Source organism: Microbacterium sp. 22303, from assembly GCF_052045265.1.
Taxonomy (GTDB): domain Bacteria; phylum Actinomycetota; class Actinomycetes; order Actinomycetales; family Microbacteriaceae; genus Microbacterium.
This window is the reverse complement of the sequence record NZ_JBQEOQ010000006.1, coordinates 1-56,340: the sequence shown is the minus strand read 5'-3', so window position 1 is coordinate 56,340 and position 56,340 is coordinate 1. Positions and strand designations below refer to the sequence as shown.

The 56,340-nt window shown below is 70.5% G+C and carries 57 protein-coding genes and 1 riboswitch (1 of these 58 only partly in view); of the genes, 51 read left to right on the top strand and 6 right to left on the bottom strand.

Features of this window, described 5'->3' with window-relative positions:
* From ACTJI8_RS16355 to ACTJI8_RS16320, 8 genes are all read left to right on the top strand, one after another.
* Positions 1-219 carry the 3' end of a MarR family winged helix-turn-helix transcriptional regulator gene (locus ACTJI8_RS16355; protein WP_440734491.1) on the top strand. Its footprint begins 231 nt before the window's first position, so 219 of the gene's 450 nt are visible here — the last part of the coding sequence; its start codon lies off the left edge, out of view; it ends in the stop codon at positions 217-219.
* 78 nt (positions 220-297) lie between these two features.
* Positions 298-1,473 (top strand): CpaF family protein, encoded by a 1,176-nt coding sequence (locus ACTJI8_RS16350; RefSeq protein WP_440734490.1) that lies wholly within the window; start codon positions 298-300, stop codon positions 1,471-1,473.
* Positions 1,470-2,324 (top strand): type II secretion system F family protein, encoded by an 855-nt coding sequence (locus tag ACTJI8_RS16345; protein WP_440734489.1) that lies wholly within the window; start codon positions 1,470-1,472, stop codon positions 2,322-2,324. The genes ACTJI8_RS16350 and ACTJI8_RS16345 overlap by 4 nt, the downstream gene beginning before the upstream one ends.
* Positions 2,321-3,247, top strand: coding sequence for a type II secretion system F family protein (locus tag ACTJI8_RS16340; RefSeq protein WP_440734488.1), 927 nt, complete (start codon positions 2,321-2,323; stop codon positions 3,245-3,247). Before ACTJI8_RS16345 ends, ACTJI8_RS16340 begins: the two co-directional genes overlap by 4 nt.
* Positions 3,248-3,285: 38 nt before the next feature.
* Positions 3,286-3,483, top strand: a complete 198-nt coding sequence (locus ACTJI8_RS16335) for a hypothetical protein (RefSeq protein ID WP_440734487.1) — start codon at positions 3,286-3,288, stop codon at positions 3,481-3,483.
* A gap of 7 nt (positions 3,484-3,490) precedes the next feature.
* Positions 3,491-3,904: a TadE family protein gene (locus ACTJI8_RS16330; RefSeq protein ID WP_440734486.1), complete on the top strand. Its 414-nt coding sequence runs from the start codon at positions 3,491-3,493 to the stop codon at positions 3,902-3,904.
* 34 nt (positions 3,905-3,938) lie between these two features.
* Positions 3,939-4,373 carry a TadE family protein gene (locus ACTJI8_RS16325; RefSeq protein ID WP_440734485.1) on the top strand — a complete coding sequence of 145 codons (435 nt, stop codon included), beginning with the start codon at positions 3,939-3,941 and terminating at the stop codon, positions 4,371-4,373.
* 89 nt (positions 4,374-4,462) lie between these two features.
* Positions 4,463-4,843 (top strand): hypothetical protein, encoded by a 381-nt coding sequence (locus ACTJI8_RS16320; RefSeq protein ID WP_440734484.1) that lies wholly within the window; start codon positions 4,463-4,465, stop codon positions 4,841-4,843.
* A 6-nt stretch (positions 4,844-4,849) separates the two neighbouring features.
* On the opposite strand, the gene ACTJI8_RS16315 is transcribed toward ACTJI8_RS16320, so the two are convergent.
* Both ACTJI8_RS16315 and ACTJI8_RS16310 read right to left on the bottom strand, forming a co-directional pair.
* Positions 4,850-6,346 (bottom strand): bifunctional phosphatase PAP2/diacylglycerol kinase family protein, encoded by a 1,497-nt coding sequence (locus tag ACTJI8_RS16315; protein ID WP_440734483.1) that lies wholly within the window; start codon positions 6,344-6,346, stop codon positions 4,850-4,852.
* A 120-nt stretch (positions 6,347-6,466) separates the two neighbouring features.
* Positions 6,467-7,729: an MFS transporter gene (locus tag ACTJI8_RS16310; RefSeq protein ID WP_440734734.1), complete on the bottom strand. Its 1,263-nt coding sequence runs from the start codon at positions 7,727-7,729 to the stop codon at positions 6,467-6,469.
* Positions 7,730-7,757: 28 nt separating this feature from the next.
* Here ACTJI8_RS16310 and prfB point away from each other — a divergent pair, with 28 nt between their 5' ends.
* The 5 genes from prfB to smpB all read left to right on the top strand — a co-directional run bounded on the left by prfB (position 7,758) and on the right by smpB (position 12,309).
* The gene (gene prfB / locus ACTJI8_RS16305; protein ID WP_440734482.1) at positions 7,758-8,870 is read left to right on the top strand and encodes a peptide chain release factor 2; all 1,113 of its coding nucleotides are present in this window, start codon (positions 7,758-7,760) and stop codon (positions 8,868-8,870) included.
* Positions 8,871-8,965: 95 nt separating this feature from the next.
* The gene (locus tag ACTJI8_RS16300; RefSeq protein ID WP_440734481.1) at positions 8,966-9,598 is read left to right on the top strand and encodes a C40 family peptidase; all 633 of its coding nucleotides are present in this window, start codon (positions 8,966-8,968) and stop codon (positions 9,596-9,598) included.
* Between the two features lie 276 nt (positions 9,599-9,874).
* Complete coding sequence (gene ftsE, locus ACTJI8_RS16295) at positions 9,875-10,870, top strand: cell division ATP-binding protein FtsE (protein ID WP_440734480.1); 996 nt, start codon at positions 9,875-9,877, stop codon at positions 10,868-10,870.
* A complete protein-coding gene (gene ftsX / locus ACTJI8_RS16290) occupies positions 10,867-11,781 on the top strand; it encodes a permease-like cell division protein FtsX (RefSeq protein ID WP_440734479.1) in 915 nt (304 codons plus the stop codon). Before ftsE ends, ftsX begins: the two co-directional genes overlap by 4 nt.
* 51 nt (positions 11,782-11,832) lie before the next feature.
* Positions 11,833-12,309 carry an SsrA-binding protein SmpB gene (smpB, locus tag ACTJI8_RS16285; RefSeq protein WP_045272294.1) on the top strand — a complete coding sequence of 159 codons (477 nt, stop codon included), beginning with the start codon at positions 11,833-11,835 and terminating at the stop codon, positions 12,307-12,309.
* A 28-nt stretch (positions 12,310-12,337) separates the two neighbouring features.
* Here smpB and ACTJI8_RS16280 read toward each other — a convergent pair whose 3' ends face one another.
* On the bottom strand, positions 12,338-14,239 hold the full coding sequence (locus tag ACTJI8_RS16280) for a prolyl oligopeptidase family serine peptidase (protein ID WP_440734478.1): 1,902 nt from the start codon (positions 14,237-14,239) through the stop codon (positions 12,338-12,340).
* A gap of 103 nt (positions 14,240-14,342) precedes the next feature.
* Between ACTJI8_RS16280 and ACTJI8_RS16275 the strand changes: the two genes are divergently transcribed.
* Positions 14,343-15,353, top strand: a complete 1,011-nt coding sequence (locus tag ACTJI8_RS16275) for a methylenetetrahydrofolate reductase (protein ID WP_440734477.1) — start codon at positions 14,343-14,345, stop codon at positions 15,351-15,353.
* Positions 15,354-15,389: 36 nt separating this feature from the next.
* On the top strand, positions 15,390-17,711 hold the full coding sequence (metE, locus tag ACTJI8_RS16270) for a 5-methyltetrahydropteroyltriglutamate--homocysteine S-methyltransferase (RefSeq protein WP_440734476.1): 2,322 nt from the start codon (positions 15,390-15,392) through the stop codon (positions 17,709-17,711).
* A 120-nt stretch (positions 17,712-17,831) separates the two neighbouring features.
* Here the strand turns inward: metE and lexA are convergent, their stop codons facing one another.
* Both lexA and ACTJI8_RS16260 read right to left on the bottom strand, forming a co-directional pair.
* Entirely contained in the window at positions 17,832-18,518 is a 687-nt protein-coding gene (gene lexA, locus ACTJI8_RS16265; protein ID WP_440734475.1) for a transcriptional repressor LexA, read from the bottom strand.
* Positions 18,515-18,784: a hypothetical protein gene (locus ACTJI8_RS16260; RefSeq protein ID WP_440734474.1), complete on the bottom strand. Its 270-nt coding sequence runs from the start codon at positions 18,782-18,784 to the stop codon at positions 18,515-18,517. Before ACTJI8_RS16260 ends, lexA begins: the two co-directional genes overlap by 4 nt.
* A gap of 56 nt (positions 18,785-18,840) precedes the next feature.
* Between ACTJI8_RS16260 and ACTJI8_RS16255 the strand changes: the two genes are divergently transcribed.
* From ACTJI8_RS16255 to ACTJI8_RS16230, 6 genes are all read left to right on the top strand, one after another.
* A complete protein-coding gene (locus ACTJI8_RS16255) occupies positions 18,841-19,197 on the top strand; it encodes a LysM peptidoglycan-binding domain-containing protein (RefSeq protein WP_440734473.1) in 357 nt (118 codons plus the stop codon).
* A gap of 100 nt (positions 19,198-19,297) precedes the next feature.
* Positions 19,298-20,383: a histidinol-phosphate transaminase gene (locus ACTJI8_RS16250; RefSeq protein WP_440734472.1), complete on the top strand. Its 1,086-nt coding sequence runs from the start codon at positions 19,298-19,300 to the stop codon at positions 20,381-20,383.
* Entirely contained in the window at positions 20,380-21,000 is a 621-nt protein-coding gene (gene hisB, locus ACTJI8_RS16245; RefSeq protein ID WP_440734471.1) for an imidazoleglycerol-phosphate dehydratase HisB, read from the top strand. Before ACTJI8_RS16250 ends, hisB begins: the two co-directional genes overlap by 4 nt.
* A complete protein-coding gene (hisH, locus tag ACTJI8_RS16240; protein ID WP_440734470.1) occupies positions 20,997-21,647 on the top strand; it encodes an imidazole glycerol phosphate synthase subunit HisH in 651 nt (216 codons plus the stop codon). The genes hisB and hisH overlap by 4 nt, the downstream gene beginning before the upstream one ends.
* Before the next feature lie 110 nt (positions 21,648-21,757).
* A complete protein-coding gene (gene priA / locus ACTJI8_RS16235) occupies positions 21,758-22,504 on the top strand; it encodes a bifunctional 1-(5-phosphoribosyl)-5-((5-phosphoribosylamino)methylideneamino)imidazole-4-carboxamide isomerase/phosphoribosylanthranilate isomerase PriA (protein ID WP_440734733.1) in 747 nt (248 codons plus the stop codon).
* A complete protein-coding gene (locus ACTJI8_RS16230) occupies positions 22,488-23,309 on the top strand; it encodes an SseB family protein (protein WP_440734469.1) in 822 nt (273 codons plus the stop codon). Before priA ends, ACTJI8_RS16230 begins: the two co-directional genes overlap by 17 nt.
* Positions 23,310-23,327: 18 nt before the next feature.
* On the opposite strand, the gene ACTJI8_RS16225 is transcribed toward ACTJI8_RS16230, so the two are convergent.
* Positions 23,328-23,663, bottom strand: a complete 336-nt coding sequence (locus ACTJI8_RS16225) for a DUF1844 domain-containing protein (RefSeq protein ID WP_440734732.1) — start codon at positions 23,661-23,663, stop codon at positions 23,328-23,330.
* A 333-nt stretch (positions 23,664-23,996) separates the two neighbouring features.
* On the opposite strand from ACTJI8_RS16225, the gene infC reads away from it, so the two are divergent.
* The 30 genes from infC (at position 23,997) to argH (ending at position 56,141) form a co-directional block, all read left to right on the top strand.
* A complete protein-coding gene (gene infC / locus ACTJI8_RS16220; RefSeq protein ID WP_440734731.1) occupies positions 23,997-24,644 on the top strand; it encodes a translation initiation factor IF-3 in 648 nt (215 codons plus the stop codon).
* A 91-nt stretch (positions 24,645-24,735) separates the two neighbouring features.
* Entirely contained in the window at positions 24,736-24,930 is a 195-nt protein-coding gene (gene rpmI, locus ACTJI8_RS16215) for a 50S ribosomal protein L35 (RefSeq protein ID WP_440734468.1), read from the top strand.
* Positions 24,931-24,963: 33 nt separating this feature from the next.
* Entirely contained in the window at positions 24,964-25,350 is a 387-nt protein-coding gene (rplT, locus tag ACTJI8_RS16210) for a 50S ribosomal protein L20 (RefSeq protein ID WP_045272308.1), read from the top strand.
* Between the two features lie 87 nt (positions 25,351-25,437).
* Positions 25,438-26,238, top strand: a complete 801-nt coding sequence (locus ACTJI8_RS16205; protein WP_440734467.1) for a TrmH family RNA methyltransferase — start codon at positions 25,438-25,440, stop codon at positions 26,236-26,238.
* A 2-nt stretch (positions 26,239-26,240) separates the two neighbouring features.
* On the top strand, positions 26,241-26,909 hold the full coding sequence (locus ACTJI8_RS16200; RefSeq protein ID WP_440734466.1) for a response regulator transcription factor: 669 nt from the start codon (positions 26,241-26,243) through the stop codon (positions 26,907-26,909).
* Between the two features lie 3 nt (positions 26,910-26,912).
* A complete protein-coding gene (locus ACTJI8_RS16195; protein WP_440734465.1) occupies positions 26,913-28,292 on the top strand; it encodes a sensor histidine kinase in 1,380 nt (459 codons plus the stop codon).
* Positions 28,289-29,317 (top strand): TAXI family TRAP transporter solute-binding subunit, encoded by a 1,029-nt coding sequence (locus ACTJI8_RS16190; RefSeq protein WP_440734464.1) that lies wholly within the window; start codon positions 28,289-28,291, stop codon positions 29,315-29,317. Before ACTJI8_RS16195 ends, ACTJI8_RS16190 begins: the two co-directional genes overlap by 4 nt.
* Positions 29,318-29,491: 174 nt before the next feature.
* Positions 29,492-30,256, top strand: coding sequence for an amino acid ABC transporter ATP-binding protein (locus ACTJI8_RS16185; RefSeq protein WP_440734463.1), 765 nt, complete (start codon positions 29,492-29,494; stop codon positions 30,254-30,256).
* Between the two features lie 43 nt (positions 30,257-30,299).
* Entirely contained in the window at positions 30,300-31,208 is a 909-nt protein-coding gene (locus ACTJI8_RS16180; protein WP_440734462.1) for a glutamate ABC transporter substrate-binding protein, read from the top strand.
* A gap of 90 nt (positions 31,209-31,298) precedes the next feature.
* Positions 31,299-31,955, top strand: coding sequence for an amino acid ABC transporter permease (locus ACTJI8_RS16175; protein WP_440734461.1), 657 nt, complete (start codon positions 31,299-31,301; stop codon positions 31,953-31,955).
* Positions 31,952-32,878: an amino acid ABC transporter permease gene (locus tag ACTJI8_RS16170; protein ID WP_440734460.1), complete on the top strand. Its 927-nt coding sequence runs from the start codon at positions 31,952-31,954 to the stop codon at positions 32,876-32,878. The genes ACTJI8_RS16175 and ACTJI8_RS16170 overlap by 4 nt, the downstream gene beginning before the upstream one ends.
* A gap of 78 nt (positions 32,879-32,956) precedes the next feature.
* Positions 32,957-33,595, top strand: a complete 639-nt coding sequence (locus ACTJI8_RS16165; RefSeq protein WP_440734459.1) for a hypothetical protein — start codon at positions 32,957-32,959, stop codon at positions 33,593-33,595.
* Between the two features lie 52 nt (positions 33,596-33,647).
* Entirely contained in the window at positions 33,648-34,718 is a 1,071-nt protein-coding gene (gene pheS / locus ACTJI8_RS16160; RefSeq protein ID WP_440734458.1) for a phenylalanine--tRNA ligase subunit alpha, read from the top strand.
* Complete coding sequence (gene pheT, locus ACTJI8_RS16155; protein WP_440734457.1) at positions 34,718-37,240, top strand: phenylalanine--tRNA ligase subunit beta; 2,523 nt, start codon at positions 34,718-34,720, stop codon at positions 37,238-37,240. The genes pheS and pheT overlap by 1 nt, the downstream gene beginning before the upstream one ends.
* A gap of 84 nt (positions 37,241-37,324) precedes the next feature.
* Positions 37,325-39,130, top strand: coding sequence for a substrate-binding and vWA domain-containing protein (locus tag ACTJI8_RS16150; protein WP_440734456.1), 1,806 nt, complete (start codon positions 37,325-37,327; stop codon positions 39,128-39,130).
* Positions 39,131-39,141: 11 nt separating this feature from the next.
* On the top strand, positions 39,142-40,206 hold the full coding sequence (locus tag ACTJI8_RS16145; protein WP_440734455.1) for a hypothetical protein: 1,065 nt from the start codon (positions 39,142-39,144) through the stop codon (positions 40,204-40,206).
* 126 nt (positions 40,207-40,332) lie between these two features.
* Entirely contained in the window at positions 40,333-41,019 is a 687-nt protein-coding gene (locus tag ACTJI8_RS16140) for an urease subunit gamma (RefSeq protein WP_440734454.1), read from the top strand.
* Entirely contained in the window at positions 41,019-42,719 is a 1,701-nt protein-coding gene (locus tag ACTJI8_RS16135; RefSeq protein WP_440734453.1) for an urease subunit alpha, read from the top strand. Before ACTJI8_RS16140 ends, ACTJI8_RS16135 begins: the two co-directional genes overlap by 1 nt.
* A gap of 2 nt (positions 42,720-42,721) precedes the next feature.
* Positions 42,722-43,423 carry an urease accessory protein UreF gene (locus ACTJI8_RS16130; RefSeq protein ID WP_440734452.1) on the top strand — a complete coding sequence of 234 codons (702 nt, stop codon included), beginning with the start codon at positions 42,722-42,724 and terminating at the stop codon, positions 43,421-43,423.
* Entirely contained in the window at positions 43,416-44,171 is a 756-nt protein-coding gene (gene ureG, locus ACTJI8_RS16125) for an urease accessory protein UreG (RefSeq protein WP_440734451.1), read from the top strand. Before ACTJI8_RS16130 ends, ureG begins: the two co-directional genes overlap by 8 nt.
* Positions 44,168-44,911, top strand: a complete 744-nt coding sequence (locus ACTJI8_RS16120) for an urease accessory protein UreD (protein ID WP_440734450.1) — start codon at positions 44,168-44,170, stop codon at positions 44,909-44,911. The genes ureG and ACTJI8_RS16120 overlap by 4 nt, the downstream gene beginning before the upstream one ends.
* Entirely contained in the window at positions 44,901-45,872 is a 972-nt protein-coding gene (locus tag ACTJI8_RS16115; protein ID WP_440734449.1) for a HoxN/HupN/NixA family nickel/cobalt transporter, read from the top strand. The genes ACTJI8_RS16120 and ACTJI8_RS16115 overlap by 11 nt, the downstream gene beginning before the upstream one ends.
* 56 nt (positions 45,873-45,928) lie before the next feature.
* Positions 45,929-46,022: riboswitch (TPP riboswitch) on the top strand.
* On the top strand, positions 46,013-46,879 hold the full coding sequence (thiM, locus tag ACTJI8_RS16110; protein ID WP_440734448.1) for a hydroxyethylthiazole kinase: 867 nt from the start codon (positions 46,013-46,015) through the stop codon (positions 46,877-46,879). It overlaps the preceding riboswitch by 10 nt.
* Positions 46,876-49,083: a bifunctional hydroxymethylpyrimidine kinase/phosphomethylpyrimidine kinase gene (locus ACTJI8_RS16105; RefSeq protein ID WP_440734447.1), complete on the top strand. Its 2,208-nt coding sequence runs from the start codon at positions 46,876-46,878 to the stop codon at positions 49,081-49,083. The genes thiM and ACTJI8_RS16105 overlap by 4 nt, the downstream gene beginning before the upstream one ends.
* Before the next feature lie 328 nt (positions 49,084-49,411).
* Positions 49,412-50,464, top strand: a complete 1,053-nt coding sequence (gene argC, locus ACTJI8_RS16100) for an N-acetyl-gamma-glutamyl-phosphate reductase (RefSeq protein ID WP_440734446.1) — start codon at positions 49,412-49,414, stop codon at positions 50,462-50,464.
* Positions 50,461-51,618: a bifunctional glutamate N-acetyltransferase/amino-acid acetyltransferase ArgJ gene (gene argJ, locus ACTJI8_RS16095; protein ID WP_440734445.1), complete on the top strand. Its 1,158-nt coding sequence runs from the start codon at positions 50,461-50,463 to the stop codon at positions 51,616-51,618. The genes argC and argJ overlap by 4 nt, the downstream gene beginning before the upstream one ends.
* Positions 51,615-52,514: an acetylglutamate kinase gene (argB, locus tag ACTJI8_RS16090; protein ID WP_440734444.1), complete on the top strand. Its 900-nt coding sequence runs from the start codon at positions 51,615-51,617 to the stop codon at positions 52,512-52,514. Before argJ ends, argB begins: the two co-directional genes overlap by 4 nt.
* Positions 52,511-53,758, top strand: a complete 1,248-nt coding sequence (locus ACTJI8_RS16085; protein ID WP_440734443.1) for an acetylornithine transaminase — start codon at positions 52,511-52,513, stop codon at positions 53,756-53,758. Before argB ends, ACTJI8_RS16085 begins: the two co-directional genes overlap by 4 nt.
* Entirely contained in the window at positions 53,755-54,705 is a 951-nt protein-coding gene (gene argF, locus ACTJI8_RS16080; protein ID WP_440734442.1) for an ornithine carbamoyltransferase, read from the top strand. The genes ACTJI8_RS16085 and argF overlap by 4 nt, the downstream gene beginning before the upstream one ends.
* The gene (argH, locus tag ACTJI8_RS16075) at positions 54,702-56,141 is read left to right on the top strand and encodes an argininosuccinate lyase (RefSeq protein WP_440734441.1); all 1,440 of its coding nucleotides are present in this window, start codon (positions 54,702-54,704) and stop codon (positions 56,139-56,141) included. Before argF ends, argH begins: the two co-directional genes overlap by 4 nt.
* Positions 56,142-56,340 lie beyond the last annotated feature (199 nt).

Here is a 56,340-nt window from a genome sequence, read left to right as displayed (position 1 = left end):
GTGAACCGGCTCGAGGACCGGGGGCTGCTCATCCGGATTCTCTGCGCCGACGACCGTCGCGGGATCTACACCGAGCTCACCCCGAGCGGGCAGAAGCTGTACGAGCGCGCACGTCCGGTGCATGACGAGACGCTGGAGCGGGTGCTCGCCGATGCGGCCGAGCAGCCGGAGCTGCTGCCGATGGTGGAAGCTCTGCACGACGTCGCGCGCGTCGGCTGACATACCTCCCGCGCCGTGCAGGGGCGGGTCTGTGGATAACTTCCGAGGCCGGCCCTCGGTTCCTGCGACGATGCGGGGGTGAGCCTGTCGACCGCTGCCGTCACCGAGAGGGTGCGCGCCCGGCTGCGTGCCGAGCGGACGGATCCTTCGGTCCATCCGGATGAGGCGCGGCGGATCGCCCAGTTCGAGGTGCGCCGTCACAACGATCAGGCGCTGGCTCGCGGCACGGCCACGATCGACGACGAGGCGGCGTGCGTGAGGGACATCCTCGCGGGGGTTGCCGGATACGGTCCGCTGCAGCCGCTGCTCGAGGATGACACGATCGAGGAGATCTGGCTGAACGGCCCCTCCCGCGTTTTCATCGCCCGAGAGGGGCGCAGTGAGCGTGTGCCGGTCACGCTGACCGAGGCGCAGCTGCGCGATGTCGTGGAGCGCATGCTGCACTCCACGGGCCGGCGTGTGGACATCGGGCAGCCGTTCGTGGATGCGTCCCTTCCGGATGGCTCCCGTCTGCACGTCGCGATCGCGGATGTGGTGCGGGGCTCGTGGGCGGTGAACATCAGGAAGTTCGTGCCGCGGTATCGGAGTCTGGAGTCGCTGGTCGCGCAGGGGATGGTGCCCACTCCGGTCGCGGCGATGCTCTCCGACGCCATGCGCGCAGGGCGCAGCGTCGTCGTATCGGGGCCGACGCATGCGGGTAAGACCACGCTGTTGGCGGCCCTGGTCGCCGAATGCGCCGAGCAGCGCGTGATCACGGTGGAGGAGACCTTCGAGCTGGGCGTGCAGGCACCGGATCTCGTGGCACTGCAGGGGCGTCAGGCGAGCCTCGAGGGAACGGGTGAGATCACGCTGCGCCGTCTCGTCAAAGAGGCGCTGCGCATGCGGCCGGATCGGCTCGTGGTCGGCGAGGTGCGCGATGCCGAAGCGCTCGACCTCGTGCTCGCGTTGAACACCGGCATCCCCGGTGCGGCGACGGTGCACGCGAACTCGGCGGCGGAGGCGTTGGACAAGCTGACCATGCTGCCGCTGCTCGCCGGCCGCAACATCGATCGCGCGTTCATCGCGCCGGCGCTCGCCGCATCGGTCGATCTCGTCGTGCACTGCCGTCGGGAGTCCGATGGAAGCCGGCTCGTCGCCGAGGTGATCGAGCCGCTCGGCGTCGATGTGGACGGGCGCATCACCCACCGGGTGCTGCATGCGGAGTCGGCCCGGTATTCCGGTTCGCGCATGGTCGCCGAGGGGGACGTCGCATGACGGTGCTGATGGGAGCGCTGCTCGCCGCGGGCATGGTTCTGGCGGCGTCACCGTGGCTGTGGCCCGCCGGGAGACGCGTGGTGCGCACTCCTCGCACCGGAGCGGCGACCCGGCTGCTGCGCGAGGCCGGTTTCCGCGCGGATGCGCGTGTGCTCGGGGTGAGCATGGTCGCGGGTGGTCTCGTCGCGGGTTCGGTGGCGTGGCTGACGACGGCGACCGCGGCGTTCGCGCTCGTGATCGCGGTGGCGGGGGCCGTGATACCGCTGGTGTTCCTGCGGTCGCGGCGACAGCGGCTGCTGCGGCTGCGGCGCGGACTGTGGCCCGATGTGTGCGATCTGCTGATCGCGTCGATCAGGGTCGGCATGCCGTTGCCCGACGCGGTCGCCGGCTTGGAGGAGGCTGCGCCTGCTCCGCTCCGCCCGGCGTTCGCCGCGTTCGCGCGCGATCTGCATGCGACGGGGCGGTTCGACGCGGCGGCGGTGAAGCTCAAGGAGGCGCTCGCGGATCCGGTCGGGGATCGGATCGTGGAGACGCTGCGCATGGCACGGGAGGTCGGCGGCACCGAGCTCAGCAGCGTGCTGCGGGCGCTCTCGAGCTCCGTGCGGGCGGAGGCCGCGCTGCGTGCCGAGGTGGAGGCGCGGCAGTCCTGGATTCGTGGCGCGGCCGTGCTCGGCGCGATCGCGCCGTGGGTGATCCTGGCCCTGCTCCTGCTGCGTCCCGAGGGAGTCGAGGCGTACTCCAGTCCCGAGGGCGTGGCGCTCATCCTGGGCGGCGCCGCAGTGTCGTTCGTCGCCTTCCGGGTCATGCTGCGCATCGGCCGGCTGCCGGAGCCGCGGAGATGGTTCCGATGAGCGCGCTGTCGGATGCCGCCGTCGCCGTGCTGCTCGGCGGGCTGCTGGCCGCGGGTCTGCTGCTCGTCCTGGCCGCCTTCCCGCGCTGGCGCTGGGCGAACCTCAGCACCCGCATCGCCCCGCACGTCCGCGATGTCACCGATCTCACGGATCCGGCCGAGCGCCTGCCGTGGCGGATGCCGGCCGGCGGATCCTGGGCCGCGCGTGTCAAGGGCGCGTTCGGATTGTTCGGCGGCGGCGACGCCGGGGTCGCTTTGCGGATGACGCAGGCGGGCTTGCCGGGCGGACCCGGCGCCTTCCGCAGTCGCCAGCTGGTCTGGGTTCTCGTCGGACTGGGCGTCGGTGCTGCGGCCACAGTCGCGCTCGTGATCGCCGGACGCATGTCCGCGCCGGTCGCGCTGCTGCCCGTACTCGCCGCGATCACGGCGGGCGTCGCCTGCGATGTACTGCTCGGCGCCCGGGCGAAGGCGCGCGTCGGGCGGCTCACCGAGGAGCTGCCGACGGTGCTGGAGTTCCTCGCCCTGTGTCTGTCCGCAGGGGAGGGCTTGCCGGATGCGCTGCGCCGGGTCGGGCAGGCCGGATCCGGCGAGCTCAGCGGGGAGCTGCGCGGCGTGATTCTCGCGGTGAACACCGGATCGTCTCTCGCCGATGCGCTCGGCGACTGCGCGCAGCGGCTGCAGATCCCCCCGCTGACACGCGCCGTGGATCAGATCATCGCCGCACTCGAGCGGGGAGCCCCGCTGGCGGCGGTGCTGCAGGCGCAGGCGTCGGACGCCCGCGAGGAGACCAAGCGCGGCCTGATCGAACAGGCCGGACGCAAGGAGATCCTCATGCTGCTCCCGCTGGTGTTCCTGATCCTGCCGCTCTCCGTCCTGTTCGCCGTGTTTCCCGGCGTGTTCATCCTGCGGCTCGGCATCGGCTGACCGCGCTTCCTGCTTCGGCCTCCACGAAAGGAACCCACATGTTCAGCGATCGCACCTCCGCTTGGCTCGAGCCGCCCCTCTTCGATGACCTCGACGATCCGGAACGTGGTGACGTCCCCGGATGGGTGCTGATCACGCTCATGACGGCCGGCTTGGTGGTGTTGATCTGGGCCGTCGCCGGACCCGCCCTCACCAACCTGTTCGAGCAGGCGATCGCGCGCGTGAGCGGACTCTGACCCGACCATGGGCGGCGTGCGGCGGCTGAGCGACGTGCTCGAAGACGACCGAGGGTCCAGCCCGGTCGAGTTCGTGCTCGTCGGTGCGCTGCTGACGGCGCTCACGCTCGGCGTGCTGCAGTTCGCATTGGCGGTCTACGTGCGCAACGTCGTGCACGACGCGGCTGTCGAGGGCGCGCACGTCGCGGCTCTCGCCGACACCGAGCCCGGCGAGGGCGTGCAGCGCACTGTGCTCGTGATCGGGCGTGCCGTCGGTGCCGACTACGCGAAGGACGTGACCGTGCACGAGACGGCCGCACTGGGCGTGCCGACCATGGAGATCACCGTGCGGACGACGCTGCCGCTCATCGGCCTGCTCGGGGTGCCGTCGGGGTTGGAGGTGACCGGCCGTGCTCCCGTGGAGTCGTTCACCGAGCGCTGATGTCCTCAGCGATCGGCCCGCCCCCGGCGGCGGGATGTCGGACGAGACCGGATCCGCAGCGCTCGAGTTCATCGGTCTCGGGGTGATCCTGCTGGTGCCGCTGGTCTATCTCGTGCTCGCGCTCGGCGCGATCCAGTCTCAGATGCTCGGCGTCGAGTCGGCGGCGCGGCACACGGCCCGCACGATGAGCGCGGTGATGGATGGTGCCGATGCGAGCGCCCGTGCCGACGCCGCGCTGCAGTCCGCGATCGAGGAGTACGGGATGGATCCGGCCACCGTCGACGTCGACATCCAGTGCGCGCCGCTCGGCGCGGAGTGTCCGTCGGCCGGTGCGACCGTCGTGGTCACGGTCACCGCGAAGGTCGCGCTTCCGTTCGTGCCGCCCGTGTTCGGACTCGATCGCGTCGGCAGCGTGCCGGTGCAGGCGTCTTCGGCGTACAAGGTCTCGCGCACCTGGACCGGCGGATGAGCGCGGCACAGAGCAGGTTCCGAGCCGCTCGATGCCGCGACTTCGGCGAACCACACACACCGCTGCTCGACGACGAGCGAGGAAGCACGATGCCGCTCATCCTCGGCTACCTCGTCCTCGCGATCGCGCTGATCTACGTGTGCGTGTGCGCGACGGATCTCTACATCGCGCAGAAGCGCCTGGACTCCGTGGCCGACGCCGCGGCGCTCGCCGGAGCCGACGGCTTCCGGGTGCAGATCGACGGCGAAGCGATCCGCGCCGAGCTCGACGACATGGAGATCGCCGACCAGGCGCGCGCCGTGATCGGGATCATCGACGACGGCACTGAGCTCGTCTCGGCCGGCAGCCCCGACGGGCTCTCGGCCCGCGTGACGGTGCGTGCGTCCTGGGCCCCTCCGCTGCTCAGCGACTTCGTGCCGAGGATGCTCACGATCCAGTCCACCGGCACCAGCCGCACCGCGCTCGAGTAGCGACCCTCAGCCGTCGGTCCGCACGCGATAGACCGTCAGCGCCCGCCGCACAGCCTTCACCCGCAGCACCTCGCTCGCCTCGCCGACCTCGCCGTCGCGGGTGATGCGCTCCGGCCCCTTCGGGAGGGTGATCTCGAGTTCGGGGGCCGCGACCTCGTGATACTGCTTCACCCGTTCCAGCTGACCGGTAAGTGTCGCGAGCAGGACCACGAAGCGCGACCAGCGGTTCGACACGTCGAGGATCCGGACGTCGAGCAGCCCGTCCTGGAGATCTTCGCGCGCACTCGGGGCGAACCCGTGCGGTTCGTACTGACCGTTGCCGATGAACAGCAGACTCGAATCCCGGGTCGTGCCGTCGACAGTGATGGAGACCGTGCGATCCTTCTTCATCGTCCGCCACCCGGCGACGAGCGCCGCCAACGGCTTCCCGATCCGCTTCTCCAGGCCCTCGCGGATGCGCACGAAGTCCGTGTAGGCACCTACGCTCGCCGTGTTGAGGAAGATCCTGTCGTTCAGGTAGGCGACGTCCACCTTGTCGGCGGTGCCCCGCCTGATCGCCTGGACTGTGCGTTTCGCCCGATCAGCGCCGATGGTCCGGGCGAAGTGGTTGAAGGTGCCGGCCGGGAACACCGCCAAGGGCACGCCCCTCTCGACGGCGGCATGCGCGGCCGCCGCCACGGTTCCGTCCCCGCCGGCGACGGCCAGCACGTCAGCCTTGGCCGCCGCTGCGCGCATCACCGCATCGACATCGTCGCTCTCTTTCAGCTCGACGATCCGCATCTCCGGCAGGACCCGACGGAGACTTCTGGAGAGCGTCGCGCCCCGCCCGCTGTGCGACGCAGGATTGACGACCAGGGTCACTCCTCGGCCGCGAGGGCGAGGCGGCAGTTGGTCGAGCTCTCGCGGTTCCGACACGGCAGGCGGCGGCACGGGAGGTACGAGACGACGTCCGATCGCCGCCACCGTGCTGCCCAGGACGAGCCCGGCAGCCACATCGGACGGGTAGTGCGCTCCCGTAGCGACGCGGGAGAAGCCGACGAGCCCGGCGAGCACGTGCAGCGGGACGCTCGCTACAGGGAGTTCGGCGGAGACACCCGCGGCGAAGGCCGCCGCACTCGCGGAATGCCCGCTGGGAAACGATGAGGAGAGCGGAGTCCTGCGGGAGAGCCTGCCGATCGGGACGAGCGCGCGGATCGGGCGCTCTCGGTGGTGCAGGCGTTTGGCGAGCTGGTTCGCGATGAGGCTCGTCGCGCCGAGAGTCACGACGCCGCGCAGCGCTCCGCGGCGGGCACGACTGCGGCCGGTCAGGTACAGCCCGCCGGCGATCAGGAGCCAGAGCGCGGCGTGGTCCGCCGCATTCGTGAGCCTCGGCATCCACCGGTCCATGACCGGGCTCGGTGTCGTCGCGACGGCGGAGAAGACGGCAGTGTCCAGGGCATGCACCTGCTCGCGGACCCCCGAGGCCGCGGCGCGGATCCCGCTCCTGTGCATTCTGCGTGCCATCGGGCACCTCCCTCGCTCTCCACGTTAGTGATGCGACGCGGAAGCGGAGGGCGGGCTGCGTCAGGGCGGAGGACGTGATAGGGGATCGGCCGTGCCGAGCGATGATCGTCTGCGGTGGGTCTACGGCGTTGTGCGCCGCGGCACGAACCGGGGGATCCAACGCAGGAACCCGACCGCGCCCAGCACGCCGATCGCGCCCATGGCTGCGGCGCCGATCGCGAGGGAGCTGATCGCCGCGATGCCCGAGAACAGTAGGGGAGCGATCGCCCCGCCGGCGTCGGTGAGCGTGCGCCAGGAGCCGAGGAACGCCGCCGGCTCCGACTGTGGAGCGACATCGGCCCCGAGGGTCAGCAGGATGCCGCTGGACAATCCGTTCCCCACGCCCAGCACGGCCGCGATCATGCCGAACCAGAGCACGTTCGTCGTCGTATCGTGCGTGAGCGAGAGCACGAGGAAGCCCGCGCCCATCAGCACCATCGCGGGCAGCGCCGCCCAGAGCCGGCCGAACCGGTCCATGACCTGACCGCTCGCGTAGAACAGGGCGAAGTCGATCGCGCCGGACACGCCGACCACCAGCGCGATCGAGGAGGCGTCCAGCCCGATCGAGACGCCCCACAGCGGCAGCACCACCTGGCGGGCGGAGCGCACGGCCGACAGACTCGCCGCGGCGAGTCCCAGGCGCCCCAGCACGCCGCGGTTGCGCCACATCGTGCGGAACACCCCCGCGCGCTCGATGGTGGGGATCGACCCGCTGACGGCTTCGCCGGTGTCCTCGACGGGGCTCCCGTGCTCCGCCGCGGACGACTGCGCCTGCGCCTCCGGATCCGGTCCGAACAGCACGAGCAGGATCAGTGCGACCAGCAGGACCGCGAAGAACCACAGCGCAGCGTTCTCGGTGTGGAACAGTGCGAGCAGCGCGGCCGCGAGGAATGGGCCCACGAACATCCCGGCGCGGAAGGATCCGCCGAGCAGCGAAAGCGCGCGGGCGCGGAACTCGACCGGCACCCGTGTGGTCATGAACGCGTGCCGGGCGAGCCCGAAGGCCGCCGCCGACATCCCGACCACGAACACCGCGACGGTGAACACGACAAGGCTCGGCGCCAGTGCCCCTGCGACCACGCCGATGAGGGAGAGGGCACCCGCGACCACCATCGTGACCCGCTCGCCGACCTTCGCGACCAGCCACCCCGCGGGGATGTTGCCGCACAGCTGGCCGACCACGAGCGCCGAGGCGATGAGGCCGGCGGAGGCGAGCGTCGCCCCACGGCTCGCGGCGATCACCGGGATGAGCGGCAGGACCGCGCCCTCGCCGAGCGAGAACAGCAGCGTCGGCAGGTACACCATCGGGCCGAACTTCCACAGCACAGCCGACGCTCGAACCATCACAGCTCCACGGTAGTCTGGTACCGCCATGCTCGAACTTGATCTCTCCGCCGAAATCGCGGCCCTCCGTCAGACCTTCGGCGACATCCGCGAGGTCGCCGACGTCGAGGGACTCCGCGCCGACATCGAACGCCTCAGTGAGGAAGCGGGCGCGCCCGACCTCTGGGACGATCCCGAGAAGGCGCAGAAGGTGACGAGCGCACTCAGCCACCGCCAGTCCGAGCTCAAGCGCGTCACCGAGGTCGAGCAGCGCCTCGACGACCTCGAGGTGCTCGTCGAACTCGCCAACGAGATGGAGGACGAGGACTCCGCCGCCGAGGCGCGCGCCGAACTCGCCTCGCTCACCGAGACCGTGAACCAGCTCGAGGTGCAGACCCTGCTGGACGGCGAGTACGACGAGCGCGCCGCGATCATCACGATCCGCTCCGGCGCCGGCGGCGACGACGCCACCGACTTCGCCGAGATGCTGCTGCGCATGTACCTGCGCTACGCCGAGCGCCACAAGTTCCCCGTCAAGGTCATGGACACGTCCTACGCCGAGGGGGCGGGCATCAAGTCCACGACGTTCGAGGTCGACGCCCCCTACGCGTTCGGCACGCTCTCGGTCGAGGCCGGCACGCACCGCCTCGCCCGGATCAGCCCATTCGGATCCGCCGACAAGCGCCAGACGTCCTTCGCGGCCGTCGAGGTCATCCCGCTCATGGAGGAGGCGACCGAGGTCGACATCCCCGAGGGCGACATCCGCGTCGACGTGTTCCGCTCGTCGGGACCCGGTGGCCAGTCGGTCAACACGACCGACTCCGCCGTGCGCATCACGCACCTCCCGACCGGCATCGTCGTCTCGATGCAGAACGAGAAGTCGCAGATCCAGAACCGCGCTGCCGCCATGCGCGTGCTGCAGACCCGCCTGCTGCTGCTGCAGAAGGAGGAGGAGGCGGCCAAGAAGAAGGAGCTCGCCGGCAACATCACCGCGAGCTGGGGCGACCAGATGCGCTCCTACTTCCTCTACGGCCAGCAGCTCGTGAAGGATCTGCGCACCGGCCACGAGTCCGGCAACCCCGCGACGGTGTTCGACGGCGACCTGGACGGCTTCATCTCCGCGGGGATCCGGTGGCGCAAGCGCAAGGACGACGACGACTGATCGTCCGTCGCCCGACGGCTCAGGGACTTTCCAGGGTGCCGCGGCCGTGATTGTCGTAGGGTGGTGACCCGATGACTGTGACACGGAGAATCCCGATGACTGTGACACGGAAGACGGCAGCCGGCTGCGCGATCGCGGCCCTGATCGTCCCGGTGGCGGCGACGGCGGCGTACGCCTTCTCGCCGGGAGCGCCCGCGCCCGCGGCGCACACGGTGTCGCTCGTCGTGGCCCCGCAGACCTACACGGTCGCCTCCGCAGCGCTGGAGCCCAGCGCGAGCCGAGCCAGCTTCGACGTGCTGTACACGCCGCCGGCACCGGTCGTCGCACCGGATCCGGCGCCCGCCGCCGCATCCGCGACCCCGGCGGCTGCGGCGCCGCAGAACTACTCCGGCGAGGCGATCGTCGCGTACGCCCAGACGTTCGTCGGCGTCGTGCCCTACGGCTGGGGCGCCGACCCGAGCGACTCCTTCGGCTGCGACGGACTCGTGCAGTACGTGTTCGGGCACTTCGGCGTCAGCCTGCCCCGCGGCGCCGACAACCAGGCTGCGCTCGGCACCGTGATCTCGGCCGACGAGGCGCGAGCGGGCGACCTGGTCTGGTGGCCCGGACGGCACATCGGCATCTGGGACGGCGCCGGCGGCATCATCGACTCGCCCGACTGGGGTCGCTACGTCGAGCACCACGCCCCGTGGGCGAGCTCCGGTCCGCCGATCTTCATCCGGCTCTGAACGCGAGCTCCTGGTGGCCGCCCCGCCGACGGCAGTAGAATCGAAGGCTCTCCAGGGCGGCAGAGGAGGTGCGCGGGATGAGCGAGACCAGGGCATGGCGTGCGGTCGGCGTGACGGCAGCGGGGCTGGCGCTGCTCGGTGCGATCGTGACGTTCCTCGCATTCGTCATCGGCAACGAGCCGTCCTGACGATCCCAGCCACCTCATAGCGGGGAACCCGCCGCGGTGGGGTGTCGCTCGCGGACTGGGCGCGCCGCCCGCTTAGGCTCGATTCGCCATGATCCGATTCGAGAACGTCACCAAGCGCTATCGCGGCACCAAGCGTCCCGCGCTCTCCGGGGTCGATTTCGAGGTGCAGCGAGGCGAGTTCGTCTTCCTCGTCGGCGCGTCGGGATCCGGGAAGAGCTCCTGTCTCCAGCTGATCCTCCGCGAGGAGTCGCCCACGTCCGGCCGCGTCGCCGTGCTCGGACGCGACCTGAAGTCCATCGCGAACCGCAAGGTCCCCTATTTCCGGCGCAGCATCGGATCCGTCTTCCAGGACTTCCGCCTGCTGCCCTCCAAGACCGTCTACCAGAACGTCGCATTCACGCTCCAGGTGACCGGCGCCTCCCGCGGCTTCATCCAGCAGGCGGTGCCCGAGGCGCTGGCCCTCGTCGGCCTGAGCGGCAAGGAGAAGCGCCTGCCGCACGAGCTGTCCGGAGGCGAGCAGCAGCGCGTGGCCATCGCCCGCGCCATCGTGAACCGTCCGCAGATCGTGCTCGCCGACGAGCCGACCGGAAACCTCGACCCTGGGACCTCAGTCGACATCATGCAGCTGCTCGCACGGATCAACGCCGGCGGCACCACCGTGGTCATGGCCACGCACGAGGCCGCTTTCGTCGACCAGATGCAGCGCCGCGTGATCGAGCTGCGCGACGGTGAGATGGTGCGCGACGAGGTCGGCGGCGGGTACGGCGACACCTCGAACGTGCCGCGCCTGACGCCCGAGGCGATCCGCGGGGCCGCGGCCACGGCCGCACTGCAGACCGTGCGCGAGGTGCACCGCGAGACCGAGGCCGCGATCGTGGATCCGGTTCCGGCCCCCTCCGCGGCCCGCGACGAGACTCCCGCCTCGGCGTCCGCGCCTCAGCAGCCGACGGTCAAACCGTCGGACGATGCGCGGCCTGCGACGCGCCCCATCACCGTGCCGACCGTCGACCTCGCCGAACTCGGGGTCGCCGACCGGCTCGGACTCGATACCGGCGACGACGAGGAAGTGGGCCCGACGTCATGAGGTTCGGACTCATCCTCGGCGAGGCGCTCACGGGCCTGCGCCGCAACGCCTCCATGGTCATCTCGGTCGTGCTGGTCACCTTCGTCTCGCTCACCTTCGTGGGCGCTGCGATCCTGATGCAGGCGCAGATCGGCACGATGCGCGCGTACTGGCAGGACCGAGCCCAGGTCGCGATCTACATGTGCTCGTCAGTGTCGACGTCGCCGGGCTGCATCGGCGGCACCGCGACCGAGGACCAGATCAAGGCCGTGCAGGCCGAGCTCGACGGTGACACGCTCAAGCCGCTCATCGCCAAGAGCAGCTTCCAGACCGCGGACGAGGCCTACCAGGAGACCCTGAAGCTCGTCGGCAAGGACTACGCCGGTGTGCTCACCGCCGACCAGGTCAACGCGGTGTTCAAGGTGAACCTGAAGGACCAGACTCAGTCCGCCGTCATCGCCGAGGCCTTCAGCGGCATCAAGGGCGTGGACGAGGTGAAGGATCAGCTGGAGTATCTGGATCCGCTCTTCAATGCGCTCACCGTCGCGACGTACATCGCCGTCGGGATCGCCGTGCTGATGCTCATCGCCGCCGTGCTGCTGATCGGCACGACGATCCGGTTGTCGGCGTATGCGAGACGGCGGGAGATCGGGATCATGCGGCTCGTCGGCGCCTCGAACAGGTTCATCCAGACGCCGTTCGTGCTCGAGGGCGTGTTCGCCGCGGTCATCGGATCGGTGCTCGCGAGCGCCGCCGTGCTGCTGGGCGTGCACTTCGGCGTGCAGGAGTACCTCACGAAGCGGGTGGCCTTCATCACGACCTGGGTCGGGTGGCAGGACGCACTGCTCGTGGTTCCGGTGCTCATCGGCATCGGAGTGATCCTCGCCGCGCTCAGCGCCGGGTTCGCGATACGTCGCTGGCTGCGAGCCTGATAGGCTGACAGGCTGCCGTGCGCCCGCACGGCACAGATCCAGGAGACAACCATGCCCAGGGAACGCGGGGAGAAGGTCATCGCGACCAATCGTCGCGCACGTCACGACTACAACCTCGAGAAGTCGTACGAGGCGGGACTCGTGCTCACCGGCACCGAGGTGAAGTCGCTGCGCCAGGGACGTGCGAACCTGACGGACGGCTATGCGTTCATCAAGGGCAACGAGGCGTTCCTCGACGCCGTGCACATCCCGGAGTACTCGCAGGGGCACTGGACGAACCACTCGGCCAAGCGGATCCGCAAGCTCCTGCTGCACAAGGAGGAGATCGCGAAGCTCTCGCACGCCGTCTCCGCGGGCGGTTACACATTGATCCCGCTGCGACTGTACTTCTCCGACGGACGCGCCAAGGTCGAGATCGCCCTCGCCAAGGGCAAGCGCGAGTACGACAAGCGGCAGGCCCTGCGCGAGCGTCAGGACACTCGCGAGGCGGAGCGCGCGATGCGCAGCCGCAACCGCCTGGGGGAATAGCCGGCCGCGCGGCGGGCGACGCCGGTTCCTACGGCACCGGGTCGAACCCGAACACGCCGCCCAGGAACCTCAGCTCCGCCTCGGCGGCGGCGGCGATCGTGTCCGCCTGCCGGAAGCCGTGCCCCTCGCCCTCGAACAGCACGTACTCGTGCGGCACTCCGCGGGCGGCGAGTGCGTCGCGGATCGCCTCGGATTGCGAAGGCGGCACGACCGCGTCTTCCGAGCCCTGCAGGATCAGCACCGGCACGTCGATGCGATCCGCGTGCGTGAGCGGGGAACGGTCGATGTAGGTCTGCTCCGCCTCCGGCAGCGGGCCGACAAGACCGTCGAGGTAGTAGCGCTCGAAGTCGTGCGTCTCCTCGGCCAGAAGCCGCAGATCCACGACGCCGTACCGGTCGAGGCCGGCGGCGAACACCCCTCCGCGCACCAGGGCCGACAGCACCGTCCATCCGCCGGCGGAACCCCCGCGGATCGCGATGCGGGCCGGATCCGCGATGCCCGCGTCGGCGAGGCCCTGCGCGGCAGCCAGCACATCGTCCACGTCGACGACGCCCCACTGGCCGTCGAGCCGCTCTCGGTACGCGCGCCCGTACCCGGTCGAGCCGCCGTAGTTCACCTCGAGCACGCCGATGCCGCGGCTCGTGAAGTACGTGATCCAGCCCGCCTGCGCGCCGGACGTGTGGGCGGTGGGTCCGCCGTGCACGTGCACGACGTAGGGCGGCAGCGCGCGCGGATCCGCGTCGACATCGGGGTTCGCCGGGGCGTGGTCGAACGCGTGCACGGGGCCGTGCGGCCCGTCGAAGGTCACGGGACGCGCCCCGGGGACCCAGGCCGGATCCACGGGGTCTCCGCCGCGGATCGCGTGCACGGTGCCTGCATCGACGTCCAACTCCCACAGGCCGGGTGCGACCTGCGCGCCCTGTCCGGCGACCAGCGCGCGGGAACCGAGGGAGTCCTCCAGGCTCAGGTCGCCGCTGAACGGCACGTCGAGCTCGCGGAGGAGCGTGCCGTCGGCATCGAGCAGCACGAGCGCATCGGATCCGTTCGTGCGGACGGCGAGGATCCTGCCGTCATCGAGCACCCGGAACCAGCGCTGCCCGAGCACCCACAGGCCGCCGCCGGTGTCGGCGTCGACGAAGGGCGAGTCCTCCCTGATGGCGGGAGGCGTCCGGATCGGGGGCGCCGGCTGCACGGGGATCCGCGCGCGGTGAAGATTCCAGCGACCGCTCGCATCGTCGGCGAACAGCACCTCGTCGTCGGAGAGCCACTCGGGCTGCAGCGCGGCGCGCGCGGGAATCGCCGAGCGGGCTCCCGTCGCGAGGTCCACCGCGAAGGCGATCGCGCGCTCCCACGGCATCTCGCGCTCGTCCCAGGCGACGAACGCGAGCCGCGCACCGTCGGGGGAGAGCGCCGGGTGCGCGAAGAAGCCGTTGCCGCTGAGGACCGTGGTGACGGCCGCGTCGTCGTCCGCCGCGGATCCGTCCAGCGGGATCTCCACGATCGCGCGCTGGTGCGGGTCGGGGCGCAGGTCCTCGCGCACCGCGAACAGGCGGCCCTGCTGCACCAGGAGCCCTCCGTAGCGCGGGCCTGCCGCGGTCAGCGGCACAGGCGCCGTCGCGCCGAGATCCAGGCGGTGCACACGCTGGTCCTCGCCGTCGACGAAGAGCAGGGTTCCGTCCTCGGCCACCGTCCACGCGCCGCCGCCGTATTCGTGCACGCGCGAACGGGCGTTCCACGGCGCGCGCAGCACCTCGTGCACGGCGCCAGCGGCGTCCCGGTGCATCACACGCATCCGTCCGCGCTCCTGCGGCACCGACTCGCTCCACCAGATCCCGCCCGCGGCGTACCGGGCGCCGTCGATCTTCGTGCCGGCGACGGCGAGGCCGGCGGCGGACAGCGGAGAGGGCCAGGATCCGTGCGGAGTGCTCATGACCCGAGCCTAGAAGAGCGCGAGCCGACACATGGTGAAACACAGCATGCGTCGCATCGCGGCGCCGCCTAGCGTGGGGTGACCGCCCCGACCCTGGAGAGAGATGTCCTTCGACGCGCCGCCGTTCGCCCCCGCAGGGGTCGCTCAGCCGCGCGTGCCGCTCTCCTTCGAGCTGTATCCGCCGCGCACTACCGCCCCGATCGAGGCGCTGCACGAGACGATCCAGCAGCTGGCCACGGCCGCGCCGAGGTTCATCTCCGTGACCTACGGCGCCGGCGGGTCCGTCGGGGGACGTTCGCTCGACGTGCTGCGCTACATCCGCGAGCACACCTCGGTCGAGCCGCTCGCGCATCTCACCTGCGTCGGCAACACGTATGCCGGAGCCTCGCGGCTGATCCGGGAGTTCCTCGACGCTGGGATCCTCAGTTTCCTCGCCCTGCGCGGCGACCCGCCGCTCGACGAGAGCGAGCCGTTCCTCGGGGATCTGGAGAGCTCGGCGCAGCTCGTGCAGCTCATCGACCGGGCGCAGGCCGAGCGCGCGCCGTACCAGGAGCGACCGATCCCCGGCGTTCCGCGAGCCGTGCAGGTGACGCCGCGACGCAAGGTGAGCATCGCCGTGGCCGCCTACCCCAACGGGCATCCGCGTTCGACCTATCGCAACCAGGACATCGACGCGCTGCTGGCCAAGCAGGCCGCGGGGGCGACCCTCGCGATCACGCAGCTGTTCTTCCACCCCGACGACTACTTCGCGTTCGTGGAGCGCGCACGTCGCGCCGGGGTCACGATCCCGATCCTGCCGGGCATCATGCCGATCACCTCGCCCGCGCGCCTGCGCCGTGTGCTGGAGCTCAGCGGCGAGGAGCTTCCCGCCGAACTGTCCATCGCCCTCGAGGTCGAGCCGACGGCCGAGGGCCGCACCGAGATCGGCGTCGCGCATGCGGTGTCGCTCGTGCGAGAGCTGGTGGACGGCGGCGCGCCGGGCGTGCACCTGTACGCGTTCAACCAGCACCGCACCGTGCTGGATGTGCTCGAGGGGGCCGGCGTGCTGCCCGAGCGCAGCGCCGTCTCTCCGCAGGGCGTCCCGCAGTTCGCAGATTCCCGCGGCGCGCACTAGGCCGCTTCCTTCCCCCTTCCGTCAGAGAGGACCGTCATGACCGCATTCCCCGAGGGCACCATCCTGGGCTACCCGCGCATCGGCCGCCGCCGTGAGCTCAAGAAGGCCGTCGAGGCGTTCTGGGCCGGACGGATCGATGAGGCCGAGCTCGAGCGCACCACCGCTGAGCTGCGCGCGACGACGCGCGAGCGCCTCGCCGAGCAGGGCCTGGGTCGCGCCGACTCGGCGATCCCCGAGTCCTTCTCGTACTACGACCAGGTGCTCGATGCCGCCGTCACCGTGGGCGCGATCCCCGCTCGTTTCGAAGACCTTCGGTCCGCCGACGGCACGATCGGCCTGCCGGCGTACTTCACCATCGCCCGCGGCGAGGGAGAGCGTGCGCCGCTCGAGATGACCAAGTGGTTCGACACGAACTACCACTACCTCGTACCCGAGATCGGACCGGACACCGCCTTCTCGCTCTCCAGCGACCGCATCGTGCGTCAGGTGCAGGAAGCGGCGCAGGCCGGCTTCCGCACCCGCCCCGTGATCGTCGGCCCCGTCACCTTCCTCGCGCTCGCCAAGGCGGCTGACGAGGCCCCGGAGGGCTTCGACCCGCTGTCCCGCCTGGACGACCTGGTCCCGGTCTACGCCGAGCTGCTCGGTGCGCTCAAGGCCGCCGGTGCCGAGTGGGTGCAGCTGGACGAGCCCGCCCTGGTGAGCGAGTCGCTGCCGTCGTCCGTCGCCGAACTCGGCGCCGCCGCCTCGCGCGCCTACGCGGTTCTCGGCGGCCTCGTCGAGCGTCCGGCGATCTTCGTCGCCGCGCCCTACGCCGCGCTCGACGCGAACCTCGCCGTCCTCGCCGCGGCTCCGATCGAGGCCATCGGTCTCGACCTCGTGCGCGGCACCGTGCCCGCCGCTGTTCCGGGACTCGCCGACAAGGTTCTGGTCGGAGGCGTGATCGACGGGCACAACATCTGGCGGGGCGACCTGGCCGCAGCCTTCGACACGCTCGAGGCACTGCGCGACCTCGGTGCGGCTGGTGTGTCCGCGTCGACCTCCACGTCGCTGCAGCACGTGCCGCACGACGTCGAGGACGAGTCGAAGCTCGACGCCCGCCTGGTGAACTGGCTCGCCTTCGCCGACCAGAAGGTCGCGCAGGTCACCACCCTCGCGAAGGGACTCTCCGAGGGTCGCGCCGCGATCGCCGTGGAGCTCGACGCCGCCTCCGCCGCTCTGACCGACCGGCTCGGCGCGCCCGGCGTGCGCGTGGACGCCGTCCGTGCCCGCACCGCCGCACTGACCGCCACGGACTTCGACCGCGGCGACTACGACGCCCGGGTGGCTGCGCAGTCCATCGCGCTCGATCTGCCCGCGCTTCCGCTCACCACGATCGGGTCCTTCCCGCAGACCGGCGAGATCCGCCGCGCCCGCGCGCAGTTCACCAAGGGCGAGATCACGGCGGATGAGTACGACGGCTTCCTCCGCGAGGAGATCGGCCGCGTCGTGACGCTGCAGGAGGAACTGGGCCTGGACGTGCTCGTGCACGGCGAGCCCGAGCGCAACGACATGGTGCAGTACTTCGCCGAGAACCTCGACGGCTTCGACGTCACCGAGAACGGCTGGGTGCAGTCCTACGGATCCCGTGCCACCCGCCCGTCGATCCTCTGGGGCGATGTCTCGCGGCCGGCCCCGATCACGGTCGAGTGGTCGCAGTACGCGCAGTCGCTCACGGCGAAGCCCATGAAGGGGATGCTGACGGGTCCGGTGACGATCCTGGCCTGGTCGTTCGTCCGCGACGACCAGCCGCTCGCCGAGACCGCCAACCAGGTGGCTCTTGCGCTGCGCGACGAGATCGCGGACCTGGAGGCCGCCGGCATCGGCGTCATCCAGGTCGACGAGCCGGCGCTGCGCGAGCTCCTGCCTCTCAAGCAGGCCGACCAGCCCGCGTACCTGGACTGGTCCGTCGCCTCCTTCCGCCTCTCCACCGCGGGCGCCGAGACGGCCACGCAGGTGCACACCCACCTCTGCTACTCGGAGTTCGGCGTCGTCATCGACGCGATCAAGGCGCTGGACGCCGACGTGACCTCGATCGAGGCCGCGCGCAGCCGCATGGAGGTCGTCACCGACATCGCTGCGTCGGGCTTCGACCACGGCATCGGACCGGGCGTCTACGACATCCACTCGCCGCGCATCCCCGACGCGTCCGAGGTGGAGACGCTCCTGCGCCGTGCCGTCGAGGAGATCCCCACGCGGCAGCTCTGGGTCAACCCGGACTGCGGTCTGAAGACCCGCGGCTACGAGGAGACCAACGCCTCGCTGCGCAACATCGTCGAGGCCACCCGCCGCGTCCGCGAGGACGTGTCGGTCGCGGTCTGACCTTCCCGCACCGGGCGTCTTCATCGAGGCCCCCTCGCAGCACCGAGGCCCCCTCCCAGATACGGATCTGAGAGGGGGCCTCGGTACGCAGAGGGGGCTTCGACGTGGAAGGGGCGGGAATCAGACCGCGCGCAGCACCGCCACGACCTTGCCGAGCACCGTCGCATCGTCGCCGAGGATCGGTTCGAATGCGCTGTTGCGGGGGAGCAGCCACACGTGGCCGTCGCGACGGCGGAACGTCTTCACCGTGGCTTCGCCGTCGAGCATCGCGGCGACGATCTCGCCGTTCTCCGCCGTGCCCTGAGAGCGCACGACGACCCAGTCGCCGTCGCAGATGGCCGCGTCGATCATCGACTCGCCAGAGACCTTCAGCATGAACAGATCGCCCTTGCCGACGAGCTGACGGGGGAGCGGGAAGATCTCCTCGACCTGCTGCTCGGCGGTGATCGGCACACCGGCGGCGATCCGGCCCACGAGGGGCACGAGTGCCGCGTCGCCGACGGACGGGGCCGTATCGGCGGGATTCTCGGTGGATGTGCCGGGAAGGTCGATCAGGACCTCCATGGCCCGGGTCTTGCCGGCATCGCGACGCAGATAGCCGCTGAGCTCGAGCTGGCCGAGCTGATGCGTCACGCTGCTGAGGGACTTGAGGCCGACGGCGTCGCCGATCTCGCGCATGCTCGGCGGGTAGCCGTGCCGCGCGATCGAGGTCTGGATGACCTCGAGGATCGCCATCTGCTTCGCACTGAGGCTCTTGCGGCGCCGTGTCCGCGGGGCCTCGGGGCCGGGGGCCGCACCGTCGCTCATGCCATCTCCTTCGTGTGCGTCGTGCCCTCGCGGATCGGTGGGATCGGCATGGATTCGCGGGCGGCGATTCGAATGTCGGTGGTCCGTGATGGGGTCTTCGTATCGAAACCGTATCCGAGATCGGGCCGGAATCGATAGATCTGTTCGAGCGTGTCGGCAAGTCTTCGGAACTGATATTCGAAGAAGGCTTGACAGATGTTCGAACTCGAAAGTAGTTTCGGTACGTAGGTTCGCCTCTCCAGAGGCCCGGATTCGAAGATTCTCATCAGAGGATGCGGATCCGGGGAGAGGCGGACCGACACAGACACTGAGGAGAAGCACCATGAGCAGCATCACCTTCGCCGGTCAGGTACCCGCCACGCGACTGCGGATCACCGCACGCGGCCGGCGCGTGCTCGCGGCGCTGGTCGCGCTCCCGGTGTCCGGAACGATCGCGTTCGCGGCGCTGAGCAGCGGATCCGCGCTCGCCTCCGGGGAGCAGACGACGGGCAACACCTTCGCGACCGTCACGGTGCAGCCCGGCGACACCCTGTGGTCGATCGCGGGCGAGATCGCGCCGAATGCCGACCCGCGCGACGTGGTCGCCGAGATCTCGAAGCTGAACCTCGTCGACGGAGGTGTGATCGAGGTCGGACAACACCTGGCGATCCCGGCACGGTACGGATCGACCGGGCGCTGATCCCGTACTTCGGCGTCGCTCAGCAACCGTACTTCGGCGTCGCTCAGCAACCGCGGTCATCTGTGCCACGCACCACAGCGCGGCCGCCTAGCATGGCAGGGTGACTGTCTCGCTCGACGACTTACCCCTTCGCGACGATCTCCGTGGGCTGCGGCCCTACGGCGCCCCGCAGGCTCCGCTGCCCGTGGCGCTGAACGTGAACGAGAACACGCATCCGGTGCCGGAGCAGGTCGCGAGCGACATCCTCGACGACATCGCCGTGGCGCTGCGTGACGTCAACCGCTATCCGGATCGTGAGTTCACAGAGCTCCGTGAGGCGTTCGCCGGCTACCTCGGCCATGACCTCACCGCCGCGAACATCTGGGCCGGTAACGGCTCGAACGAGGTGCTGCAGCACATCCTGCAGGCGTTCGCCGGTCCCGGTCGCACCGTGTTCGGGTTCGCCCCGACCTATTCCATGTACCCGCTGCTCACTCAGGGCACGGGGGCTTTCTGGATCGCCGGTACCCGCCACCCCGACTACGAGCTCACCGTCGACGAGGCGGTGGCACAGGTCAGGGAGCACGACCCCGACGTCATCCTGCTGTGCGCGCCGAACAACCCCACCGGCACTCCGCTCCGGCTCGACGTGATCGAGGCGGTGTACGAGGCGGCGCGCGGCATCGTGATCGTGGACGAGGCCTACCAGGAGTTCGCCCCGAAGGATTCGCCGTCGGCGCTGACGCTGCTGCAGGGACGTCCGCGGCTCGCCGTCTCCCGCACCATGAGCAAGGCCTTCGCCTTCGCCGGAGCGCGGGTCGGCTACCTCGCGGCGGATCCGGCATTCATCGACGCACTGCGTCTCGTGCGCCTGCCGTACCACCTGAGTGCCCTCACCCAGGCGGCGGCGGTCGCGGCCCTGCGCAATGCGCCGATCATGCTCGCGATGGTCGACGAGATCGTCGCGCAGCGCGATCGGATCTCGGCCACGCTCGAGGCCCTCGGCTACACGCCGCACCCGTCCTGGTCGAACTTCGTGCTGTTCGGCGGCGTCGCGGACCCGGCGGCAACGTGGCGCGCTCTGTATGACAAGGGCGTGCTGATCCGCGATGTCGGCATCCCGAACCACCTGCGCGTCACGGCCGGCACCGAGGCCGAGACCACCGCATTCCTGGACGCCCTCGCCTCGATAGGATCGGCCTCATGACCGCTGAGACCCCTGCTGCGGCCCGGACCGCGCGTCGCACCCGCTCCACGTCCGAGTCGACGATCGAGCTCGAGCTCAACCTCGACGGCACGGGTCAGAGCCACATCGACACCTCGGTCCCGTTCTTCGACCACCTGCTGACGGCGTTCGCCAAGCACTCGCTGACGGATCTGACTGTGCGCGCCTCGGGCGACATCCACATCGATGCGCACCACACGGTGGAGGACGTCGCGATCGTGCTCGGTCAGGCGATCCGCGAGGCGCTGGGCGACAAGAGCGGCATCTCCCGCTATGGTGACGCTCTCGTGCCCCTCGACGAAGCGCTCGTGCAGGCGGTCGTCGACATCTCGGGTCGGCCCTATCTCGTTCACGAGGGCGAGCCGGCGGGCTACGAGCACCACCTGATCGGCGGCCACTTCACGGGATCCCTCGTCCGTCACGTCTTCGAAGCGATCGCGTACAACGCGGCGCTCACCGTGCACGTGCGCGTGATCAGCGGTCGCGACCCGCACCACATCGCCGAAGCCGAGTTCAAGGCGTTCGCGCGCGCGTTCCGTCAGGCCAAGTCGCTGGACCCGCTGGTGCTCGGCGTGCCCTCCACCAAGGGCGCGTTGTGACCGCCCAGGCAGAGGGTCGCCGTCCGACCGTCGCGGTCTTCGACTACGGATCCGGCAATGTGCACTCCGCCGTGAAGGCGCTGATCCGCGCCGGCGCGGACGCGGAGCTCACCGGCGATCGCACCGCGGCGCTCGAGGCCGACGGGCTCGTCGTCCCGGGCGTCGGCGCGTTCGCGGCCGTCCGCGAGGCGCTGGCCGCGCACGGCGGTGACGAGATCATCGAACGGCGCCTGGCCGGCGGTCGTCCTGTTCTGGGCATCTGCGTGGGCATGCAGGTGCTGTTCGCCGGCGGTGTCGAGCGCGGCGCCGAGGTCGACGGCCTCGGGGAGTGGCCCGGCATCGTCACCGAGCTGGACGCGCCGGTGCTGCCGCACATGGGCTGGAACACCGTGGAGCCCGACCCGGACAGCGTCCTGTTCCGGGGGATCGAGCACGAACGCTTCTACTTCGTGCACTCGTTCGCCGCGCAGACGTGGGAGCTCGACGTCATGCCGCCGTTCCCGCAGCCGCGGCTCACCTGGGCCGAGCATGGCTCGCGATTCCTCGCCGCGGTCGAGAACGGACCGCTGTCCGCGACCCAGTTCCACCCGGAGAAGTCCGGCGAGGCCGGCATCCAGCTGCTGCGCAACTGGATCTCCACGCTCTGACCCCCTCCTCGGAGTGTGACGGCGGGGGATTGGTGCCCCGCACGCACCCGGACTACTCTCTTCTCGTGCCGCGCCCGAAGAGCGCAGCGCACCGTGACCCGAAGGACGACATGAACGAGTTCGCGCAGTCCCCCTCCCTGACCCTGCTCCCGGCGGTGGACGTCGCCGGCGGCCAGGCCGTGCGCCTGACGCAGGGCGAGGCCGGAAGCGAGACCAACTACGGCGATCCGCTCGATGCCGCCGCCGAGTGGGTGGACCAGGGCGCCGAGTGGATCCACCTCGTCGACCTCGATGCCGCGTTCGGCCGCGGCAGCAACACGGCGATCCTGCGCCGCGTGATCAAGCAGTTCCGCAGCGTCAACGTGGAGCTCTCCGGCGGGATCCGCGACGACGCGAGCCTCGAGGCGGCGCTGGAGTCGGGCGCGTCACGTATCAATCTCGGCACCGCGGCGCTGGAGAACCCCGAGTGGGCCGCCGACGTCATCGCGCGCTATGGTGATGCCGTGGCAGTGGGCCTGGACGTGCGCGGCACGACACTTGCCGCCCGTGGCTGGACCAAGGAGGGCGGAGACCTCTGGACGGTGCTCGACCGCCTCGAGGACGCCGGCTGCAGCCGCTACGTCGTCACCGACGTCACCAAGGACGGCACGCTCAAGGGGCCGAACCTCGACCTGCTCCGCGAGATCACCGCGCGCACCCCGAAGCCCGTGGTGGCATCCGGCGGTATCGCGAACCTCGATGACATCGCCGCGCTCCGCGAGCTCGTGCCGCTCGGCGTCGAGGGCGCGATCGTCGGCAAGGCGCTGTACGCCGGCGCGTTCACCCTGGCCGAGGCGCTGGATGTCGCCGGATCCTGACGGTGCCGTGTCTGGTGCGGCCGGATGCGATCACGATCACGGCGCGCATCCCAACACGGGCGACTCCGCAGGAGTTCCCTGGGCGGGGCGTTCGTTCGAGGAGAACACCCGCGCGGGCGATGACGGCTCTGCGGACCCGGCTCTCTGGGACGCGCTGACCCGGTTCCGCGCCGGTGCCGGGTCGCAGGCCGAGGTCGTCGACGCGTTCCGCGCCGCGCGCGTGCTCGTGCCGCTCGTCGCGGAGAAGGGCGAGGAGGGCGTGGCACCGTCGGGCCTGACGGTGGACAAGACCCAGGAGCTCTCGCTCGTCACCGTCGCCGCGCCCGACGGACGCACGGTGCAGCCGGCGTTCACGAGCGTCGACACGATGCGCGCGTGGGATCCGATCGCGCGCCCCATCCCCGTCGAGGCCGCCCGCGTGGCGCTGTCCGCCTCTTCGGGGGACGCGGAGCTCATCGTGCTGGACCCCGGATCCGAGACCGAGTTCGTGCTGCGCCGTCCCGCGGTGTGGGCGATCGCGCAGGGGCAGCAGTGGGAGCCGAGCTTCCTCTCGCCCGAGGTCTACGCGGGCCTTCTGGAGAGCGTCGGCAGCGAGCTCGCTGTGATCGATGTCGCCGTCTCCGCAGGCGACCCGGACGCGCGCCTGCGCGGCCCGGAGCTCGTCGTCACGCTCGAGCTCGTCGAGGGACTGGACCGGGAGACGCTCGATGCGGTGCTCGCGCGTCTCGCTCAGCGCTGGGCCGCAGACGACCGCATCGCCGTGCTCGTCGACTCGCTCACGGTGAAGCTGCGCGCCAGCGTCTGAGGGTGCGGGCGAGCCCGGTCAGTTGACCGGGCCGGTCCACTTCTCGCCGGGCCCCTGCCCGATCGGATCCGGGATGACGGACGCCTCTCGGAACGCGAGCTGCACGGAGCGCAGCCCGTCGCGCAGCGAGCGTGCGTGCATGTCGCTGATCTCGGGGGCGGCGGCCGTGATGAGGCCGGCCAGGGCGTTGATGAGCTTGCGGGCCTCGTCCAGATCCTTCTGCGTCTCGGGGTCATCGGCCAGGCCGACCTTGACCGCGGCGGCGCTGAGCAGATGCACGGCAGCGGTGGTGATCACCTCGACGGCGGCGACGTCGGCGATGTCCCGGGCGGCGCCCGTCGCGGTGTCATCCAGCGTGGAGGTGGAGGGGGAGACGTGCTCGTGGCCGTCGGGCGCGGGAGTGCTCACAGTGCCGGCTTTCCGAAGGTCTTGCCTTCTGATAGACTTCTGCGGGCTCCGGGGCTTATGTCCCGGCACGAAAGAGGATTCACTTCCCACCCGCGCTTGCCGCTCAAGGCTACCGGGTCCAGCACTCCGCCGATTCACATCGGTAGCCGCCGTGCAGCGACAGCTGTGCAGCGGGTCAGGGTGTCGCCGGCGTCTGACTGCCGGCGGGTGGGACGATTCTGATTTCGCCCGTGATCCGTCCGGATCACGGTGGCCGAAACCATCGTCTAAGGAGTCCGCATCAGCGATCCCCGCACCAATGAGCGCATCCGCGTCCCCGAGGTCCGCCTCGTCGGCCCCGCGGGTGAGCAGATCGGCGTCGTCCGCATCGAGGCCGCACTGCGTCTTGCGCAGGAAGCCGACCTCGATCTCGTCGAGGTGGCCCCGAACTCGAAGCCTCCCGTGGTCAAGATCATGGACTACGGCAAGTTCAAGTACGAGGCCGCGCAGAAGGCGAAGGAAGCTCGCCGCAACCAGGCGAACACCATCCTGAAGGAGGTGCGCTTCCGTCTGAAGATCGAGGCGCACGACTACACGACCAAGCTCAAGCGTGCCGAGGGCTTCCTGAAGGCCGGCGACAAGGTGAAGGCGATGATCCTGTTCCGCGGTCGGGAGCAGTCCCGTCCCGAGCAGGGCGTGCGGCTCCTCCGCAAGTTCGCCGAGGACGTGGCCGAGTTCGGCACGGTGGAGTCCAACCCCACCATCGACGGACGCAACATGGTCATGGTCGTCGCCCCGCTGAAGAACAAGTCCGAGGCGAAGGCCGAGCAGAACGCGGTGCGCGACGCGCAGCGCGCGGCCAACAAGCAGGCGGCCCGCGACGCCAAGGCGCCTGGCGCGCCGGCAGAGCCCGCAGAATCGGCTGCTCCCGCCTCGACCACGGAGTGATCCGGTCGGAGCGATAAGCCCCACACAGACCTCCCGCAATGCGCGGGCAGAACCCTGTCGCCCAGCTGGGCGCCATACGAAGGAAGAGAAGATGCCGAAGCAGAAGACCCACTCGGGTGCCAAGAAGCGCTTCAAGATCACCGGCAGCGGCAAGCTGAAGAAGCAGCAGGCCGGGATGCGTCACAACCTCGAGCACAAGTCGAGCCGCCGCACCCGCCGCCTCAACCAGGACCAGGTGATGTCGAAGGCTGACACCAAGGTCGCCAAGAAGCTCCTCGGCCGCTGACGCGCCCGATCTCACGAACAGGAACACACGAAAATGGCTAGAGTCAAGCGCGCCGTCAACGCTCACAAGAAGCGTCGCGTCATCCTCGAGCGCGCCTCGGGTTACCGTGGCCAGCGCTCGCGCCTGTACCGCAAGGCGAAGGAGCAGGTCACCCACTCCCTCGTCTACGCGTACCGCGACCGTCGCAAGCGCAAGGGCGACTTCCGTCGTCTGTGGATCCAGCGCATCAACGCGGCTGCCCGCCAGAACGGCATCACGTACAACCGCTTCATCCAGGGCCTCGGTCTCGCCGGCGTCCAGGTCGACCGCCGCATGCTCGCCGAGCTCGCCGTCAACGAGCCGGCGACGTTCGCCGCGCTGGTCGAGACGGCCCGCAAGGCTCTGCCGGCGGACGTCAACGCGCCCAAGTCGGCTGCGTAAGCACGAAGTCGGCTGCGTAAGCATCTGAAACACGAAGGGGCGTCGTCCATGAGGGCGGCGCCCCTTCGGTGTCCCTAGACTGTGATCGTGCTGGAGAACCCCCGATCCCCGCGCGTGCGCGCCGTCGCCAAGCTCACCAAGCGCAGCGCCCGCACCGAGACAGGCCTGTTCCTGCTGGAGGGACCGCAGGCGGTCCGCGAAGCGCTGTCCTATCGGCCCGAGGCCATCGTCGAGCTCTTCGCGACGCCGACCGCATGGGACAAGCACGGCGACCTGCGTCAGGCGGCGGCCGACGCGGACGTGCGCTTCGAGTACGTGACCGAGTTCGTGCTCGCGGCGATGGCCGACACCGTCACGCCGCAGGGCGTGGTCGCGGTGGCCCGGCAGACGCCCACGTCCGTGCGGGACATCTTCGCCGCCGCTCCGCGCCTCGTCGCGATCTGCGAGGAGGTGCGCGACCCCGGCAACCTCGGCACCATCATCCGCGCCGCGGACGCGACGGGCGCCGACGCGGTCGTGCTCACCGGACGCACGGTCGACCTGTACAACCCGAAGGTCGTGCGCTCGACCACCGGATCCCTCTTCCATCTGCCGGTCTCGGTCGGCGGCGATCTCGCCGATGTCATCGAGCGCGCGCACGCTGCCGGCCTGCAGGTCGTCGCCGCGGACGTGAAGGGCGATGACCTGCTCGCGGCCCGTGCCGAAGGCGTGCTCGCCCGGCCCACGGCGTGGTTGTTCGGCAACGAGGCGCACGGGCTGGAGGAGCCGGCGCTGGAGCTGGCCGATCGGGCGCTCCGGCTGCCGATCTTCGGCCGGGCCGAGTCGCTGAACCTCGCCACCGCCGCCAGTGTCTGCCTCTACGAGAGCGCGTTCGCCCAGCGCGCCTGAGTATGAAGATCCTCATCGTCGAAGACGACGAACGCGTGGCCGACGCCCTCGCCGGGTTCCTCGGCCGTGCCGGCTATGCGGTGGAGCGTGCGGGCGACGGACGGGGCGCTCTCGACATGCTCGGCACCGATACGGAGGCCGTGATCCTCGATCTCGGCCTTCCGGACATCGACGGCATCGACCTCTGCCGCCGCATCCGCGCGGTCAGCGGGGTCCCGATCCTCATCGCCACCGCGCGCAGTCAGGTGCACGAGCGCATACGGGGACTGCGCGCCGGGGCCGACGACTTCCTGGTCAAGCCCTATGACGTGCAGGAGCTGCTCGCCCGCATCGAGGCGGTCACCCGCCGCAGCCATGCGATCGCCGGCGAGGTCGGGCCGGTCGGCATCGACATCGACGGTGTGCGGATCGACCTCGTCGCGCGCCGGGTGCTCGTGGACGGCGAGCCGGTGGAGCTGACCCGCAAGGAGTTCGACATCGTCGCGGTGCTGGCCAGGTATCCGGGTGTCGCCGTGCCGCGCGAGCGACTCATCCGCGAGGTGTGGAACACCGATTGGCAGAGCTTCGCCCGCTCGCTCGAGGTGCACGTCGCCTCGATCCGGCGCAAGCTGGGGCGGCCGGCGCTCATCGAGACGGTTCGCGGCGTGGGCTACCGGCTGACGGGACTGTGACCCGTGCGGAAGCGGTTGTTCATCGTGTTCCTGGTGCCGCTCGCGGCGGTGCTGCTGCTGCTCGGCGGCGCATACGGCTGGGCGGCCTCCCGCAGCGTGCAGCAGGGCTTCTACACGCAGCAGGTCGGTGACATCGGCACGTTCGTGACGAGCGCGCGGCAGGCGCTGCTGTCCGGAAGCTCCGAAGTGCTGGACGGCGAACTGCAGCGGTACCACGATCTGTACGGCACGCGCGTGATCGTGGTCGACCGGTCCGGCCGACCCTGGTCACCGCAGCAGGGCGAGTCTCCGGTGCTCGACGACGCCACCGTGAACAAGGTGCAGCTCGCTCTCTCCGGGCGGCGCAGCGACCTGCCGGAGCCCGTCCTGCTGCCGTGGCAGTTCGCCGAGCAGTCTCTGGTCGAGCCGATCTTCGATCAGGGTGACGTCATCGGCGCCGTGGTCATGTCCGCGAGCGTGGAGGCGCCGCGTGCCGAGATCGTGCGGCAGTGGATCCTGCTCGGCGTCGTCAGCGTGGTCGCGATCGGGGTCGGCCTGCTCGTGGTGCTGGGCCTCGCGCGCTGGGTGCTCAAGCCGGTGCACCGCGTGGACGAGGCGATGGAGGCCATCGAGCGCGGTGACATGGAGGCGCGCATCGCCGACGACACCGGACCCCCGGAGCTGCACCGCATGATCCTGCTCTTCAACCGGATGGCGGAGGAGATCGAGCGCGTGGTGTCGCGTCAGCAGGAGTTCGCCCTCAACGCGTCGCACGAACTGCGCAATCCGCTGAGCGCTCTGCTGCTGCGGGTGGAATCGCTCGCGACGGGCCTGGACCGCAGTTGGGACGACGAGGTCGAGGCGACGCGCGAAGAGGGCCGGCGGATGTCGAGGATCCTGGAGACCCTTCTGTCGTTCGCGCGCGGATCCGATCCCGCGCCGCTGCGCGATCCGGTCGATCTCGCCGATCTCGCCGAGCGCCGCGTGGTGGCCTGGCAGGACGCGGCGGCCGCGAAAGGCGTCGCACTGGCTCTGCACGTCCATGCACCGGTGCGCTCCACCACGGATGAGACCATCGCCGAGAGCGCGCTGGACGCCGTGATCGACAACGCCGTGAAGTTCTCGCCGGCGGGCACGGTGGTCGACATCACAGTGGCGCGCGCGGAGACCGCTTGCGAGCTGTCGGTGCGCGATCACGGTCCGGGCCTTGCGGAGGACGAGCTCGCGCATGCGACCGACCGGCACTGGCGCAGTGACCGGACGCGCGCGATCCCCGGCACGGGCCTGGGCCTCGCGATCGCCACGGATCTGCTGGCCACGGTCGATGCAGCCGTGCGTCTGGAGGCGCCGGAGGACGGTGGGCTCCGGGTAGTCCTGGTGCTCCCCGCCGCGGAAGCGCGATGACCGTGCAGAGCAGCCAGGGGCGGCCCCGGCGCACCGCGCCGAGCGGTGGCGCGACGCGGTCGGGGTGGAGGACGGCGCGGATGCTGGTCGCGCTGCTGCTCTGCGTGCTGAGCGTGTCGAGCCTCGCCTCGTGCGCACCGGAGGACCGCAGCTGGGCGGACAAGCCGCAGACGATCGCCGGCGGGGGAGCGACCGGGGTCTACTACGCCTACGGCCAGCAGTACGCCGCGGCTCTCGCCACCCGCCTCGGCGTCCGGTTCACCGCGCAGCAGACCAATGGATCCGTCGACAACCTGGAGCGGATCGGATCCGGCCGGGCGGTGCTCGGCTTCGCGCAGGGCGATGCGGTCGCGGACGCCGTGGCGGGCACGGGCGCGTTCGAAGAGGCGATCCCGATCGTCGCCGTCGCTCGGCTGTACGACGAGTACGTGCACATCGTGGTCAGGGACGGATCCGATGTGCACGACCTGCGCGACCTCGCAGGGCGCAGGGTCTCGCTGGGCGCGCGCGGCTCCGGGGTGGAACTCGTCGCCCGACGCGTGCTCGCGGCCGCCGACGTGGACGCCGCCGCGATCAGCAATCCGGAGCTGGGCCTCGAGGGGTCGATCGCGGCTCTGCGCAAGGGGGAGATCGACGCGTTCTTCTGGGTGGGCGGGTTGCCGACACCGGGCATCGCGACGCTCGCGGCCGGCACTCCGATCCGGTTGCTGTCGATTCCGCCGGCTGTCGTCGAGGCCGTCAACGCGGCGCATGCCGGTGCCTACCGGCAGGCCGACTTCCCGATCGGCGGCTATGGCATCGACAGCTCGACGGTGACGATGACGGTGCCGAACTACCTGATCGCCCGCGCCGATGCGCCGGAGGCGCTCATCCACGACGCGACGGCGGTGCTTTTCGACGAGCGCGCGACGATCGCCCAGGTTGCACCCGCGGCGGCGCTGCTCGATCGCAGGCAGGCGATCTTCACCGACCCGATCCCGTTGCACACCGGTGCCGCACGGTACTACCGGGAGACGCACGACTGAGGGTGCGGCGCGTCCTGTGGAACACCGCTGTCGCGTGCGGGAAACCGCCCGGAAACGGGAGCGACGAAACCCTCAAGGAATCCTCAAGCGCAGTGCTCCGGGAGCGGGCGAACCAATAGCGTCATCGTCACCCCGCGGTTCCATCCGCCTCGCTCGTCCTCACGGAGTTCCGACATGCCCGAATCCCGCCCTGCCTCCGTCGGCGCACCCCTGGTCGTGGTCGACCACGTGCAGAAGCACTATGGCGACTTCCAGGCGCTGACCGACATCGACCTCACCGTGCACAAGGGCGAGGTGGTCGTCATCATCGGACCGTCCGGATCCGGCAAGTCGACCCTCTGCCGCACCATCAACCGTCTGGAGACCATCACCAGCGGCTCGATCACGATCGACGGCAAGGAGCTTCCTGCCGAGGGCAAGGGCCTGGCCCAGCTGCGCGCCGACGTCGGCATGGTGTTCCAGTCGTTCAACCTGTTCGCGCATCTGACGATCCTCGAGAACGTCACGCTGGGGCCGATCAAGGTGCGCGGCCTCAAGAAAGCGGATGCGGAGAAGGAGGCCATGCAGCTGCTCGAGCGCGTGGGCGTGGCCCAGCAGGCCTCCAAGCTCCCCGCACAGCTCTCCGGCGGGCAGCAGCAGCGCGTCGCGATCGCCCGGGCACTGGCGATGCACCCCAAGGTGATGCTCTTCGACGAGCCGACCAGCGCGCTGGATCCGGAGATGATCACCGAGGTCCTCGACGTCATGATCGAGCTGGCCGCGAGCGGGATGACGATGATCGTCGTCACGCACGAGATGGGCTTCGCCCGCAAGGCGGCGAACCGCGTCGTGTTCATGGCCGACGGGCGAATCCTCGAGGAGGCCGGCCCCGAGGAGTTCTTCACCAACCCGCAGTCGGACCGTGCCAAGGACTTCCTGTCCAAGCTGCTCACCCACTGACCTGATCCCCGCACCACAGCACCCTGCACTGAAGGAGAAGCACATGCGAAAGTCACGGATCCTCACCGGCATCGGCATCGCCGCCGTCGCCCTGATCGCCCTCACCGGCTGCAACAGCGGCAGCCCGACCAGCCCCGGATCCACGGGGGAGGGCGTGAGCCCGACCAGCGACAAGCCGCTGTTCGAGGTCGCCAAGGACGTCAAGCTCGAAGGCAGCCCGACGTTCGACCGCATCACCAAGAACGGCAAGATCACCATCGGCGTCAAGGAGGACCAGCCTGGCCTCGGCTTCAAGGACGCGACCACGGGTGAGCGGAGCGGCTTCGACATCGACATCGCGCGCTGGATCGCGGCGTCGCTCGGCTACAGCGAGGACAAGATCGAGTTCAAGCCGATCCCGTCGGCCAACCGCGAGCAGTCCATCGTGAACGGCGACATCGACTACTACGTCGGCACCTACTCGATCACCGACAAGCGCAAGGCCGTGATCGACTTCGCCGGCCCGTACTTCGTCACCGGCCAGGGCCTGCTGGTCCGCAAGAGCGAGGACACGATCAAGAGCGAGAAGGACCTCGCCGGCAAGACGGTCTGCTCCGCGACCGGATCCACGCCCCTGCAGAACATCCAGGCGAACTTCCCCGACACCAAGACGGTCGGTCTCGACCTGTACTCCGCGTGTGTGGACCAGCTGATCAGCAAGCAGGTCGATGCCGTGACGACGGACCAGGCCATCCTGATCGGTTACGCCTCGCAGGATCCGGAAGAGCTCAAGGTCGTCGGCGAGCCGTTCACGACGGAGAAGTACGGCGTGGGCCTGGCCAAGGGCGACGCGGCACTGCAGACGTTCATCAACACGATGTTCACCGAAGGCGGCGACACCTGGAAGGCGATCTTCGAGAAGAACCTCGGCGCCAGCGGCATGAAGGTCACCCAGCCCGCGGTCGAGAAGTGATCCGGGGCGGCCGGCGGGGCTGACCCCGCCGGCCGCTTCTTCCCCGACGTCCTCGGACGTCCCCGAACCCGAACCGGAAGGAGAGAGCGCGTGGACGCACTCCTGGGCAATCTCGACCTGTGGGGGCAGGCGACCCTGAACACGGTCCTGCTCTTCCTCGGCGGCGGCGCGCTGGCGCTCGTGCTGGGCACCATCGTCGGCGCCATGCGGGTCTCGCCGGTGCCGATCGCCCGCGGCGTGGGCACGGTGTACGTGAACCTGGTGCGCAACACCCCGCTCACCCTGGTGTTCTTCTTCTTCGTCTTCGGATATCCGAAGCTCGATCTTCCGGAGATCCCGTTCATGCCGCTGGGCATCATCGCCCTCGGCATCTACACCGCGACCTATGTCGCGGAAGTCCTCCGTGCCGGCATCAACACCGTGCCCGTGGGGCAGGCCGAGGCCGCCCGCGCGATCGGCCTCACCTTCGGGCAGGTGATGACGCTTGTCGTCATGCCGCAGGCGTTCCGATCGGTGGTGCCGCCCATGATGAGCGTGTTCATCGCGCTGCTGAAGAACACGACGGTGGCGGCCGGCTTCTCCATCGCCGAGCTCGCCGCGCTGCGCGCCACCGTCGCCGATTCCGCGAACCGGCCGGGCACTGTCATGGAGATCCTGTTGTGGGTCGCCGTGGTGTTCATCGTCCTGGTGTTCCTGCTGAGCCTCGTGCAGCGGCACTTCGAGAAGAAGTGGAGGATCGTCCGATGAGCGGCGCATCCGTTCTCTACGATGTCCCCGGCCCCAAGGCCGTCCGGCGCAACCTCCTCCTCGGCATCGTGACCGTCCTGGTCGTGGTCGCCGCGGTCGGTTTCGTCGCCTATAGATTCGCGGTGACCGGCCAGTTCGACGCCGCGCGGTGGAACCTCTTCACCTACTCGCTCGTCTGGCAGGGGATGGCCCAGGCGCTGTGGGCGACCGTGAGCGCCTTCCTCGCCGCCGCGGTCGGCAGCATCCTGCTCGGCTTCGTGCTGGCGATCGGGCGGCTCTCCGACCACGCCTGGGTGCGGGTGCCGGTCACCGTCGTGATCGAACTGCTGCGCGCCGTGCCGGTGCTGGTCATGATGATGATCTTCTTCTACGGCGTGAACTCGATCCCCGGATCCACCTTCCGGATGTCGGCGTACGCGGCCGTCGTGATCGGCCTCGTGCTCTACAACGGTTCCGTGCTCGCCGAGGCGCTGCGCGCCGGTGTCGAGGCGCTGCCGAAGGGGCAGAAGGAGGCCGGTTACGCGATCGGCCTGCGCAAGTCCGGCGTCATGGTTTTCATCCTGCTGCCGCAGGCGATCCGGGCGATGCTGCCGGTCATCGTGGCTCAGCTCGTGGTGACGCTCAAGGACACGGCGCTCGGCTTCATCATCACCTACCCCGAACTCATCTACTACGCCAAGTACCTCAGCGGGCAGCCCGGCCGCCCGCTGCTGCAGGCGGGTCTCATCGTCGCGGTCATCTACATCTCCATGTGCCTGATCCTCTCCGGTATCGCGAAGTGGCTCGAGGTGCGCACCCGGCGCTCGCCGAAGGTGCTCCACCACGTCGGCAACTCCGCCGCGGACGACGAGTCGACCCTGACCGAGGTCATCGCGCTGCAGGGCCGCGCCGGCAACCTCGACGCCGGCGGCGGGCCGCGCTGACTCCGGCGCGCTCAGCGGGGGGGCTTGAGCGCGCCGGTCCCCACCACGCCGACCGAAGCGCCCTGTAGCCTCGCGGTCATGGTGCACGTCGAACCGGTCTCCGCGTACCCGCCCGCATCGAGCCGCACGCTCGCTCAGTGGCTCGACCCGGAGCTGGGGAAGCAGTACGCACCGGAGTTCTCCACCCGGCTGCGGGAGATCGCGGATGCGCGGGCTGCGGCGGCCGGCATGTGGGCGGCGCTTCTGAGCGTGGGCATCTCGGCCGTTCTGTTCGCAGGGGTGATGGTCGCCGTCACCGGCCGAACGCTGTCGAACATGCCATGGATGATCGTCGGCCTTGTCCTCGCGGCGGTCGGCGGATGGTTCCTGCAGCGCGTGCGGCGTTGGGTGCCGAAGCCGGGGACCTCCCTGTCCGTCCGCGGCCCGGGGAGTCTGCGGAGCGGGCTGTGGGCGGCCGGAGGGATCCTGTGCGTCTTCACGGTGTTCCTCGCGATCGGCGCCCTGACGAGCGGCCGGGCGCTGGTGCCGGTGCTCGTCGAACTCGGCATGGTGCTCCTGCTCGTCTCGGTCTTCGTCGTGCCGCCCTCGATCGTCGGCCGCAGCAGGCAGATCCTGCGACGGCAGACGCAGAGGAATCCTCGCCTCGCAGCGACCCTGGAGCGCGAGCGTCTGTCGTGGGCGCCGACAAGGCGCACGGAGATGTTCGGGCCGCTCTGAGCGATCGGTGGCGGGCGGGGCGGATGCCGCCGCGCCGGTAGACTCGGTTCTCGTGTCCGACAACGCACAGACTTCCCCTCGCGCTTCTGAAGCAGCACAGATCACCCCCGAGGCGGTGGAGACCGCCGTCGAGGCCGCGCTCGCCGCGATCGGGTCCGCGGCCGACACCGCCGAACTGAAGGCCGCACGCGCTGCGCACGTCGCCGAGGGGTCGCCGCTCGCGATCCTCAACGCGTCCATGCGCCAGGTCGCTCCCGAGCACAAGGCCGCCTTCGGCAAGCTCATCGGCCAGGGCCGCGGGCGCGTCACGCAGGCGCTCGCCGCCAAGGAGGCGGAGCTGGCCGAGGCCGAGACCGCCGCGCGGCTCGAGGCCGAGCGCGTCGACATCACCGCGGTCGCCTCGCGTACCCGGGTCGGCGCCCGGCACCCGCTCACGCTGCTGCAGGAGCAGATCAGCGACGTGTTCGTCGGCATGGGCTGGGAGATCGCCGAAGGCCCCGAGCTCGAGCACGAGTGGTTCAACTTCGACGCGCTGAACTTCGACGTCGACCACCCCGCACGTCAGGAGCAGGACACGTTCTACGTGGATCCGCCGTCGCGTCACCTCGTGATGCGCACGCACACCAGCCCCGTGCAGGTGCGCTCGATGCTCGACCGCGAAGTGCCCATCTACGTGCTGTGCCCCGGGCGCGTCTACCGCACCGACGAGTTCGACGCCACCCACCTGCCGGTGTTCACCCAGTTCGAGGGCCTCGTCGTCGACAAGGGCATCTCGATGGCGCACCTCAAGGGCACGCTCGACCACGTCGCGCGTCAGCTCTTCGGCCCGGAGGCGAAGACCCGCTTCCGCACGAACTTCTTCCCCTTCACGGAGCCCTCCGCCGAACTCGACCTGTGGCACCCGACCTTCAAGGGCGGCGCGCGGTGGATCGAGTGGGGCGGCTGCGGCATGGTCAACCCCAACGTGCTGCGCGCGGCGGGGATCGACCCCGATGTGTACAGCGGCTTCGCGTTCGGCATGGGCGTCGAGCGCGCCTTGATGTTCCGCAGCGATGTGCAGGACATGCGTGACATGGCCGAGGGCGATGTCCGTTTCAGCGAGCAGTTCGGGATGGTGGTGTGATGCGCGTCCCGCTTTCGTGGCTGCGTGAGTACGTGGATGTGGCCGAGACGGTCACGCCGGACGACGTCTTCGCGGCGCTCGTCTCCGTGGGCTTCGAGGAGGAGGAGCTGCACGGCTTCGACATCTCCGGCCCGGTCGTCGTCGGGCAGGTGCTCTCCTTCGAGGAGGAGCCGCAGTCCAACGGCAAGACCATCCGCTGGTGCCAGGTCGACGTGGGCGAGGGGAACGGCGGCGTCCGCGGCATCGTCTGCGGCGCGAGCAACTTCGCAGTGGGGGACAAGGTCGTCGTGACCCTGCCCGGCGCCGTGCTGCCCGGGCCTTTCCCGATCGCCCCGCGCAAGACCTACGGGCATGTCTCCGACGGCATGATCGCCTCGGCCCGCGAGCTCGGTCTCGGCGATGAGCACAACGGGATCCTGATCCTCTCCGAACTCGGCATCGACGCCCCTGTCGGCACCGACGCGATCGCCCTCCTCGGACTCGACGACGTCGCCGTCGACGTGAACGTCACGCCCGACCGCGGCTACGCGTTCTCGCTCCGCGGCATCGCCCGCGAGTACGCGCACGCGACCGGAGCCGCCTTCCGCGACCCCGCCGACCGCGACTTCGCCGAGCTGCAGCCCGGCAGCGGCCGCACCGCGGTCGTCGAGGACGCGGCTCCCATTCGCGGCGCCACCGGCGCGACCGAGTTCGTCACCCGCGTGGTGCGCGGCGTGGATCCGTCCCGTCCCACTCCGCCGTGGATGATCGCGCGCCTCACCCTCGCGGGTATGCGCTCGCTCGGCGTGCTCATCGACATCACCAACTACGTGATGCTCGAGCTCGGCAACCCCGTGCACGGCTACGACCTGGACAAGCTCGACGGGAACATCGTGGTCCGCCGTGCTGCGCAGGGCGAGACCATGGTCACGCTCGACGGCCAGAAGCGGATCCTGCACGCCGAGGACCTCCTGATCACCGACGGCTCGGGTCCGATCGGCCTCGCCGGCGTCATGGGCGGCGGCACGACCGAGATGAGCGGCACCACGCGCAACGTGCTCATCGAGGCGGCGACGTTCGACCCCATCACGATCGCGCGCTCCGCCCGCCGGCACAAGCTGCCCAGCGAGGCGTCCAAGCGCTTCGAGCGCGGAGTGGATCCGCTCATCCCGTTCGCTGCCGCGCGTCGCGTCGCCGATCTCATGGTCGAACTCGCCGGCGGCACCCTGACGGAGGAGGGCGGCGCGCTCTTCGCCGAGGTCTACATCGAGGGCATCGACCTTCCGGCCGGCTTCGTGCAGGGCCTGATCGGGGTGGACTACACCGACGACGAGGTCACGGGCGCGCTCGAGACGATCGGCGCCGAGGTCACGGCGGACGACCCTTCGACAGGCTCAGGGACCGGGTGGGTAGTGATCCCGCCGAGCTGGCGCCCCGACCTCACCGACAAATGGTCGCTGGCCGAAGAGGTCGCGCGCATCCACGGACTGGACCGGATCCCGTCCGTGCTGCCGACCCCGCCGTCCGGTCGCGGACTGACCGACTTGCAGCAGGGCCGGCGCCGCGTCGCGAACGCCCTGGCCGCCGCGGGGCTGGTGGAGACTCCGGCGTTCCCGTTCACCACGCAGGAGCAGAACGACCTGCACGGCTCCGCCTCCGGGGAGAGCCTTCCCGGTGTGCGCCTCGCGAACCCGCTCGACGGGCAGACGCCGTTCCTGCGGCGCTCCCTGCTCCCCGGACTGCTGCAGATCGCGCACCGCAACATCGCGCGCGGCCTCGTGGATCTGGCGATCTTCGAGACCGGCGTCGTGTTCCTGCCGGAGCCGGGCGTGGTCTACGGCACCGACGAGGTGCCGCCGCTGGGTGTCCGACCCTCGGACGAGAAGCTCGCCGAGCTGGACGCCTCGATCCCGCCGCAGGCCCGCCTCGTCGCCGCCCTGTTCACCGGGCACGTCACCCCGCGCCAGCCGGGGCGTGCGGCCGAGGAGTACGGCCTCAGCGAGGCGCTCGACGCCGTGCGCGTGATCGCGGATGCCGCGGGCGTCGAGATCGACGTCGTGCAGGGCAGCCGTGCGTCCCTTCACCCGGGACGCGCCGGTGTGCTGCAGGTGCGCGGCACCGAGGTCGGCTACGTCGGCGAGCTGCACCCCCAGGTGTCGGCCGACGCAGACCTGCCCGGACGCGCGGTGGTGCTCGAGCTCGACCTCGACGGCGTGCTGGCGCTGGCGGGGGAGCGCGTGGTCGCGGCATCGCTGTCGACCTACCCCGCCGCGACGCAGGACGTGTCGCTCGTGCTCGACGCCGGGATCCCCGCCGCCGATGTGAGCGCCGCCCTGTCCGAGGGTGCAGGCGCGCTGCTCGAGTCGGTCCGCCTCGTCGACGACTACCGTGGCGAGGGCGTTCCGGACGGATCCAAGAGCCTGACGTTCGCGCTGCGCTTCCGAGCCGACGATCGCACGCTGACCGCCGCAGAGGCGACGGAGGCGAAGCTCGCCGGCGTCGCTGTCGCGACCGAGCGGTTCGGAGCTCAGATCCGCGACTGACGCGGACACGCGCTCGGTTAGTGTGGGCGCATGGACAGAGCACGAGGGGGACGTTCCGGCGGGACCGCCCGCAGGAGACGGGCGGTGGCCGTCGTGGCGACGGTGGGCGCAGCGATCGTGGCGCTGATCGTGAGCGCGTGCACGCCGACCGCGGACCACGGCGGCAGCGGAAGCACCAGCGGATCCTCCTTCGAGAACGACGGGTGCACGCATGTCGCGGTCGCGACGTCGTCGGAGAAGGTCAACATGCTGGACGCGCTGGCCGCCGCGTTCAAGGACTCCGCCGAGAGCAAGGGTCTGAAGACGTGCGCGACGGTGCGCCCGGTCAACGTGTCATCGGGCAACGCTGCGGCATATCTCACCCAGGGCGGAGACTGGCCGACCAAGGATCGCGACCTGTGGCCGACGCTCTGGTCACCGGCATCGACGGTGTGGACCGATCGCGTCGCTGCGGCGTCCTCGGCCTCCCTCGTCGGAGAGCCGGCGTCGTTCGCGCGCACGCCGATCGTGTTCGGCATGCCGGAGACGATGGCGAAGGCGCTGGGCTGGCCGGACAAGAAGCTGGGCATCGCCGATCTCGCGAACCTGTGCAAGAACCCGGACGGCTGGGGCAGCGTCGGCAAGCCGATCTGGGGATCCTTCAAGATCTCCAAGACCAACCCGAACACGTCCACGACCGGTCTCTCCACGATCCTGATGCAGGCCTACGCCGCGAGCGGGAAGTCGAGCGACCTGACACCCGAGGACGTGGACGCCGCCGCCGACTTCTCCCGGGTGTTCGAGGAGTGCGTGATCCACTACGGCGACACCACCGGCAATGTGCTGTCCCGCCTGTACGACGAGACGCAGCACGGTGCGAAGGGCTCGGGCTACGTCTCGGCCGTGGCGCTGGAGGAGACCTCGCTGATCAACTACAACCTGGGAAACCCCGACTCGCACACCGTGCAGCCGGGGGAGAAGCTCACCCCGCCGAAGGACAAGCTCGTGGCGATCTACCCGTCCGGTGGGTCCCTGTGGTCCGATGACCCGATCACCGTGCTCGGAGCGGACTGGGTCACCGACGCCCAGCGCGCGGCGGGGACGGCGTTCGCCGCGTTCCTGCAGACACCCGCGGCGCAGAAGCTGCTGCCGGCCTACGGCTTCCGCCCGCTGGACGAGAAGGCCGACCTCGGCGACCTGTTCACGAGGCAGAATGGCATCGATCCTGCCCAGCCCGCGATCACGCTGCCCAAGCCCGACGTGAGCACGATCTCTGCGGCTCTGGACCAGTGGGCACAGGTGCGAAAGCCGTCCTCGGTGATGGAGCTCATCGACATCTCCGGATCCATGGACGACTCGATCGGCGATGGAAGAAGTCGTCTGGACGGCGCGATCGACGGCGCGCAGCAGAACCTGCAGCATTTCCGCGGCACGGACGAGGTGGGGGTTTGGGCGTTCACCACGGAGGTGCAGTCGTCGGCCGGTAAGAACGTGCTCGCTGTGCGCGACATCTCGCCGCTCGGATCCGACCGGGAGTCGTTGAGCGGCTCCCTCAACGATCTGCATTACGCGCACCGCGCCGGCACGCCGTTGTACGACGCCGTGCTCACGGCGTACAAGGCGATGAGCGCGCGCGCCGAACCCGGCCGCATCAATGCGATCGTGCTGCTCTCCGATGGTCAGGACACCGACTCCGACACCTCGCTGGACTCTCTGGTGGCGCAGCTCGGCAAGGACGCGAAGGAGGGCGGTGACGAGTCGCTGGTGCGGGTGTTCGCGATCGCGTACGGCGCAGACGCGGACAAGACCGCCCTGAAGCGGATTGCCGAGGCGACCGGCGGGCAGATGTTCGACGCCTCGGATCCACAGCGCATCGATCTCGTGTTCGCCTCGGTGATCAACAACTTCTGAGTGAGGCGCGCATGACCGAGCACACCGGAGTCGGGCCGGCCGCGGATCCGTCCGGCGGCTGGCTGGATGACGCTGCGAGCCATCTGCAGCAGGGGGCCGTCTACGTCTCGCCGGATGTCGCGAATGCGAGCGGACTGCAGACGCAGCTGGCGAAACTGGTGCCGTCCGACGGCTCCATCGCGGTGGTCGTGCTGCCCGACCAGGCGCACTTGGACTCGGCGCCGTACACGACGTACCTGCTCGACAAGCTCTTCGACGGAACGCACTACGGATCCCTCGTGGTCGCGATGGGCGCCGACCTGCAGGCCACGTCGCGCACGATCCCGAAGGATGAGGCGATGTCGATCGCGAACGAGGCGGAGGGCAGCGCGAACGGGAACACCGCGAACGCGCTCACCGCGGCGGTGCAGCGAATCGAGGCGTCGGTGCCGGAAGGCGAATCGACCCCGGGAGGCGCGGGCCCGGCGGTGGCATGGTTGCTGCCTGTCGGGATCGTCGCCGCGCTCGTCGCTGCGGGAATCGTGACGGCGATCACCGTGCTGCGCCGGCGCCGCGGACGCCGAGCGGAACCCGCCGCGATCCCGTCGTCGGTCAAAGACAGGCTCGCGCGATTGAGCGCCCTGCAGCAGGACTATGCGCGGCTGGGCGCCGGGGACGCGATCGCCGCGCGGACGGCGACCACGATCGGCTCCCTGGTCGGCACCGTGTCGCAACTGTTCCCACGGCTGGATGCGAGAGCCGCGGATGATCAGCGCGGTCTCGCCGAGCTCGAGTACACCGACAAGCTCGGCCGCCTGGTTGCGGCGCTGGATCGCGACTACCTGCTGGACATCTTGCAGAATCCGCAGCTGTGGGAGGACCCGGACGAGCGGATCCAGGAGGTGCAGGAGGCCCTGGATGCCGTGTCCCAGCAGGCGCTGGACAACGTCAAGCAGGTGAATGCTCGCAAAGCCCTTCATTTCCAAGTCTCACTGGACTCACTGGTCGGCCGCGATGAGCTGCGCGATTGGGAGCGCGAATTCGAGCGCAACTCGAAGCCGACCGACTCGGGCGAGGACCAGACGGACCGCAAGTGACGGGCGCGCCGGCGGAGGGGACCGGGAACCGGGCCGAATCCGTAACACCGCGGAAACACGTTCGACCTCGAGCCGATACCCCGGGAGGCTTAGAGTCTCGATGTTCCCTGACATCGGAGGCCCTGCATGCACGTGAGTCCGGCTGAGACCGAGAAGCTCCTGCTGGCCGTCGCGGGCATGGTGGCGAGGGACCGCCTGGCGCGCGGAGTGCGGCTCAACTACCCGGAGACCGTGGCACTGCTCAGCACCTGGGTGATCGAGCGGGCGCGCGAGGGAGCACTCGTCGAAGATCTCATGCAGCAGGGGCGCGAGGTGCTGACCGCCGACGACGTTCTGCCCGGGGTCGCGATGATGCTGCACGACGTGCAGATCGAGGCCACGTTCCCGGACGGGCGCAAGCTGGTGACGGTGCACCACCCGATTCAGGAGCCGCCCACCGCGCGGTCGGACGAACAGGCCGTTCCGGCGGAGGCGCCCGGTGCGTACCGCATCGTGCCGGGATCGATCGAACTGAACGCGCGCAGCTCGGCGGATGCGGCGAAGAGCCTGGTCTTCCTGAACACCGGCGACCGGCCCATCCAGGTCGGCTCGCACGTGCACCTGCGGGATGTCAACACCGCCCTCGCCTTCGACCGTGCCGCGGCGCATGGCTTCCGACTGGACATCCCGTCGGGCACGTCGCAGCGGTTCGAGCCGGGCGCGTCTCGCGAACTGGCGATCGTCGCCCTCGCGGGGATGCGCCGAGTGCCAGGTCTGCAACGGGGGAACACGGACGAACCGGCGCTCGACGCCGAGACGGGGAGGGGGGCCTGATGCGTCTGGACCGCGAGCGCTATGCGTCCATCTACGGCCCCACCGCGGGCGATCAGGTGCGCCTCGGCGACACCGATCTGTGGATCGAGATCGAGCGGGACCTCACCGCCGGCGGCGAGGAGGCCGTGTTCGGAGGCGGCAAGTCGATCCGCGAGTCCATGGCCCAGTCGACCGCTACCCGGGCCGAGGGCGCGCTGGACACCGTGATCACCAACGCGATCGTGCTCGACTGGTGGGGCATCGTGCGCGCCGACGTCGGCCTGCGCGACGGCCGGATCGTCGCGCTGGGGCGCTCGGGCAACCCGGACATCGCCGATGGCGTGCATCCCGATCTCGTGATCGGGCCTTCGACCGACGTGATCTCGGGCGAGGGCAGGATCCTCACTGCGGGCGGGATCGACTCGCACGTGCACCTGCTCTCGCCGTCGCAGATCCACGAAGCTCTTGCGGTGGGGGTCACCACGATCGTCGGCGGCGGCACCGGCCCCTCCGAGGCGTCCAAGGCGACGACCGTCACCCCGGGGGCGTGGCACCTCGAGACGATGCACCGGTCGCTGGACCGCTTCCCGGTCAATGTGCTGCTGCTCGGCAAGGGCAGCACGGTCTCCCAGGAGGCGCTGCGCGAGCAGGCGCTCGCCGGTGCCGCGGGATACAAGATCCACGAGGACTGGGGGGCCACGCCGGCCGCGATCGACGCGGCGCTGACGGCCGCCGAGGAGTGGGGCCTGCAGGTCGCGCTGCACTCCGACTCGCTCAACGAGACGGGCTATGTGCAGTCCACCATCGACGCCATCGGCGGGCGCGGCATCCATGCGTTTCACGTCGAGGGCGCCGGCGGCGGTCATGCTCCGGACATCCTCGCGATCGCGTCGCTGCCCAACGTGCTGCCCGGATCGACCAACCCGACGCTGCCGCACACCGTGAACACCGTGGCCGAGCACCTCGACATGCTCATGGTGTGCCACCATCTCAATCCGGCCGTGCCGGAGGATCTGGCGTTCGCGGAATCCCGGATCCGGGCCACGACGATCGCCGCCGAGGACATCCTGCACGATATGGGGGCGCTCTCGGTCACGTCCTCCGACGCCCAGGCGATGGGGCGGATCGGCGAGGTCATCACCCGCACCTGGCAGGTCGCGCACGTCATGAAGCACCGTCGCGGGCGGCTGAGCGAGAGCCTGCCCGCCGACAACGAGCGGGCCCGGCGATACGTCGCCAAGTACACGATCAACCCGGCCATCGGGCACGGGATCGACCACGAGGTCGGATCCGTCGAGGTCGGCAAGCTCGCCGATCTCGTGCTGTGGGATCCGCGCTTCTTCGGCGTGCGCCCCGAGGTCGTCATCAAGGGCGGCGGCCTGGTCTGGGGCGCGCTGGGGGATCCGAACGCGTCCATCCCGACGCCACAGCCGGTCCTGATGCGCCCCGCCTTCCTGGACGCGATCGGCGCCGATCTGTCCGTGACGTTCGTCTCGCCCGCCGCGCTCGCCGACGGTCTCCAAGAGCGTCTGGGCCTGCGCCGCCGGCTCGCCGCGGTGCGGAGCACCCGGGCGGTCACGAAGGCGGATCTGAAGAACAACGACGCCCTCCCGCGGATCGACATCCGTCCCGACACGTTCGCGATCTCGATCGACGGCGAGACCGTGGTGCCCGCCCCTGTGGATCGGCTTCCGCTCGCCCAGCTGTACGCGATGTTCTGATCATGATCGCTCCGGCACACCTGTCGACGCGCCCCGCGTCGCTCACCGTCGCGATGCTGCTTGCCGACGGCCGGCTGCCGTCGGGCGGGCACGCGCATTCGGCCGGTCTCGAGCCCGCACTTCTCGCGGGCATGTCCGCGGAGGAGGTACCGGCGTACCTCGTCGGGCGGGCGCGGACCACGAGCCTCGTGGAAGCCGGGACGGCGGTCGTCGCACGGCACCGGCTGCGTGACGCCTCGTCTGATCCGGGGCTCGACGAGATCGTCGATCACTGGGCGGCGCGCACCCCCAGCGCGGCGCAGCGTGAGGCGTCCCGGCTCCTCGGACGAGGTGTTCTGCGCCTGGCTGCACGGCTCTGGCCCGATGCCGAGGCCGTGCGGGCATGCGTCGAGCTGACAGCCCCGCCGAGGCCGGTGGTCGTCGGCGCGATCGCCGCGGTGACCGACATGGATCCGCGTGACCTGGTCCGGGTCTTCGTCTACGAGGACGCGCAGACCGCCGCAGCGGCTCTGCTCAAGCTCGCTCCGACCGACCCCGCGGTGCCCGTCGGCTGGGTCCTCGCCGCGTGCACCGCAGTCGAGGAGTTCGTCGACGCCGTCGCCGAACTGACCGATCCCGCCGGCATCCCCGCCGGCAGTGCCCCTCACTCCGAGGGCTGGGCGGAAGCCCACGCCCTCACGAACCGGAGGTTGTTCCGTGCCTGATTCCCTCGTTCCCCGTGCTCTCCGCCTCGGCATCGCCGGCCCCGTCGGGGTGGGCAAGTCCACCCTCATCGCAACGGCGTGCCGCGCTCTCGCGGACGAGATCGCGCTCGGCGTGATCACGAACGACATCTACACCGACGAGGATGCGCGCTTCCTCCGCTCCGCCGGCGTGCTGGATCCGGACCGGATCCGCGCGGTGGAGACCGGAGCCTGCCCGCACACCGCGATCCGCGACGACGTGACCGCGAACCTGCTCGCCGTCGAGGATATCGAGCGCGACTTCGCGCCGCTGGATGTCGTGATCATCGAGTCCGGCGGTGACAACCTGACGGCGACGTTCTCGCCGGCGCTCGTGGACGCCCAGATCTTCGTGCTCGACGTCGCCGGGGGCGGGGATGTCGCGCGCAAGGGCGGCCCGGGGATCGCCCGCGCCGACCTGCTCGTGGTGAACAAGACCGACCTCGCCCCGTACGTCGGCGTCGACGTGGCGCAGATGGTGCATGACGCGTCGGACGCCCGGGATGGCAGAGAGGTGCTCGCGCTCTCGCGCACCGACCCGGACTCCGTGGCGCGGCTCAAGGGCTGGGTCCTGGATATGCTCGCCGCGTACCGCTCCGGCGCGCATGAGCCCCAGGATCCGGGCCCGATGGCGCCGCATTTCCACGCCGACGACAGCGAGGCCGGCGGGTACGTGCACAGCCACGATGACGGTGCGGTGCACGTGCACGCGCACGCGGAATCCCGGTGACGGACGCCGTCACCGCATCGATCACGGTCGTCCAGGTCGCAGCCGGTGCCGATCGTGCCCGCGTCGTGCTGCGCTCCGGCGCGATCGCCGCACGCATCCTCGAACGCCGGCCGCGCTACGCCCGCGTCGGGCTCGTCGCCGCGGGAGCGCTCCTGCTCGGGGGCGATGCCGTCGACCTGCGCATCTCGGTCGGCGCGGACTGCACGCTCGAGCTGGAGGACATCGGCGGCACCGTCGCCTATGACGGTGAGGGCAGACGCGCCTCGTGGACGGCGCGCATCGAGATCGGCGACCGCGGGATCTGCACGTGGCACGGCCAGCCCTTCGTCATCGCCGACGGCGCCGACGTCGACCGTCGCACGGACGCGGAGCTCGGCGACGGTGCGGCGCTGCTGCTGCGCGAGACGCTCATCCTGGGCCGTGTCGGGGAGCGCGGGGGCGCGATCCGGGCGCGCACGGGGGTCACGGTGCAGGGCGCGCCCGTGCTGATCGAGCACCTGGACGTGGACGGGCGCTTCCCGATCCCCGGAGTCCTCGGTGCCGACCGCGTGCTCGACAGCGTGGTCCTGATCGGGCGTGAGTCCGCGGAGCAGGATCCCCCCTGGCGCACGAGCGGGATGGCTGTGCTGCGCCCCGAGCGCGGTGGGCTGGTGGTGCGATCGGTCGTCGACGCTGCCCATCTCGGCGATCTCGCGACCGGGTGGGGCGCGCTGCGGGAGGAGCTGATCCATGAGGCCTAGCCCGACCGCGTACGTCGTCGCTGCGCTGCACGTTCTCGGATGGGGTGCGCTGCTGCTGTCCGCGGGATCTCCGCTCGGCATCGGGCTGGGGGTCACCGCGTATCTGCTCGGACTCCGGCACGCGTTCGACGCCGACCACATCGCCGCGATCGACAACACGACGCGGCAGCTCCTCGCGCGCGGACGCCCGGCACGGGGCGTGGGCCTGTGGTTCTCCCTCGGCCACGCGAGCGTCGTCTCAGTCCTCTGTGTGCTGCTGGCGTTCGGCGTCGGCGCGCTCGCCGCGGGAATCTCGGATCCGGACTCGCCGCTGCAGGTCTGGACGGGAGTCATCGGTCCGGTCGTGTCGGGCGTCTTCCTGCTCGTCATCGCGGGGGCGAACATCCTCGCCCTGCGCCGCCGTCGCCGGCCCGGCGATCATCGGCACGGCGGTCCCGCATGGGCGCTGGTGGGCCGGCTCAACGCCGTGATCGACCGGCCGTCGCGGATGTACGTCGTGGGGCTGCTGTTCGGTCTGGGCTTCGACACGGCGACGGAGATCGGTCTGCTGGCCCTCGCGGGCTCCGCAGCGTCCCGTGCCGTGCCGTGGTGGATGATCCTGATCCTCCCGGTGCTGTTCGCCGCGGGCATGTCGCTGCTGGACTCCGCTCAGGGGGCGATGTCGCGGCGCGCATACTCGTGGGGCTCGACCGGACGCGAGCGGGCGATGCGGCGCTACGACCTGCTGGTGACGGGCGTGTCGATCGTCGTCGCGCTCGTGATCGGCGTCGCCGAGCTCGCGGGGGTGGCGCTGCGGAGCCTGCCGCACCCGAGTGGCTTCGCGCGCGCCGTGGGCGAGCTCGATCTGAACGCGCTCGGGTTCGTCCTGACCGGGCTGCTGATCGTCTTCTGGGCGGCCGCCGCGGCGTGGGCCGGCGTCGTGAACGGGCAGCGGTCCGCAGAGCGGTCCCCGCTGGACTGACCGCGCCTTCGCCGCGCGCGAGGCGTGCCAGGCGAAGGCGCCTGGCTAGACTGGCCCGCAGTGACACGGGGTGCCGCATCCGCGGCTGAGATCACACCCGTCGAACCTGATCTAGGTCGTACTAGCGAAGGGATGTCGCGATGAACGCGCGTCTGGAATTGTCGTCCGAGTCCACGGTGGAATCCGCCGCGGACCTTCTCACGCAGCTGCGGGCGGAGCCCCCGCTCGTGCAGTGCATCACGAATTCGGTCGTGACCGGCTTCACGGCGAACGTGCTGCTCGCGCTCGGCGCGGCTCCCGCGATGGTGGACATCACGGGCGAGGCCGGCATGTTCGCCGCGATCTCGTCCGGGCTCCTGGTGAACCTCGGCACGCCCACGCCCGAGCAGCGCTCGGCGAGCCTCGAGGCCATCGGCGGTGCGCGCACGGCGGGGACGCCGTGGGTGCTGGATCCGGTCGCGGTCGGCGCGCTGCCGGTGCGCACCGCGCTGGCGCAGGACCTGCTCGCGCTGCGTCCCACCCTCATCCGCGGCAACGCGTCGGAGATCCTCGCCCTCGCCGGCCGCAGCCAGGGCGGGCGCGGCATGGATGCCCTGGACGGCACCGAGGCGGCGGCCGACGCGGCCCGCGAACTGGCCCGGAGCACCGGCGGAGCGGTGGCCGTATCGGGCCCCGTCGACCTCCTCGTCGACGCCGAGCACGAGATCCGGATCGCGAACGGCGATGCCCTGCTCACCCGTGTCACAGGGGGCGGCTGCGCGCTGGGTGCGGTGATGGCCGCCTTCCTCGGGGCTGCGCGGCAGACCGGCGACAGCCCTCTGGTCGCCGCCTCTGCGGCCACCCTCGTCTACACGCTGGCCGCCGAGGACGCCGCCTCCCGATCCGACGGTCCCGGATCCTTCGCCGTCGCCCTGCTCGACGCGCTCGCGGCGATCCGGCCGGAGTCCCTCACGGCGCGCGCACGCGTCGAGGCCGTGGCGATCGAGACGGCCGAGGCCACGGCATGACGCTCGCAGACGTCGCCACCGCGCCGCGCCCCGCCGGCACCCGCGAGGCGACCTCGCGGCGAAGGCTGACGGCGGAAGACCTTGCGCTCTACCTCGTCACGGACCCCGTGCTGAGCGGTGCACGCGGAGTGCCCGCCGTGGTCGACGCCGCCGTGGCGGGCGGTGTCCGGATCGTGCAGCTGCGCGACAAGGACGCCGATGACGCCGCGATCGTGGAGCAGCTCGTCGAGCTCTCCGAGGTCATCGCGGGGCGGGCGCTGCTCGTCGTCGATGATCGGCTCGACGCCGTCGTGGAGGCGCGGCGCCGCGGCGCGCGCGTGGACGGCATCCACATCGGCCAGTCGGACGTGTCGCCCCTCGTCGCCCGTTCGGTGCTCGGCCCCGATGCGATCGTCGGCCTCACGGCGAACCAGCCGGCGCACCTCGAAGCCGCGACGGCGCTGCCGGCCGGCACCGTCGACTACCTGGGTGTGGGAGTGATCCACCCCACGACCACCAAGCGCAACCACCCGCCGGAGCTGGGCGTGGCCGGATTCGCCGCGTTCGCCGTGGCCAGCTCGTTGCCGTGCGTCGCGATCGGCGGCATCGGCCGTGAGGATGTGGCCGCCCTGCGTGCGGCGGGCGCGGCCGGCGTCGCCGTGGTGTCCGCATTGTGCGCGGCCCCGGATCCTCGGGACGCGGCGCGCACGCTGCTGCGGGCCTGGGGTGCGGGCGGCGTGCCGCGGGTGCTCTCGATCGCCGGCAGCGACCCCTCCGGGGGCGCGGGAATCCAGGCGGATCTCAAGGCGATCGCCGCGAACGGCGGTTACGGCATGGCCGCGATCACCGCTCTGACGGCGCAGAACACCCGCGGCGTCCGGGCCGTGCACGTCCCGCCCGCCTCATTCCTGCGCGCCCAGCTCGACGCGATCGGCGACGACGTGCGGGTCGACGCCGTGAAGATCGGAATGCTCGCAGAGGCCGCGGTCATCGCGGAGGTCGAATCGTGGCTGCGAGCGCACCGCCCGCCCACGGTCGTGCTGGATCCGGTCATGGTCGCCACCAGCGGGGACCGGCTGCTGGACACCGAAGCGGAGCAGGCCCTGCGCGCGCTGCTGCCGCTGGCCGACCTCCTCACTCCGAACCTCCCCGAACTGGCCGTCCTCGTACGGGAGCCTGCGGCGACGAGCTGGACGGGCGCCCTCGGCCAGGCGCAGCGGCTCGCGGCGGCGACCGGTGCGCTGGTGCTCGTGAAGGGCGGGCATCTCGGCGGCGACGAGGCGCCCGACGCGCTCGTCGGTCCCTCGGGGCCGGTACGCGAGTATCCCGGCTCCCGCATTCGCACCGCGAGCACCCACGGCACAGGATGCTCGCTCTCCGCCGGGCTCGCGACCCGCCGGGCTGCCGATCTCGACTGGCGCGATGCGGTGGCCGAGGTGCGGTCGTGGCTGCGCGAATCGATCGCCGCCGGCGCCGGGCTGCAGGTCGGATCCGGTCACGGTCCGATCAGCCACTTCGCCGGGCTGTGGCGGCGCGGGGGACTGGCCGCCGTCCCTGAGGCGGAGACCGTCGCCTCGGACTGGTGGGAGGCGATCGCGCCCATCCGGGACGCGATCGACGAGCTGCCGTTCCTGCGCCGGATGGTGGACGGATCCCTCTCGGCGGCCGCGTTCCGCTGGTATCTGGCGCAGGACGCGTTGTACCTGCGCGAGTACGCGCGCACCCTGGCCGAGGCGGCCCGCCTCGCGCCGACTCCTGAGGAGCAGGCGTTCTGGGCGCACTCGGCAGAGCAGGCGGTGATCGTGGAGCTGGAGCTGCACGCGAGCAGGATCTCTCCCGACGGGGTGGGGGCCGACACGTTCCGGGCCGAGCCCGCCCCGGCGACCGTCGCCTATCTCGACCACCTCCGCGGTGCCGCGTTCGATGCCGACTACGGCGTGCTGATCGCGGCCCTGCTGCCCTGCTTCTGGCTGTACTCCGATGTGGGCGCCAGACTGCACGCCGCTGCCAGCAGCGACCCGTCGCGCCCCTTCGCCGAGCACCCCTTCAAGGACTGGCTCGACGAGTACGCGGATCCGGGGTTCGCCGACGCGACGGCGAGGGCGATCCGGTTCGTCACCGCGCGCGCGGCCGCCGCGGATGCGGCCACGCGCGAGCGGATGCGGGTCGCGTTCGTGCGCTCGAGCGAGCACGAGCGGGCCTTCTTCGCCGCGCCCGCTCTCTGAGCGAGCGCAGCGCGACGGGTGGCGGCGGCCGGGTGTCGCCGCCACCCGCGACCGGGCTCGATGACGCGCGAAGGCGCCCTCGATTTGGAGGAGAGCGCCACCCCGCGCTATCGTCGCCGCATGCTTCCGGCTCCGCACACGACCACCCTCACGGGTGCGGTCGTGGTGCGTCGACGCCGTTCGGGCGACCGCCGACTCTAGGCGACCCCGCGCTCCCGCGTCGTTCGCGGTCGAGTGCCGGCGTCGCCGCCTCCGGCCCCGCATCGCACTCCTGTCCCGCGCCGTCTTCTTGGGCGTCGCCGGCAGACCCGACCGTTAAGGTGGAAGCATGACGTATTCCGTCGCCGTCTCCGGCGCATCCGGTTATGCGGGCGGCGAGATCCTTCGCCTGCTCGCGAACCATCCCGACGTCGAGATCCGCACCGTCACGGCGCACTCGAACGCCGGACAGAAGCTCTCCGAGCATCAGCCGCATCTGCGCTCGCTCGCGCACCTCACCCTGCAGGACACGACGCCGGAGATCCTCGCCGGCCACGACATCGTGTTCCTCGCCCTGCCGCACGGCCAGTCCGGTCAGTACACCGACGCCCTCGGCGAGGTCCCGCTCGTGATCGATGCGGGAGCCGACCACAGACTCACCTCCGAGGCCGCGTGGGACGCGTTCTACGGCGGGGACTTCCACGAGCCGTGGGCCTACGGCGTCCCCGAGTTGCCGGTGAACGGCGTCAAGCAGCGCGAGCACCTCCGCGGCGCCAGCCGCATCGCGGCCCCCGGCTGCAACGCGTCCACGGTGAGCCTGAGCCTCGCCCCCGGCGTCGCGGCGGGCGTGATCGACCCGTCCGACATCGTGACCGTGCTCGCCGTCGGCCCATCCGGTGCCGGCAAGAGCCTCAAGACCCATCTGCTGGGCAGTGAGATCCTCGGATCCGCCAATCCGTACGCCGTCGGCGGCACGCACCGGCACATCCCCGAGATCCGTCAGGCTCTCGCCGCCGCGTCGGGAGTGGCGCCCGAGGGGATCCGGATCTCGTTCACCCCGGTCATCGTGCCGATGGCCCGCGGGATCCTCGCGACCTCGACGGCCCCGATCGTCCCAGGCGCCACCGACGCGCAGATCCGCGAGGCCTGGCAGAGCGCCTATGGCGACGAGGTCTTCGTGCAGCTGCTGCCGGAGGGATCCGTCCCTCGCACCGCCGACGTGCTCGGCGCCAACACGGCGCTCATCGGCCTCGCGATCGATCGCGCCGCGAACCGCGTCGTCGTCGTCACCGCCGTCGACAACCTCGTCAAGGGCACGGCGGGAGCCGCCATCCAGTCCATGAACATCGCGCTCGGTCTCGCCGAGACCACGGCGCTCAGCATCAACGGAGTCGCCCCATGAGCGTGACCGCACCCCAGGGATTCGAGGCGGCCGGCGTCGTCGCGGGTCTCAAGTCCACCGGAAGGCCCGATGTGGCCCTCGTCGTGAACCGCGGCCCGCGGAAGGTCGGCGCCGCGGTGTTCACCAGCAACCGCGCCAAGGCGAACCCGATCATCTGGTCGCAGGAGGTGGTGAAGGACGGCGTCGTCGAGGCCGTCGTGCTGAACTCCGGTGGTGCGAACTGCTTCACGGGCCCGTTCGGGTTCCAGACCAGCCATCTCACGGCGGAGCGCGCCGCAGAGCTGCTGGGGGTGAGCGCCGGCGACGTGGTGGTCTGCTCCACCGGGCTGATCGGCACCGGGGACGAGGTCTTCCGCGGCAAGGTGCTCGCGGGCGTCGAGGCCGGCGTCGCGCAGCTGAGCGCCGACGGCGGACAGGCCGCCGCCGAGGCGATCATGACCACCGACACCGTCGCCAAGACGGTCGCGGTGAGCCGAGACGGCTGGACCATCGGCGGCATGGCGAAGGGCGCGGGCATGCTCGCTCCGGGTCTCGCGACGATGCTCGTGGTGCTCACGACCGATGCGGAGCTCGATGCGGCCGAGGCTCACGCCCTTCTGCGTCGCGCGACCGGCGCCACCTTCGACCGGCTCGACTCCGACGGGTGCATGTCCACGAACGACCAGGTGACGCTGCTCGCCAACGGCGCGAGCGGGATCCGGCCCGACCTGGACGACTTCGCGGCCGCGCTCACCGAGGTCTCGGACGAGCTGGCCCGCAAGCTGCAGGACGACGCCGAGGGCGCCAGCCACGCGATCTCGATCGAGGTCGTGCATGCCGCGAGCGAGCAGGACGCGGTCGAGGTGGGTCGCGCGGTCGCGCGCAACAACCTGTTCAAGGCGGCGATCTTCGGCAACGACCCGAACTGGGGGCGCGTGCTGGCCGCGATCGGCACCACCCGGGCCGCATTCGATCCCTACGACGTGGACGTCTGGATGAACGGGGTGCGGGTGTGCACCGCCGGCGGTCCCGACCGTCCGCGCGAGGAGGTCGATCTGGCCCCGCGCGCGACGCACGTACTGATCGATCTCAAGGTCGGCGAGGCCGCGGCGACGATCCGCACCAACGACCTCACGCACGACTACGTGCACGAGAACAGCGCGTACTCCTCATGAGCGATCTTCAGGACACCGCGCCCGAGGAGGCCGCGATCAAGGCGCAGACGCTGATCGAGTCGCTGCCCTGGCTGAAGAGGTACCGCGATCAGATCGTCGTCGTGAAGTACGGCGGCAACGCGATGATCAGCGACGAGCTGCAGGAGGCGTTCGCGCAGGACATCGCCTACCTCCGCTACGTCGGCGTGCAGCCGGTCGTCGTGCACGGCGGCGGACCGCAGATCTCCGACATGCTGGAGCGGCTCGAGATCCCCAGCGAGTTCAAGGGCGGCTACCGGGTCACCAACACCGAGGCGATCAGCGTCGTGCGGATGGTGCTCACCGGCCAGGTCAACCCTCAGCTCGTCTCGAAGATCAACTCGCACGGACCGATCGCCACGGGTCTGAGTGGAGAGGACGCCGGGCTCTTCGGCGGACGTCGCCGCGGCGTGATCATCGACGGCGAAGAGGTCGACCTCGGCCGCGTCGGCGACGTCGTACAGGTGGATCCGACGCCGGTCCATGACCATCTGGCCGCGGGACGGGTGCCGGTCGTCTCCAGCATCGCCCCGGATCTGGACCATCCTGGTCAGTCGCTGAACGTGAACGCGGACGCGGCGGCGGCGGCGCTGGCGACCGCGCTCGGCGCGGTCAAGCTCGTGATCCTCACCGACGTCGCTGGACTCTACGCCGACTGGCCGAACCGCGACTCGCTCGTCTCGCACCTGACCACGACGGAGCTGAAGACCATGCTCCCGTCGCTCGAGTCGGGCATGATCCCGAAGATGACCGCGTGCCTGGAGGCCGTGGAATCGGGCGTGCATGCGGCGGCCATCATCGACGGACGGGTGCCGCACTCGGTGCTCGTCGAACTGTTCACCAGCAAGGGAATCGGAACGGAGGTGGTGGCGGGATGACCTCGCACGCCGCACAGACATCGGCACAGGCCTGGCACGGCGCGGCCGACCGCGACCTGATCCTGAACGCGGGCCCGCGGTTCGAGCTGCTCGTCCGCGGCGAGGGGTCGCACCTGTGGGACGGCGAGGGGCGACGCTACCTCGACTTCCTCGCGGGGATCGCGGTCACCGCCCTCGGGCATGCCCACCCCGTCTTCGTCGAGGCGGTCTCGCGCCAGGCCGCCACCCTCGCGCACGTGTCGAACTACTTCGCCACTCCTCCGCAGCTCGAGCTCGCGGCCCGGCTGAAGCGTCTCGCCGGTACCGGCGACGCGGGGAGGGTGTTCTTCGGGAACTCCGGCACGGAGGCCAACGAAGCGGCGTTCAAGCTCGCGCGCCTGCACGGTTTGTCTTCGGACCGGGGCACCGAGCGCCCACGGATCCTGTCCCTCGACAACGCGTTCCACGGCCGCACGATCGGCGCGCTCGCGCTGACCGCGAAGGCGTCCATGCGTGACCCGTTCCAGCCGCTGCCCGGGGGAGTGGAGCACATCCCCGCCACGATCGAGGCGCTCGAGGCGGCGATGGACGATCGCGTCGCGGCACTGTTCGTCGAGCCGATCCAGGGCGAGGCCGGCGTGCTCGAGCTGCCGGAGGGCTACCTCCGTGCCGCGCGCGAGCTCACCGCGAAGCACGGCGCGCTGCTCATCGTGGACGAGATCCAGACCGGCGCCGGCCGCACGGGCGACTGGTTCGCGTTCCAGCACGAGGGGATCGTGCCCGACGCGATCACCCTCGCGAAGGGCATCGGCGGCGGCTTCCCGATCGGCGCGCTCGTCGCGTTCGGGGACGCGGCGGCTCTGCTGCAGCCGGGCTCGCACGGCTCCACCTTCGGCGGCAACCCGCTCGCCACCGCGGTCAGCAACGCCGTGCTCGAGGAGATCGAGCAGGCGGGCCTCGTGCAGAATGCGCGCGAACGCGGTGCCCAGCTGCGCGAGGTCGTCGAGGGGATCGGATCCCCGCTCGTCGCCGGTGTGCGCGGCCGCGGTCTGCTCATCGGCGTGGCGCTGGCCGCTCCCGTCGCGGGCGACGTCGTCGCCGCGGCGCAGCGTCTCGGCCTCGTCATCAACGCCGCGAACCCGTCCTCGGTGCGGATCGCTCCGGCGCTCACGATCGGCGACGCCGAGATCGCCGAGTTCACCGACCTGTTCACCGCCGCCCTCGCCGAGGTCGCGGCCACCGCTCTCACGGAGACGAACGCATGACCCGCCACCTGCTGCGCGACGACGACCTGACCACGGCCGAGCAGACCGAGATCCTCGATCTCGCCCTCGAGCTGAAGAAGGATCGCTGGGCCGACAAGACGCTCGCCGGTCCGCAGACGGTCGCGGTGATCTTCGACAAGTCCTCGACCCGCACGCGGGTGTCGTTCGCGGTCGGCATCGCGGATCTGGGCGGATCCCCGCTGATCATCTCGACCGCGAACAGCCAGCTCGGCGGCAAGGAGACTCCGGCGGACACGGCCAGGGTGCTCGAGCGTCAGGTCGCCGCGATCGTGTGGCGCACCTACGCGCAGGCGGGTCTCGAGGAGATGGCCGCGGGCACCAGGGTGCCGGTGATCAACGCGCTTTCCGACGACTTCCACCCGTGCCAGCTGCTCGCCGACCTGCTCACGATCCGCGAGCACAAGGGCGACCTGAAGGGTCTCACCCTCTCGTTCTTCGGTGACGGACGCAGCAACATGGCGCACTCCTACGTGCTGGCCGGCGTCACCGCGGGCATGCACGTGCGGGTGGCCTCTCCCGAGGCGTATGCACCCCGTGCGGACGTCGTCGCCGACGCTCACCGCCGCGCCGCGGAGACCGGCGGATCCCTGACCCTTCTCACGGATCCGGACCAGGCTGCTGTCGGTGCCGATGTGATCGTCACCGACACCTGGGTGTCGATGGGCAAGGAGGAGGAGAAGGCGCAGCGCCTGCGTGACCTCGGTGGCTACAAGGTCACGAGCGCGACCATGGCTCTCGCGACGCCCCAGGCGATCTTCATCCACTGCCTGCCCGCCGACCGCGGCTACGAGGTCGACTCCGAGGTCATCGACGGCCCGCAGAGCGTGGTCTGGGACGAGGCGGAAAACCGCCTGCACGCGCAGAAGGCGCTGCTGGTGTGGCTCATCGGGAAGTCTTCGGGGTCGTTGAGCGAGGGAACGAAGTGACGGAGACGAAACGCAACGCCGCGCACGGCACGAACCAGGGCGCGCTCTGGGGCGGCCGCTTCGCCGGAGGTCCCAGTCCCGAACTCGCCGAGCTCAGCCGGTCGACGCATTTCGACTGGATCCTCGCGCCCTATGACATCGCCGGCTCGCACGCCCACGCGACCGCGCTCGAGGCCGCCGGATACCTGGAGGCCGACGAGGCCGCGCGCATGCACGCGGGTCTCGACGCGCTCGCGACGAGGATCGCGGATGGCACACTGCTCCCGCAGCCCGGGGATGAGGACGTGCACGGCGCGCTCGAGGCGGCGCTCATCGCCGAGGTCGGCGCGGATCTGGGCGGGCGTCTGCGTGCCGGGCGCAGCCGCAACGACCAGATCGCGACGCTTGTGCGCATGTATCTGATCGACCACGCCCGTCTCATCGCGCGCGAGGTGCTCGGCCTCGTCGACGCGCTCGTCGCGCAGGCGCAGGCGCATGACAGTGCGATCCTGCCGGGGCGCACGCATCTGCAGCACGCGCAGCCCGTGCTCCTCGCGCACCACCTGCAGGCGCACGCCTGGCCGCTGGTGCGGGATCTCGAGCGGCTCGTCGACTGGCGCACGCGCGCCGGCGTGTCGCCGTACGGCGGGGGCGCGCTGGCCGGATCGACTCTGGGCCTGGACCCGGCGCTGGTCGCCCGTGAGCTCGGCCTCGACCGTCCTGCGGAGAACTCGCTGGACGGAACCGCTTCCCGCGACGTCGTCGCGGAGTTCGCGTTCATCACGGCGATGATCGGCGTCAACCTGTCCCGCATCTCCGAGGAGATCATCCTCTGGAACACCCGCGAGTTCGGGTTCGTCACGCTCGACGACGGATACTCCACGGGATCCAGCATCATGCCGCAGAAGAAGAACCCGGACATCGCCGAGCTCGCGCGCGGCAAGTCCGGGCGCCTCATCGGCAACCTGTCCGGACTCATGGCGACGCTCAAGGGTCTGCCGCTCGCGTACAACCGCGATCTGCAGGAGGACAAGGAGCCGGTGTTCGACTCGGTCCGCACGCTCGAGGTCGTGCTGCCGGCGTTCACCGGGATGGTGGCGACGCTGCGGTTCGACACCGAGCGCATGGCCGAGCTCGCTCCCCAGGGATTCTCGCTCGCGACCGACGTCGCCGAGTGGCTGGTGAAGAGCCGGGTGCCGTTCCGGGAGGCTCACGAGATCTCCGGATCCCTGGTGCGGGCGTGCGAGCAGCGCGGCATCGGTCTCGAGGATGCGGATGACGCGCTCCTCGCCGAGGTGTCGCCGCACCTGACCCCTGGGGTGCGCGAGGTGCTCACGATCGAGGGATCCGTCGCGAGCCGCGATGGCGTCGGCGGCACTGCTCCGGTGCGCGTCGCCGAGCAGCGCATCGAGCTCGTCGCCCGGGCGCAGTCCGCCGCCCACGCGCTCGGGATGTGAACTCTGCGGATGTCCATCGGCAGCCGCCCCGGACCCTTGAAACCCTCCTCTCGGCCCTCGCCGGGAGGAGGGTTTTCACGTTCATCAGGTATTTCGCCGGTTGGATACCAGGTAGCGGGGGTGCGCGACACGCCCGGGCTGCGACCCCGATTTGCCGGAACCCGGGGATCCGCGTAACTTATTACTTGTTCGCCCCAAG

Coding starts and splice junctions, on each gene's coding strand:
- ACTJI8_RS16330 (WP_440734486.1), top strand. CDS start 3,491: ATGGGCGGCGTGCGGCGGCTGAGCGACGTGCTCGAAGACGACCGAGGG.
- ACTJI8_RS16255 (WP_440734473.1), top strand. CDS start 18,841: ATGAGCAGCATCACCTTCGCCGGTCAGGTACCCGCCACGCGACTGCGG.
- ACTJI8_RS16300 (WP_440734481.1), top strand. CDS start 8,966: ATGACTGTGACACGGAAGACGGCAGCCGGCTGCGCGATCGCGGCCCTG.
- rplT (WP_045272308.1), top strand. CDS start 24,964: ATGGCTAGAGTCAAGCGCGCCGTCAACGCTCACAAGAAGCGTCGCGTC.
- prfB (WP_440734482.1), top strand. CDS start 7,758: ATGCTCGAACTTGATCTCTCCGCCGAAATCGCGGCCCTCCGTCAGACC.
- ACTJI8_RS16185 (WP_440734463.1), top strand. CDS start 29,492: ATGCCCGAATCCCGCCCTGCCTCCGTCGGCGCACCCCTGGTCGTGGTC.
- hisB (WP_440734471.1), top strand. CDS start 20,380: ATGACCGCTGAGACCCCTGCTGCGGCCCGGACCGCGCGTCGCACCCGC.
- ACTJI8_RS16135 (WP_440734453.1), top strand. CDS start 41,019: ATGCGTCTGGACCGCGAGCGCTATGCGTCCATCTACGGCCCCACCGCG.
- ACTJI8_RS16115 (WP_440734449.1), top strand. CDS start 44,901: ATGAGGCCTAGCCCGACCGCGTACGTCGTCGCTGCGCTGCACGTTCTC.
- lexA (WP_440734475.1), bottom strand. CDS start 18,518: ATGAGCGACGGTGCGGCCCCCGGCCCCGAGGCCCCGCGGACACGGCGC.
- ACTJI8_RS16140 (WP_440734454.1), top strand. CDS start 40,333: ATGCACGTGAGTCCGGCTGAGACCGAGAAGCTCCTGCTGGCCGTCGCG.
- ACTJI8_RS16310 (WP_440734734.1), bottom strand. CDS start 7,729: ATGGTTCGAGCGTCGGCTGTGCTGTGGAAGTTCGGCCCGATGGTGTAC.
- thiM (WP_440734448.1), top strand. CDS start 46,013: ATGAACGCGCGTCTGGAATTGTCGTCCGAGTCCACGGTGGAATCCGCC.
- pheT (WP_440734457.1), top strand. CDS start 34,718: ATGCGCGTCCCGCTTTCGTGGCTGCGTGAGTACGTGGATGTGGCCGAG.
- ACTJI8_RS16275 (WP_440734477.1), top strand. CDS start 14,343: ATGTCCTTCGACGCGCCGCCGTTCGCCCCCGCAGGGGTCGCTCAGCCG.
- ACTJI8_RS16260 (WP_440734474.1), bottom strand. CDS start 18,784: ATGAGAATCTTCGAATCCGGGCCTCTGGAGAGGCGAACCTACGTACCG.
- argB (WP_440734444.1), top strand. CDS start 51,615: ATGAGCGATCTTCAGGACACCGCGCCCGAGGAGGCCGCGATCAAGGCG.
- ACTJI8_RS16200 (WP_440734466.1), top strand. CDS start 26,241: ATGAAGATCCTCATCGTCGAAGACGACGAACGCGTGGCCGACGCCCTC.
- ACTJI8_RS16280 (WP_440734478.1), bottom strand. CDS start 14,239: ATGAGCACTCCGCACGGATCCTGGCCCTCTCCGCTGTCCGCCGCCGGC.
- ACTJI8_RS16165 (WP_440734459.1), top strand. CDS start 32,957: ATGGTGCACGTCGAACCGGTCTCCGCGTACCCGCCCGCATCGAGCCGC.
- smpB (WP_045272294.1), top strand. CDS start 11,833: ATGCCCAGGGAACGCGGGGAGAAGGTCATCGCGACCAATCGTCGCGCA.
- ftsE (WP_440734480.1), top strand. CDS start 9,875: ATGATCCGATTCGAGAACGTCACCAAGCGCTATCGCGGCACCAAGCGT.
- ftsX (WP_440734479.1), top strand. CDS start 10,867: ATGAGGTTCGGACTCATCCTCGGCGAGGCGCTCACGGGCCTGCGCCGC.
- ACTJI8_RS16345 (WP_440734489.1), top strand. CDS start 1,470: ATGACGGTGCTGATGGGAGCGCTGCTCGCCGCGGGCATGGTTCTGGCG.
- ACTJI8_RS16230 (WP_440734469.1), top strand. CDS start 22,488: ATGTCGCCGGATCCTGACGGTGCCGTGTCTGGTGCGGCCGGATGCGAT.
- argF (WP_440734442.1), top strand. CDS start 53,755: ATGACCCGCCACCTGCTGCGCGACGACGACCTGACCACGGCCGAGCAG.
- ACTJI8_RS16190 (WP_440734464.1), top strand. CDS start 28,289: ATGACCGTGCAGAGCAGCCAGGGGCGGCCCCGGCGCACCGCGCCGAGC.
- argJ (WP_440734445.1), top strand. CDS start 50,461: ATGAGCGTGACCGCACCCCAGGGATTCGAGGCGGCCGGCGTCGTCGCG.
- ACTJI8_RS16130 (WP_440734452.1), top strand. CDS start 42,722: ATGATCGCTCCGGCACACCTGTCGACGCGCCCCGCGTCGCTCACCGTC.
- ACTJI8_RS16180 (WP_440734462.1), top strand. CDS start 30,300: ATGCGAAAGTCACGGATCCTCACCGGCATCGGCATCGCCGCCGTCGCC.
- ACTJI8_RS16325 (WP_440734485.1), top strand. CDS start 3,939: ATGTCGGACGAGACCGGATCCGCAGCGCTCGAGTTCATCGGTCTCGGG.
- priA (WP_440734733.1), top strand. CDS start 21,758: ATGAACGAGTTCGCGCAGTCCCCCTCCCTGACCCTGCTCCCGGCGGTG.
- ACTJI8_RS16170 (WP_440734460.1), top strand. CDS start 31,952: ATGAGCGGCGCATCCGTTCTCTACGATGTCCCCGGCCCCAAGGCCGTC.
- ACTJI8_RS16340 (WP_440734488.1), top strand. CDS start 2,321: ATGAGCGCGCTGTCGGATGCCGCCGTCGCCGTGCTGCTCGGCGGGCTG.
- argC (WP_440734446.1), top strand. CDS start 49,412: ATGACGTATTCCGTCGCCGTCTCCGGCGCATCCGGTTATGCGGGCGGC.
- ACTJI8_RS16335 (WP_440734487.1), top strand. CDS start 3,286: ATGTTCAGCGATCGCACCTCCGCTTGGCTCGAGCCGCCCCTCTTCGAT.
- ACTJI8_RS16320 (WP_440734484.1), top strand. CDS start 4,463: ATGCCGCTCATCCTCGGCTACCTCGTCCTCGCGATCGCGCTGATCTAC.
- rpmI (WP_440734468.1), top strand. CDS start 24,736: ATGCCGAAGCAGAAGACCCACTCGGGTGCCAAGAAGCGCTTCAAGATC.
- ACTJI8_RS16085 (WP_440734443.1), top strand. CDS start 52,511: ATGACCTCGCACGCCGCACAGACATCGGCACAGGCCTGGCACGGCGCG.
- metE (WP_440734476.1), top strand. CDS start 15,390: ATGACCGCATTCCCCGAGGGCACCATCCTGGGCTACCCGCGCATCGGC.
- ACTJI8_RS16315 (WP_440734483.1), bottom strand. CDS start 6,346: ATGGCACGCAGAATGCACAGGAGCGGGATCCGCGCCGCGGCCTCGGGG.
- ACTJI8_RS16105 (WP_440734447.1), top strand. CDS start 46,876: ATGACGCTCGCAGACGTCGCCACCGCGCCGCGCCCCGCCGGCACCCGC.
- ACTJI8_RS16145 (WP_440734455.1), top strand. CDS start 39,142: ATGACCGAGCACACCGGAGTCGGGCCGGCCGCGGATCCGTCCGGCGGC.